Annotated in this window: 36 protein-coding genes; 17 read left to right on the top strand and 19 right to left on the bottom strand. The window is 37.9% G+C overall.

Features of this window, described 5'->3' with window-relative positions:
* From A3EM_RS0113575 to A3EM_RS0113565, 3 genes are all read right to left on the bottom strand, one after another.
* Positions 1-225, bottom strand: a 225-nt coding sequence (locus tag A3EM_RS0113575; protein WP_026210284.1) for a hypothetical protein, incomplete at its 3' end; no start/stop codon positions are given.
* A 46-nt stretch (positions 226-271) separates the two neighbouring features.
* The gene (locus tag A3EM_RS0113570) at positions 272-1339 is read right to left on the bottom strand and encodes a sensor histidine kinase (protein ID WP_026210283.1); all 1068 of its coding nucleotides are present in this window, start codon (positions 1337-1339) and stop codon (positions 272-274) included.
* Positions 1340-1680: 341 nt separating this feature from the next.
* On the bottom strand, positions 1681-2715 hold the full coding sequence (locus tag A3EM_RS0113565; protein ID WP_020528763.1) for a ligand-binding sensor domain-containing protein: 1035 nt from the start codon (positions 2713-2715) through the stop codon (positions 1681-1683).
* A gap of 206 nt (positions 2716-2921) precedes the next feature.
* Between A3EM_RS0113565 and A3EM_RS0113560 the strand changes: the two genes are divergently transcribed.
* Positions 2922-3686, top strand: coding sequence for a winged helix-turn-helix domain-containing protein (locus A3EM_RS0113560; protein ID WP_169513358.1), 765 nt, complete (start codon positions 2922-2924; stop codon positions 3684-3686).
* A 120-nt stretch (positions 3687-3806) separates the two neighbouring features.
* Here A3EM_RS0113560 and A3EM_RS0113555 read toward each other — a convergent pair whose 3' ends face one another.
* Positions 3807-4766 carry a ThuA domain-containing protein gene (locus A3EM_RS0113555; protein WP_020528761.1) on the bottom strand — a complete coding sequence of 320 codons (960 nt, stop codon included), beginning with the start codon at positions 4764-4766 and terminating at the stop codon, positions 3807-3809.
* 364 nt (positions 4767-5130) lie between these two features.
* On the opposite strand from A3EM_RS0113555, the gene A3EM_RS0113550 reads away from it, so the two are divergent.
* Both A3EM_RS0113550 and A3EM_RS0113545 read left to right on the top strand, forming a co-directional pair.
* Positions 5131-6474: an ATP-binding protein gene (locus A3EM_RS0113550; protein ID WP_020528760.1), complete on the top strand. Its 1344-nt coding sequence runs from the start codon at positions 5131-5133 to the stop codon at positions 6472-6474.
* 347 nt (positions 6475-6821) lie between these two features.
* Positions 6822-8177, top strand: a complete 1356-nt coding sequence (locus A3EM_RS0113545; protein WP_020528759.1) for an NAD-dependent succinate-semialdehyde dehydrogenase — start codon at positions 6822-6824, stop codon at positions 8175-8177.
* Between the two features lie 66 nt (positions 8178-8243).
* Here A3EM_RS0113545 and A3EM_RS0113540 read toward each other — a convergent pair whose 3' ends face one another.
* The 3 genes from A3EM_RS0113540 to A3EM_RS0113530 form a co-directional block, all read right to left on the bottom strand.
* Entirely contained in the window at positions 8244-9446 is a 1203-nt protein-coding gene (locus A3EM_RS0113540; RefSeq protein WP_044238328.1) for an alginate lyase family protein, read from the bottom strand.
* Between the two features lie 49 nt (positions 9447-9495).
* The gene (locus A3EM_RS0113535) at positions 9496-11322 is read right to left on the bottom strand and encodes a glycoside hydrolase family 2 protein (protein WP_044238410.1); all 1827 of its coding nucleotides are present in this window, start codon (positions 11320-11322) and stop codon (positions 9496-9498) included.
* Positions 11323-11473: 151 nt separating this feature from the next.
* Entirely contained in the window at positions 11474-13078 is a 1605-nt protein-coding gene (locus A3EM_RS0113530; protein WP_020528756.1) for a sulfatase, read from the bottom strand.
* Between the two features lie 257 nt (positions 13079-13335).
* Here A3EM_RS0113530 and A3EM_RS0113520 point away from each other — a divergent pair, with 257 nt between their 5' ends.
* Entirely contained in the window at positions 13336-15714 is a 2379-nt protein-coding gene (locus A3EM_RS0113520; protein WP_020528755.1) for a TonB-dependent receptor, read from the top strand.
* A gap of 170 nt (positions 15715-15884) precedes the next feature.
* Here A3EM_RS0113520 and A3EM_RS0113515 read toward each other — a convergent pair whose 3' ends face one another.
* From A3EM_RS0113515 to A3EM_RS0113500, 4 genes are read right to left on the bottom strand one after another with little or no spacing between them, the layout of a single operon-like run.
* On the bottom strand, positions 15885-17222 hold the full coding sequence (locus A3EM_RS0113515) for a hypothetical protein (protein ID WP_020528754.1): 1338 nt from the start codon (positions 17220-17222) through the stop codon (positions 15885-15887).
* A 23-nt stretch (positions 17223-17245) separates the two neighbouring features.
* Entirely contained in the window at positions 17246-18730 is a 1485-nt protein-coding gene (locus tag A3EM_RS0113510) for a sulfatase (protein WP_020528753.1), read from the bottom strand.
* Between the two features lie 25 nt (positions 18731-18755).
* Positions 18756-20258 (bottom strand): sulfatase, encoded by a 1503-nt coding sequence (locus A3EM_RS0113505; protein ID WP_020528752.1) that lies wholly within the window; start codon positions 20256-20258, stop codon positions 18756-18758.
* A gap of 42 nt (positions 20259-20300) precedes the next feature.
* A complete protein-coding gene (locus tag A3EM_RS0113500; protein WP_020528751.1) occupies positions 20301-21833 on the bottom strand; it encodes a sulfatase family protein in 1533 nt (510 codons plus the stop codon).
* A 231-nt stretch (positions 21834-22064) separates the two neighbouring features.
* On the opposite strand from A3EM_RS0113500, the gene A3EM_RS0113495 reads away from it, so the two are divergent.
* The 4 genes from A3EM_RS0113495 to A3EM_RS0113480 are packed head-to-tail and all read left to right on the top strand — an operon-like array spanning position 22065 to position 28250.
* Positions 22065-22676, top strand: a complete 612-nt coding sequence (locus A3EM_RS0113495) for a TetR/AcrR family transcriptional regulator (RefSeq protein WP_020528750.1) — start codon at positions 22065-22067, stop codon at positions 22674-22676.
* A 54-nt stretch (positions 22677-22730) separates the two neighbouring features.
* Positions 22731-24083 (top strand): TolC family protein, encoded by a 1353-nt coding sequence (locus A3EM_RS0113490; protein WP_169513357.1) that lies wholly within the window; start codon positions 22731-22733, stop codon positions 24081-24083.
* Between the two features lie 35 nt (positions 24084-24118).
* A complete protein-coding gene (locus tag A3EM_RS0113485) occupies positions 24119-25174 on the top strand; it encodes an efflux RND transporter periplasmic adaptor subunit (protein WP_020528748.1) in 1056 nt (351 codons plus the stop codon).
* Positions 25175-25202: 28 nt separating this feature from the next.
* The gene (locus A3EM_RS0113480; protein ID WP_020528747.1) at positions 25203-28250 is read left to right on the top strand and encodes an efflux RND transporter permease subunit; all 3048 of its coding nucleotides are present in this window, start codon (positions 25203-25205) and stop codon (positions 28248-28250) included.
* Positions 28251-28286: 36 nt separating this feature from the next.
* Here A3EM_RS0113480 and A3EM_RS0113475 read toward each other — a convergent pair whose 3' ends face one another.
* From A3EM_RS0113475 to A3EM_RS0113440, 7 genes are all read right to left on the bottom strand, one after another.
* A complete protein-coding gene (locus A3EM_RS0113475) occupies positions 28287-28877 on the bottom strand; it encodes a hypothetical protein (protein WP_157637877.1) in 591 nt (196 codons plus the stop codon).
* 4 nt (positions 28878-28881) lie between these two features.
* Positions 28882-29622, bottom strand: a complete 741-nt coding sequence (locus A3EM_RS0113470) for a hypothetical protein (protein ID WP_157637876.1) — start codon at positions 29620-29622, stop codon at positions 28882-28884.
* A 5-nt stretch (positions 29623-29627) separates the two neighbouring features.
* A complete protein-coding gene (locus A3EM_RS0113465) occupies positions 29628-32546 on the bottom strand; it encodes an Ig-like domain-containing protein (protein ID WP_020528744.1) in 2919 nt (972 codons plus the stop codon).
* A gap of 80 nt (positions 32547-32626) precedes the next feature.
* The gene (locus tag A3EM_RS0113460) at positions 32627-33382 is read right to left on the bottom strand and encodes a hypothetical protein (protein WP_020528743.1); all 756 of its coding nucleotides are present in this window, start codon (positions 33380-33382) and stop codon (positions 32627-32629) included.
* Between the two features lie 466 nt (positions 33383-33848).
* Positions 33849-34286, bottom strand: a complete 438-nt coding sequence (locus A3EM_RS0113450; RefSeq protein WP_157637875.1) for a hypothetical protein — start codon at positions 34284-34286, stop codon at positions 33849-33851.
* Positions 34287-34297: 11 nt separating this feature from the next.
* Complete coding sequence (locus A3EM_RS45830) at positions 34298-35212, bottom strand: ParB N-terminal domain-containing protein (protein ID WP_020528740.1); 915 nt, start codon at positions 35210-35212, stop codon at positions 34298-34300.
* Positions 35213-35270: 58 nt separating this feature from the next.
* Positions 35271-36032: a ParA family protein gene (locus tag A3EM_RS0113440; protein WP_020528739.1), complete on the bottom strand. Its 762-nt coding sequence runs from the start codon at positions 36030-36032 to the stop codon at positions 35271-35273.
* Positions 36033-36489: 457 nt separating this feature from the next.
* On the opposite strand from A3EM_RS0113440, the gene A3EM_RS48325 reads away from it, so the two are divergent.
* From A3EM_RS48325 to A3EM_RS0113420, 4 genes are all read left to right on the top strand, one after another.
* Complete coding sequence (locus A3EM_RS48325; protein WP_281169818.1) at positions 36490-36618, top strand: hypothetical protein; 129 nt, start codon at positions 36490-36492, stop codon at positions 36616-36618.
* Between the two features lie 121 nt (positions 36619-36739).
* Entirely contained in the window at positions 36740-37720 is a 981-nt protein-coding gene (locus A3EM_RS0113430) for a hypothetical protein (RefSeq protein WP_020528737.1), read from the top strand.
* A 65-nt stretch (positions 37721-37785) separates the two neighbouring features.
* Entirely contained in the window at positions 37786-38517 is a 732-nt protein-coding gene (locus tag A3EM_RS45825) for a BRO family protein (protein WP_020528736.1), read from the top strand.
* 79 nt (positions 38518-38596) lie between these two features.
* On the top strand, positions 38597-38860 hold the full coding sequence (locus A3EM_RS0113420) for a hypothetical protein (RefSeq protein ID WP_020528735.1): 264 nt from the start codon (positions 38597-38599) through the stop codon (positions 38858-38860).
* Positions 38861-38926: 66 nt separating this feature from the next.
* Here A3EM_RS0113420 and A3EM_RS0113415 read toward each other — a convergent pair whose 3' ends face one another.
* On the bottom strand, positions 38927-39772 hold the full coding sequence (locus A3EM_RS0113415) for an AraC family transcriptional regulator (RefSeq protein ID WP_020528734.1): 846 nt from the start codon (positions 39770-39772) through the stop codon (positions 38927-38929).
* A 145-nt stretch (positions 39773-39917) separates the two neighbouring features.
* Here A3EM_RS0113415 and A3EM_RS0113410 point away from each other — a divergent pair, with 145 nt between their 5' ends.
* The 5 genes from A3EM_RS0113410 (at position 39918) to A3EM_RS0113390 (ending at position 47370) form a co-directional block, all read left to right on the top strand.
* On the top strand, positions 39918-40901 hold the full coding sequence (locus A3EM_RS0113410; protein WP_020528733.1) for a phytanoyl-CoA dioxygenase family protein: 984 nt from the start codon (positions 39918-39920) through the stop codon (positions 40899-40901).
* 358 nt (positions 40902-41259) lie between these two features.
* Positions 41260-43344 carry an OmpA family protein gene (locus A3EM_RS0113405; protein WP_020528732.1) on the top strand — a complete coding sequence of 695 codons (2085 nt, stop codon included), beginning with the start codon at positions 41260-41262 and terminating at the stop codon, positions 43342-43344.
* 389 nt (positions 43345-43733) lie between these two features.
* Entirely contained in the window at positions 43734-44063 is a 330-nt protein-coding gene (locus tag A3EM_RS0113400; RefSeq protein WP_020528731.1) for a PadR family transcriptional regulator, read from the top strand.
* A 3-nt stretch (positions 44064-44066) separates the two neighbouring features.
* On the top strand, positions 44067-46679 hold the full coding sequence (locus tag A3EM_RS0113395; protein WP_020528730.1) for an ABC transporter permease: 2613 nt from the start codon (positions 44067-44069) through the stop codon (positions 46677-46679).
* 85 nt (positions 46680-46764) lie between these two features.
* A complete protein-coding gene (locus tag A3EM_RS0113390; RefSeq protein ID WP_044238386.1) occupies positions 46765-47370 on the top strand; it encodes a sugar O-acetyltransferase in 606 nt (201 codons plus the stop codon).
* Positions 47371-47418 lie beyond the last annotated feature (48 nt).

Here is a 47418-nt window from a genome sequence, read left to right as displayed (position 1 = left end):
CAATCCGCTTTTGATACTATACAATCCGAAAAACAATAAGTCCTCATAACTTTGAAAAGTACTCGTACCTGTTGAATTACTTTGTCGATCCTGAATATTTTCCCCAAAGAGTTCTTCATAAGCGGATTCAAACAAATTCACTAATTTTTTAAATTGTTCCTCATTTAGACCTGTACTGGCCCGCCATTGTCGCTCTGTTCTTATTTCTTTTAAGGATATTGCCATTGTTTATTTTTTATCCCAAAGATAACAACTATTGAGTATCAAGCAATTACACCAGAACATCTCTATTATTAATAGTTAAAGAAACCATATAGGATTCATTTTTCTTTACCACTTCCAGCTGATGCCTCTCCGGATAGATCAGATTAAGTCGTTTTTTAATTAACTCATTTCCCAATCCATTATAGCCATTTGTAGGTTTCCGTGTAGGATCAAATTTGTTTTCACATTTCATTTTTACGGCATTTTCCTCTATTTGGATATCGATATTGATGGCATTCTGCAGCTTTTTATTATTGGTATGTTTAAAAGCATTTTCCAAAAAAGGAATAAAAACCATCGGAGCAATAGTTTTTCCATTTGCTGTGCCATTTACCTGGTAGTTCACATAATTTGCATTTGAAGTCCTGATTTTTTGAAGCGCTATATATTTATCCATATACTCCAATTCTTTGGCCAGCAAAATTTCCTCTGTTTTGGTCTCGAAGAGCATAAACCGCATAATATCAGAAAGTTTATTCAGGTAGTTGGAAGCGTCTTCTGCATTTTTTAAAATCAACACATCTATGTTATTGATGGTATTAAATAGAAAATGCGGATCGAGCTGGGATTTTACCAAAGCCAATTCCATTTCATGATTTTTCTGTACAAGTGCTTCTTTCAATTTAATTTCCTTCACCCAGGTGAGGAAACCCTGAATCACCCAGGCAATTATTCCGGAAACAAAAGCGATAAATGTCATAAATAAAATAACCCCTGCTTCAGAGTAATCTTCATCTTCGTACTCTCCACCAAGGTCGCATACTTCCCCAAATGTACCACTTAAGATACTCCAACCGACCATTGCAGCAAAATAAGCCACCATTACACCATAGACGATGGTAAGAAAAATATTCTTTTTCTCTAAAAACCTGGGAAAGAGCAGAAAATAAAACAAATAAAAAGATATGGCCGAAGGGACTAAGGCAAAAAATAAAATAGCTTTGAACGCAGCTTCAATTTTGGAATCATCTACTTCTCCCCTACTCCCATAAATGGCTCCCAGAATTACCAATACCAGCAAAAAATAACAAATCCAAAATCCTACATGTAGCAATATAACTATTGACCTCTTCATAACTCAAATTTAAGTAGTAATTCCAAAATAATCGTGTCTTATTTTGCCATAAAAGACTGATAGAGAGATTACTTTTTCTCGGAAATAATAGTACTCGGTGTGGTGCACCCGGTGTGGTGCACTGGTGCTTAAAATTATACCTGCTAAATGTCACTTGAATAATTCATATTTAAAAATGTAATATGCAAAGTGGGAAAATTTGTCTGCAAAGTGGGTTTGAAAGTTGGAATGATACCAAAAAGAAATAGCAATTGGAGAATTTTATTTACAAACAAAGAAAAATGTTTTTGTTAGCTTGATGGATATGGGATTGGAATACTTGTGTCAAAAAATGGCTTCCATTACTTTTTAAAATCATTAATGGTATTTCCATCATAACGATACACTCCATCCAAAGCACCAAACCAGATACTACCATCATGAGCTTCTAAAATTCCAAAAAGCATATTATCATTTGCTACCTTTATTTCGTTTGCAATTGGCTGGGTATTAGTCAGGAACTTTTCCTCATACCGGGAAAGTACCCAACCCTGAGTGCTTTCGGAACTTGTCCAAATATTTCCTTTTTTATCTTCGTAGATATACCCAACAAAATTCCTGGTAATATTGGTAAATTCACTACCGTCAAAACGCCAAAGACCATCCGTACCGCCCAACCAGATATTGCCTTTTTTATCTTCAGTGATAGTACGGACATTTGTAAAAGGTTTGTTATTATGGGTTAAAATGGTGAATTTTTTTCTATCATAAACGAAAGTATTGCCCCTTGTAGCAAACCATAACCTGCCTGTTTTGTCTTCAATAATAGAATTAACTTCCATTGGAGGGCGTGTAAAATCTGGAAAAGTTTTCCCTGTTCTATCTTCAATCATAGAATCTCCTTCAATCATAAAATTCTGAAAAGATTTCCCATCGTAACGACTTGCCCCCCCGTTTGCCCCAAACCAAATATTTCCTGCTTTATCTTCATAAATATAAACAATCTCATTATTGGGTAGTCCCTCCTTGGTTGTAAAGTGTTGAAAAGATTTCCCATTGTAACAATAAACACCAGAGCCTATAGACCCAAACCACAAGTTGCCTTTACTATCTTCTAAAACAGAAAAGAATCGGGCAGAACTCACTTCATTTGTAATATTGGTGAAAGATTTTCCATCGTACCGAAAAACACCCTGAAAGGTAGCAATCCAAAGGTTGCCATTTCGATCTTGCTCGATAGTACGGGTAATACTGTTAGGTCCATAGTCAGTAATAACTTCCCTGGTTAATTCAGTTGTATTTTGCGCTTCACACAAAGTACAAGGAACAAATATCCAGAACAAGATGTAAGCCTGTATGTTTTTCTTTACTTTCCCTTTTAATAATGTTTTTATCATAATTCTTAGATTTGTTTATCTAATGTTGAATTTAAATGAAAGGTTCTTCCTACACCGAGCCTGATTTGTAAAAAATTAGTAAAATGATTGTAAAAAATGTATTTACAAATTATAAAAGCTTAAATATCAGTCATATATGCCTCGTATTAGCATGCTTTTTTGGCCTCTTTGCTTTTAAGTTACTTGACCCTCCAAATAACAATTTATTGAAGAAGCAAGAACATCTTGCAATGAGGGCTATCGGTGATAATTTGTTATCAAATGCTCATGATTATCATACTCCAGTTCCACCAATTCAGCAGGTAGATTCCGTGACTTTAAGGTTAAAATTTGATAAGCCAATTACCATTGAACCGGGAGAATTGCTGAAAATATCCTTAAAACATATTACACCAGATATTGCATTAGGGGCTATCGTTCATGTGCTTGGTGCAGGTTCCGAAGAAATTGTCTACGGATTTGAGATTGACCATTTAGGACAAAAAGAAATAGCATGTCTTGGGAGAACACTTCCACAGTCATATTATTGGATAGATGTTAGTTTTTATAATCAGCAGAAAATTAGTTACAGAGGCAATGTTAATGCATTGGGTTTTGCAAGTATGTCTATTGTACTATTTACGTTTTTCGGGATTACGATATCCAAAAGAAAAATACTTGGACCAAAAAATAACAGTTTGATAGAAAAAAATGGGTTTGTACTCAACCAACAACTTAATCAAATATTTTTTGATGAAAAAATAATTCAATTAACTGACAGGGAGGCACAAATTCTAAGCATTCTGCTTATCCATGAAGGAGAGCTTGTTACCCGGGAGTATTTGATAAATGAAGTCTGGCTGAAAAAAGGTATAGTAACAGGAAGGAGCTTGGATATGTATATATCAAGATTAAGAAAGAAAATTGAAAAAACACCCAAGGTTAAAATCCTAAATCAACACGGCAAAGGATATATATTTAAAACAGGCTAAACAATACCTAATGCAATAGTTCAAGAGCTAATAGTTGGAAAAATCCTATCAGCAATCATCTTTTATTTCAAAATGTAAAAGTTCCTCCTGATGAACAAGAGGAACTTTTTTTGAAGTGATTTAATTCTTCAATTCAAACTTTCGGCTTTTAGATTCTGTAGCAGTTGGGAAATCGTCTGGAATGGGTTGAGTCACTTTTCCAGTGGCCGCCCATTCTGTTCCCCTAATCAGGGAAATTATCATTCCTACATTTTCGAAAGAATAATCTTCATGCCCCAGGGTAGTATGGAAAATCCGGCCTTTACCATATTCCAAAACCATTAGTGCCGGTTCATGTCTATCCGTAGGTGCTTTTCCCGAATTATCTTTCCCTGTGGCCAGAATGGTCATGTTTTCTGCCGGCCCTCTTAATTTGGCATAACATTCATCTTTTCCGGTTAACCACTCTTTGGGCATTCCTTTGGTAATCGGATGATCGGGAACCCGTACCGTTATAGTAATTTCATTCTGAGGACCATGAGCACCTCCGTTTCCCTTGGAATTGTCTCTCACCAACTCGCCTTCATTTGTGTAATATACATAAGGGCCATCTTTTTCATTTCTGTCACCCCAGCCACCCAGGCCAATCATTTTATTGTAGGCTTTCCAGGTGGGAAAGGAATTATCAGCCGCATGAACTGAAACAAAACCTCCTCCGGATTTTACAAATTTTTCAAATGCTTTTTGTGTTTTCTCCGGCCAGTCTGCGGCCTTCCACCCAAAGTTTGAAATGACTACATCATATTTTTTAAAATCAGGGGCAAAATCGGGATCGGTCTTGGGCGATTCCAGCTCCTCCGTTTCTCCAACTCCCGCCATGGCAAGATAATCTGCTTCTCTTTCAGCTTTCCAGGTATATTTAGAGCGAGATATATCTACTTCAAACAAACCTGTTTCTTCCAGATATTGCTTGATCATGATGGTAGATTTCGGCCAAACCTGATGGTTATTCTGGCCATCAACAATTAGTGCTTTTAACTGGGCATTTGCCGTAAATGTGCACCATAAAATAGAAACAATGCAAATAATGGTTTTCTTCATCTCTTATAAATTTGTTTATAGTAATAGTTCTGTGATTCGGTGGTCTTATGTTTTAAATTCCTGAAATTAATCATAAACTGGCAAACTACAATTTTTAGGAGATAGAGAATTATGATTATTTAATAATACGCTTTAATTCACTTCGTGACTCCATAGGATATTGATTGATTAAAAATAAGGATTACCAAATTTTAGGATACAATTTTCTGCCCTATAATTGCGAAAAACATTTAGGAGAGTGTATTTAATTCCCTGCAATTAATTAATCTTTGCATCAGAGCCAAAATTTTTTATATTGCGCTAACCTATTTTAACCGGACTAATTGATGCATTTTAACCTATTTATGACCAATTTTTTAAAACTATGAAAATCGCTAAGCTTGTTGATTATTTTATTGGAGAATGGCGATTTCAGGATATCAAAGAACTTAGACGTTCCCGTTTGCTGGTGCGGGCTTGTTTATTGACAAGCTTGTTTTCAAATAGTTATATCTGGTTTAGTGTTTTTTACGAATTTGAGAAAGGTGTTTATTTAATGATCTCCAATGTTGTTGGATTTTTATTGTTGCCCTTCTTTCTAAAAACCAGAATACCGGCCCTTTATTTGGGAAATGTATTTATCTTCATTGGCTCTTTTGCTGTCATTGTGCTCGCCATTTATTCAGGAGGGGTTTTTTCTGCAATCTATCCCTGGATTATTGCCACACCGGTATTGGCCCTTTTGGTGGTTAACAGGTTATCCGGAATTATTTGGGGAGGAATAGCCTTTCTCACTATGATTATTCTGGGGATATTTGCCCTTAATGGAATTGAATTACCGATAGAATATAACCAGTCCCTCAAAACTGAATTATATATTTCAGTCATTCCAGGCCTTTTACTCATTATATTATTCATTTCTTTTGTTTTTGAAAATATGCAGCGAAAAGCCCTGGAAGAGGTAGAAAGTAAAAATATTATCCTTAACAGACAAAAAGAAACTATAATCCAGCAATCCTCTGAGTTGGAAAAACTGGTAAATGAAAAAGACACCATCATCAGGATTCTGGCTCATGACCTTAGGAGCCCGCTTAATAATATCCTAGGTTTAACCAATCTCCTAAAAACTGATCAAAATACACCATCTGAAAGATATATTGATTTGATTTTGGAATCCACAGTAAATGCGCAGGACCTGATTGATAAAGTCCTCAAAATGGATGCAATTGAGCAAAAAGGACTGGAAATAAAATGGGAAACCACCAACCTGCAGGCTACCATCGAACACGTATTAGGCAGGATAAAAGAACAGGCTGAAAAAAAGCGCATCAATATTCGAATTAATGACCAGGCTGACAATGCCCTGGTAAAAACTGATGATACTTATTTAAAACTTGTGCTTGAAAATCTTCTTTCAAATGCCATCAAATTCTCCTTACCTGATACCACTGTAATGGTGGATATCCTAAAAATGGATGCACAATTACAGGTAAAAATAATTGATAATGGACAAGGTATAAGACCGGAAGAAGAGGGCAAATTATTTAAAAAATTCTCCAAATTAACTTCAAGACCAACTGCCGGAGAAACTTCTACAGGACTGGGGTTATCCCTTGTAAAACGATATGCCGAACTTATTGAGGCTGATGTTTGGTACGAACCTAATAAAACAGGTAATGGGGCAACTTTTGTGGTAGGGCTAAAATCTTTGGAAAAATCTATGGTTTAAAAATAACTTCTCGATTTCTAATCTATCAATTTGTGCTTTTTACTCACGCCTAAAGATTAATTTCACCTCTTTTTACTTTTTTCCAAATTCTTTTTTCACGAACTTCCATTTTAGTAAAGATAAAAAAGTAATTTTCTGATTTCTGCCTGTTTTTTTACCTATTACTTCAGCTAGCCATCCGCTTTTTTTGTGGCGTAAAGTTGCTATGCACCTTAAAAAAGTATCTTCCTGAGCTAAAATAAAGGCCTGAAAATGTGAATTTTATTTTTTCAACTTTACTTAAACAACCTTTTGGAAAACATTGTTGCCTTAAAAAAGTGCATTAATGATTAAAAACAATTATCAAGATGACTTACAAAAGTATTAACCCCTATAATGGGGAAATCCTGAACCAATATGCTGAATTATCTGAGAAAGAAACCGCTTCAAAACTAGCCAGATCAGGCACAGCATTTGAAAAATGGCGAGCAGTACCTCTGGAAGAGAGGGCAAGACTGATGAAAAATGCGGGAAATGTTTTGAGGAATAACGAAGGTAAATATGCCAAAATGATCACCCTGGAAATGGGGAAGCCGATAAAAGAATCAAAGGGCGAGGTCAATAAATGTGCCTGGGTATGTGACTACTACGCTGAAAATGCCGCAGATTTTCTCAAGGATGAGTTTATTGAAACAGACGCTCAAAAAAGTTTTGTAAAACATGAACCATTGGGCTGTATTTTAGCCGTAATGCCCTGGAATTTCCCCTTTTGGCAGGTTTTCAGGTTTGCTGCTCCTACCCTTACCGCTGGAAATACCGCCATTTTAAAACACGCCTCCAATGTATATGGCTGTGCCATTTTAATTGAAGAGGTTTTCACTGAAGCCGGATTTCCCGAAGGTGTTTTTCAGAACTTAATTGTGGGCCACGGCCAAATAGAAAATATACTTTCCCATGATGCTGTGAAGGCCGTTTCACTTACAGGAAGTGAAAAAGCCGGTGCTTCGGTTGCTGCAATAGCTGGCAAAAACCTTAAAAAATCATTGTTGGAACTTGGAGGAAGTAATGCCTTTATAGTTTGGGATGATGCCGATATTGAAAAGACTGTAAAGACTGCACTTACAGCAAGGATGCTCAATTGTGGTCAAAGTTGTATTGCTGCGAAAAGATTTATACTTGCAGACAGCATCCACGATGAATTTGTATCCCGGTTTACTGAAGCTGTAAAAAAATTAAAATCTGGAAATCCCTTAGAAGAAACCACTGAAGTTGGTCCTCTGGCCAGAAAAGATTTGGCAGAAAATCTTCAAAAACAAGTGCAGGACTCTATAAAAATGGGAGCTGAATTAGTATGGGGTGGTCAGCAAAATAAATGTTTCCATGAGCCTACAATTTTGAAACATGTGACCCCTGAAATGCCTGCTTTTAAGGAAGAAACATTTGGCCCTTTAGCCGCCATGATCAGGGCCAAGGATGTGGAGGATGCCTTCAGGTTATCTGAATTATCTCCATTTGGACTTGGGGTAACTGTATGCACCACCAATATTGAGAAAGCGATTGCCATGTCTTCAAAAGTAAGCGATGGCGCTTATTTTATAAATGAACTGGTAAAATCTGACCCAAGATTGCCTTTTGGAGGAACCAAAATTTCAGGATATGGAAGGGAACTTTCTAAAGATGGTATTCTGGAATTTGTAAACCGGAAAACGGTTTATGTGAAGTAAAGAACAGAAATTAAAAAAGCCAGCCCATCATTCCTGGTATTTACTGAATGAGCTGGCTTTTTCTTCCTATAAATTTACTTTGGAAACCCAAAGCACCGGATTTCTGGCAAATGTATTTCGCTTAACTTCAAAAACCTGAGGATCGCCATCAAGGGTTTTCCACAACTCAATGTATTTGGCCTGATTGAAAGCCAATCCTGAAAAAAGTAATGACGGTTGCCTTACCGGCCAGTTATCCCAATATAAAACATCCTGCGGATAAGGCCATTTGCTTTTATCTGCAATGTAAGGATACATAAATTCCATTCCCAGTTTCATCCCTCTTCCATCTTCGGTGGTGTATGAAAAAAGATTGTTTTCAGGTGTGGATAGAATCTGGCAAATTGTGGCAAAAGCATCTAAATTAAACAGGGAATAATTGTAGGGTTTAGTCCTGCCCAATTCTTTGGGGAAGCCCCCCTTCTCATCCATTTGTTCTGGCAATAAAACTTCTTTATACATCTTCCTGCAAAAATCCATGGCTTCCTCATTACCTGTAAGGGTGGAAAAAGCTGCTACCTGCATGGCCCAGGTACTGCTATGATTATTGCCATTATCTCTTTCATCCAGGCCGTACTGGTGAGTGGTCATCCATTCCACATATTGGGAAAACCAGTCAATTATACCGGTTATTTCGGCTTCTGACCAAACTTGAGAAGCTCTGCTAATATGTGCTGCCTGGGAAACTTCTATCAAATGAATAGTATCAATTATGCCAATTCCTCTACCTGAAACCCTGCCTTTTATGGCTTGAGCATACATCAAATTAGGATTCATTTTAGTCTCCGGATCGACAAACCAGGCCACCAAATGTTTTTTCAATTCCTCTACATATTTATCCTCTCCTGTTATCCGATAAGCTGCTCCCAAAGCACCGGAAATTTCACTTAACCGCATCACAGCTTCCCGGTGTTTGGTAAAATTATCTGGGTTGGTCATGCCGTCTTTTCGAATATAAGGTCCTTCCGGATTTTCAGGGTCTTCCCACCAATAATCTCCCTCCGAATAAAAATCATGGATTCCTCCTTCCGATCTCTCACTGGAAAAACTGGTGATGGTGATCACCTCCATGTTCATAAACTTTTCCGCCTTTTTTATAATTTCAGCCTTATCAAAAGGAGATGAAGGTACTTTTTCAACAACTTCATCCTTACCCGAATTCCCCGCTTTTTCCTGGCAGGAAAAAATCATAAAAATCAGGGCAAATAAACTCAACTTAACACACTTCATTTTTAGTTTTTTACGCTTCAATAATTTACTCCACCCAACTTTTTTCTATCTACTTGTATAATTTCTGATGTGTTTTCTTCAAAAATGCAGGATCTATTTTGATCACTTTTCGGTCATAAGTCATTAAACCATTAATTTCTACTTCCACATCCGTTGTTTGGGTGTAAATCGCCCCTGATAATCCTTTGCCAATCAGTGCTTCCAATTCATCTATATAGGAAGCATATCTTTGGGCCAGGTCTTCTTTGTTGGTAAAACTTCGGTATCCCCAGTTGTCTTTTTCCTGCCAGGTATGATTTTCTACAGGTAATCCCAATCCACCATATTCTCCCAACACAATGGCCTGCTCCTTTCCAAAAAGATCTGCCCTTGGCATCCTTGGGTCCGGATAATGGTGCAAATCCAGGATATCCCCTACATCAAAATAATTTCCACCACTGGCACTGTTCACCAATCTGGTTGGGTCAAATTGCTGTGTCCATTCTACCACCTCTACAGTTTTGAATTGTCCCCAAGCCTCATTGAAAGGCACCCATACTACAATACTTGGAAACAAACTGAAATCACTCATGATTTCTTTCCATTCAGTTTTATAAATTTCCTGGGACTCTGGTGACCTCTCAATATCCCTTCCCTCATAAGCCGGGCTGTTCATCCACTTCGGAGATTTATCTCCATTAGGCATATCCTGCCAAACCAGCATGCCCAGTTTATCACAGTGATGGTACCATCTGGCCGGTTCTACCTTCACATGTTTTCTGATCATGTTGAAGCCCATTTCCTTTGTTTTTTCGATGTCAAAAAGTAATGCTTCATCCGTAGGGGCAGTATACAAACCATCAGGCCACCACCCCTGATCCAGCGGACCAAACTGGAATAGAAATTCATTATTCAGCATCATTCTTTGCACCCCGTTTTCATCTTTTTCCAGGGAAATTTTTCGCATGCCAAAGTAACTTTTCACCTGATCTCTTGCTTTTCCTTTTTGCAAAAGGGAAATCTCCAAATCGTACAGGAATGGATTATCTGGTGACCATAATTGCATATCCGAAATAGATAAACTGGCCTCATCCTGAATTCCAATCTCCTGCTCAGCTATTACAGTTCCTTCTTTTAAAGCTTTCACCAAAACTTTATCAGAAGCTCCTCCATTTTCCACATTAACCTTTACTTTCAGGGACTTTGTATCAATATCAGGGGTGGTTTTTAAATCTGCAATATAAGCTTCCCCCACAGTTTCAAGCCAAACGGTTTGCCATATTCCGGTAACCGGAGTATACCAGATGCCTTTCGGATCTTTCACCTGCTTTCCCCTTGGCTGAGGACCTTCATCAGTAGGATCCCAAACTTTCACGACCAGTTCCTGTGCACCTCTCCCCTTTATTAATCCGGTAATATCGAAAGAAAATGGATCATAACCTCCTTGATGCAAGCCTGCTTTTTCTCCATTTATAAAAACCTCAGCTTCCCAGTCCACTGCACCAAAGTGCAATAAAACCCTGTCTTTTCCTGATTTTTTAGGTGCAGTAAAGGTAGTTTTATACCAAAGGTTATTATCTTTTCCAACCATTTTTCCTACTCCCGATAAGGCAGATTCTACCGCATAGGGAACTAATATTTTTCCATCAAAGCCAGAAGGTTGAGGATCATCTTTTGGTTTGATGGCATAATCCCAGAGTCCGTTTAGATTTTCCCAATTTTCCCTCACCATCTGTGGTCTGGGATATTCATTCAGGGGTTTTTCCGGAGAAACTTTTTCTGCCCATTCCGACATAATTTTCCCCTCTACAGGAGCCCAGTCAGACTGGGAAAATGCAGGTAGTTGTACATAAACTACGGTAATCAGTAATAATAGTGAAAGCTTCAGATTTCCCATTTTCATTTATAGTATATTTTAAAATATTGCTTCAATATTCCGGTAAGGTTAATAAAGAGTCTTCCAAACAAAATACCAATGTGATTTAAAGCCGCTGACCAGGTGCCTACCGGAATAAAACTTAAATTCCTGTGGCACCAGAGCAAATTTCTTAGTCCTTAGTCACCTGACTTCCCCACCAGTCGTTATCAGGATTAAAATCCGGGGAAAGGTATTCCATTCGTTTCTTTTCCAAATTAGGCCATAATTCGTTGACAATCCTTTCCATATGTTTTTGTTCCAACTCAGCTGTCCATTCCGGATCTTTAGTGGGATACCTTGCTCCCATTTCATCAAGCATGGCAAATAATTTTTTACTCATAGTAGATGCTCGCTCTGCATTTTCACCTGCTAAATCTGTAGTTTCTTCCAAATCATTTTTCAGGTTATACAATTCTTCTCTTCCATCCTCATAATAATGAATCAGTTTCCAATCCCCTTCCCGAATAATGGAAGAAGGTTCTCCACCCTGGTTGCCATAATGTGGATAATGCCAGATTAATGGTCTCTCGGGAAGTGTCCCTCCCTTAAGCACTGGGACAAGGCTTTTACCGTCCACATGCTGATCAGGTTTTAAATCAAGTCCGGCAAGTTCAAGAATTGTTGGGTAAAAATCTGTTCCAGACGCAGGAACCGAAGTTTTTCCTCCACCTTTGGTTACGCCCGGCACTTTAATAAAATAAGGTTCACGAATACCTCCCTCAAACTGATAGCCTTTTCCTGCACGCAGGGGCAAATTGGAAGTAGCAAAGGCATCTCCTGCGGCTACTCCTCCATTGTCAGAAGTAAACACAATAACCGTATTTTCTCCCAAACCGAGTTCATCCACTGCTTTCAAAACTTCACCGACAGCATCATCCATCGCTTCTACCAAGCCGGCATAAACGGGATTATCCTGCACCTGACGGATGGGTAAAAAATGACCCATTTCAAAGCCCTTTTCTGCAATTCCCAATTCTTCTGCTTTTTGACGATATTTTGCCCATTTTTCCTGGGTGGTTTGAATCGGGCCATGCACTGCATAAAAGGACAGATAAGCAAAAAATGGTTTTCCGGTTTCCTTAGGATGATTGGCTTTTATAAAATCTACCGTTTCAGAAGCAAGCCTCATCGAAAGATTTTCTCCATCTTTTCTGTTTTCCAGCCTTGGATTAGTGAAGGGAGAAAAATAACCTCCATTTGGGCTGCCTGCATCCCATCCTCCTTTATTGATATCAAATCCGTGATTTTCCGGCCAGGAAGTTGAATCCCCTAAATGCCATTTTCCGGCAAAAAAGGTTTTGTAACCGCCCTCTCGCATCGCTTCGGGTAAAGTGATCGCTTCAGCGGGTAATTTGTGCACATATTCCGGAGGAAGGAGTTTGTTAAACCTTCCGGCTTTTCGCCAGGCTTCTCCTGTTTTGGCTCCTATCCAGTCGGTAATGCCATGTCGAGCCGGGAAAGTACCCAGCATAATACTGGCCCTGGAAGGGCTACAAACCTGACAAGCCGCATAACCATCGGTAAAAATCATACCCTCATTGGCAATTCGATCAATATTAGGTGTCTCATAGTATTGACTTCCCATCACACTCAGATCGTGATAGCCGTAGTCATCTGCAAGAATAAATATGAAATTTGGTTTTGGTGTGGAGGTGATTGCTTTCTCTGAATCATCCTCTTTTTTACATCCCGCAATTACGATTAAAAAGATGTAGATAAGGTTTTTGTAGTTCATTTGTTGATAATCTCAATTTAGCTCATAAAATTCTTCCCTATTAAAAATTTGAAATTAAGCAATCGGAAATCCTGCTGCAATTTTTTCCATGAAAATATGGCTTGAATTGGGAAATAGCCCTACCAGGTATGAAGAAAATCCCTTTAATGAAGAAAAATTGACCAAATAAAAGACAAAAGACACCGGTTGGGTTCGGGGCTTCAATTTTTATTCAGATTTCTATATGAAATTTGTTTGTTACTTTATCTACACAAACTATGAAATTGAAAAGATTACTATTATTTCTATCTATCCTTAATTTTTTTAGTCTTCCTGCTTTGTTTGCTCAGGAGGCCAAAACTATAATTTCTGGAAAAATAGTTACAGGAGCTGAACAGCAGCCGGTGGAATTTGCCACAGTAATGATTGCTGACCCTATAGAAAAGAAACCAATAACTGGTGTGACTACCTCAGTGGATGGTTCTTTTAATGTGACAACAACCGCAACTGAATTCTACATTGAAATTAGTTTTATTGGATTTGAAACCAAGACCATCAATGATTTTGAAATAAATGATGGAAAAGTGGCTTTAGGCACAATTGATCTGGCTGAAAATGCAACAGCCTTAAACGAAATAGAAATCAGAGCAGAAAAATCCAAAACAGAATTCAAACTGGATAAAAGGGTTTTTAATGTAGGAAAAGATTTGAGCAGCACCGGGATGAGTGCTCTGGAAGTTTTGAATAACGTTCCTTCTGTTCAGGTGAATATTGAGGGGGTTATCAGTTTGAGAGGAAGCAGTGGGGTGCAAATTTTAATCAATGGAAAACCTTCCGTTCTCGCCACCGATCAGGGCGCATTGGGAACCATCACTGCTGATATGCTGGAGTCTGTGGAAGTGATTACCAACCCTTCAGCCAAATACGATGCGGAAGGTACCTCAGGGATAATCAATATTGTGATGAAAAAAGAGGAAAAAAAAGGCATAAACGGCTCTGTAACCCTGAATACCGGCTATCCTAATAATCATAGTATAGGATTGAGTGTAAACCGAAGAACCGAAAAGTTCAACCTCTTTTCCCAACTTGGCTACGGTCACAGGACATTTCCAGGAATCAATAAAACGATGAACATGGATTTGATGAATAATACCACTGTAGAAAGTGATGGGGACAGTGAAAAAAATGAAACTTTTTATAATGTGATTTTGGGTGCAGATTACCACCTCAACAAATACAATATATTTTCACTAACCGGAAATTTTGCCTATGAGTTTGAAAAGGAATATTCCAACTCCAATTTTAACTTCCTGGATGCCTCTCAAACACTGATTTCGGCCTGGAACAGAGATGAAAAAACAGAAGCGACCAACCCCAAATATCAGTACGATTTTCAATATCAGAAAACCTTTAAAAATAAGAAGGAACATGTACTGCTTTTCAGTGCACAGGGGAATTTCTTTGGAAAAGAGCAATCTTCAATTTTCGACAATACGCCAATTTCAGGAACTCCAAACGAATCCGTTCAGCAAACCAGAACTGATTTTGTGAATGCCACCTATACTTACAAACTGGATTATACCAATCCGATATCTGATAAATTTACGCTGGAATCCGGAGCTCAATATGTATTTTCAGATGTTTCCAATGATTACGCAGTTCAGGATTTGGAAGATGGAGAATGGATTGAAAATTCCGATCTGACAAACATTTTCGATTTCGACCAGAGAGTATTGGGAATTTATAGTACCCTCGCCTACAAGAATGAAGAATGGGGGGTAAAACTGGGATTAAGGATGGAAAATACAGAAGTGGAAACGCTTTTGGAACAAACTGATGAAAGGAATACGAAGGATTATGCTAATCTGTTCCCAACCATTCATACTTCCTATAAGTTTACTGAATTCATTTCTATTCAGGCAGGCTATTCCAGAAGGATTTTCCGACCTAGGATGTGGGATCTGAATCCGTTTTTCAATATCCGAAATAATTTTAATATCAGAACTGGTAACCCTGATTTATTACCTGAATTTACCGATTCTTACGAAATTACGGCCATCAATGAATTTGAAAACATCTCTTTTAATTTCGGAATTTATCACCGGTATACCACCGATGTGATTGAAAGAATTACCGAATTTCAGGATAATGTAAGTATCACAAGGCCTGAAAACATTGGAACAAACCGCTCCACAGGATTGGAATTCAACACCAAATACTCCCCATTTGAATCCCTTACCCTGAATGGAGATTTTAATTATAATTATTTCATCAGAAAGGGCTATAATGAATCCACTCCTTTTGATTTTAACGCCAGCCAATGGTCAGCCAAGCTGAATATGAGATGGAAATTACCTGCACAGTTTGAACTGGAATTGATTGGCAATTACCAGTCAAGTTACAAAACCGTTCAGTCTGTGATGGCCGATAATTATTTCGGGGACCTAGGTTTGAGGAAAAAACTGATGAAGGGGAAAACCATATTTAATGTAAGCATAAAGGATATTTTCGCAACCAGAAGAATGGAAAGCGAAACCGACCAAACCAATTTTTATCTGTACAACTACCACCGAAGAGGAAGATTCATTACCGTTGGGGTGAGTTATGGATTTGGAAAAGGTGAAGCCATGGAATTTTCCGGCCAGAAGAGGTTTTAAAAGCTAACCGAACATTCCCAAACTGGATTTAGAAAGTTTTTAAATTTTCTAAACTCAGTTTTTTTTTGAAATAAACCTATAAAATTGCACAAAATTCTATTCCAGGTTTTAAGTAGTAATTCAAAATTAATCGTGTATTATTTTGCCCTAAAATACTGATTGAGAGATTACTATTTCTCGGGAATAATGGCTCTGGTGCTTAAAATTTCGGAGATATCTAATAAATACAGTTGCCTTCCCTGATCCCCGGTTGGACAATCGATAATCACTTTGGTACCATCAGGGCTTGACCTCGGATGCGTATCTACCCGCCATTCTCCCCTATATTTTGGATCTAAATAGAAATCGCCAATCGGGATTCTTTTTTTAGTAGGCACATGGTACAAATAAACTTTTTGAACCCTGTTTTTGTCCGGATAAGTATCATTTAAAATCCAATCCGTACTTTGAGGTAAATAAGTATTATGCCCGTTTACTGTCATTATACCTTCACCTTCAATCTCCGGAGTGGCTCCTTCTTCATCCTTGAATAAATAAAAACCATTTCCCTTCGGTTCAATTTTAGACCAGGCCATAATATGTTCCCGATCTTTCCAGATAAAATGTGAAGTATAACCCGATTCATCCACCAGTCTTAAATCCTTTCCTGACAAATCGGAGGTGTACATTAATGTGCCAAACCCACCTACATTTTTATCCGCAGAGGACTTCCACCTGTGAAGAAAAATAAATCTGCTGCCATCAGTATTAAATAGCAAATGGTTGAACCAGTGTTTGGTAATTTTATAATTTTTAAAAGTAGGGGAATCCTTTTCAGGTAATTCTACATCCATCATCTGGGCGAGTGAAATGATTAATTTCCGTTCACCTGTTTGCAAATTGCACAAATAAATCCCGGCATCATCCGGAGCAATTTCATCTGCATTGGGATCGGGAATTCCCGCATAACCATAACCTGGTCGTAAATCATTAATTCTCTCGAAATTGGTGGTCACTGCATGAATTCCATCTGGGCTAAGTGCATAAATGGGAAAAGGCAAAGTCCTTTTTTCCCGGGTTTTAATATTCATGATGTGGCTCACAAATTGATCTCCTACTCTGTCATTCCAAATTATATCTGTTTCAGAATTGGGTAAAAACTGCAACATACAACCCTGTTGCCAGCCCCAGGCTTTACTTTCTCCTAATTCTATCCACTTATCATTGTCCTCCAGGTCCACCATTCCCACTTTTATCACATCATCTGCCGTGGGTGATCTTCCTTCGAAAGTCACTTCATTTGACAATACAAATCGCCCGGATGGATCGACTTCTAATTTATCATAATACCCAAACCAATGGTGTTTTGGCCCCTGCGTAATAGCTCTGGTAGGGACATATTGATTGACAATGGCAGGATGAACTTCTTCTGAAGTTACTGCAATTTCCTTTTCTTCAGCTTTTTTTTCAGATTGACAGGCTAAAAATGCAATAAAAAGGAGTGGAATGATTAAGTTAGTTTTTTTCATTTTCAATTTAGTTTATAGACTTTCTAATCAAATAGTCCGGTGTTTCCTTTATCCCAAAGTGGCATTAGTTTTTTTACCACTTTCTTGTTTTTATCCGCTACATTAATTGTTTCATAAGGATCAGATTGATGATCGAACAATTCAATAGCGGGTAAATCTTCCCTGAAATGTTTACTGAATCTGTACTGACTTGTTCGCAGGGAAATTCCCGAACGAAAAAAGCTGTAGGCAGCTTCCTCCCAATTTACCTCCTCAGGATTTTGCATGAGTGTTACCAAACTCCTTCCTTTTGTGGAGTAAGGCATTTCCAACTGACATAATTCCATCAAAGTGGGGTAAATATCTACTGTACTTACCACTTTGTTTGTTTCTCCCTGCATATTTTGTCCGGGAATTTTCATCATTAAAGTAGAATGCAGCGCTCTGTCCATCAGGGTATGTTTTCCCCAAACTCTATGGTCACCCAAATGCCAGCCATGGTCTCCCCAAATTACGATAATAGTATTTTTGTCCAAATCCAAACGCTTCAGTTCATTCAAAACACTACCAATTTGAGCATCTACATAACTCACACAAGCCGCATAAGCATGACCAAGTTTTTTGGCATATGCCTCTGATAGCGCCTTATCGAGACTCGCCTTTTCGTCTCCCAATTTATAATTGTTAAATTCTCCCATGGTCTGCAAACTCTTTGTGTTTACATTTTCTGGTAAAAACCCGTTCGGTGAAAGTGGAATATCCGCTGTATCATATAAATCCCAGTATTTTGAGGGTGCATTAAAAGGAAGATGAGGTTTGAAAAAGCCAACTCCAAGGAAAAAAGGCTCCCCATTTTCTTTTAATTTCTGAAGCTTATTGATCGCCACCTTAGCAATCACACCATCTGGATAACCATCATCCGGAACATCTGCTTTTTCATAAGGCTTTACCTGACCATTTAGGGTATTTCTATTACTTCCATCGGCATAGCCAAAAAAAGCATTATGCCCTGTTCCCCATTTCCCAAAGTCAAAAATGAACTCATCCCAACTGTGTGGCAATTCCATTTTATTACTTACCGGTTCCTTATAAGCATAAACCCGCCCGTCAGGATGATGGGTAATTTTCCCTACTCCTACTGTATGGTAACCATTTCTTTTCAGGTGATGAATAAAGGTTTCGGGAACTTCAGTTTCAGGTTTTCCGGTAATTTGATCAGCTGTAGCCGAATTCCGTAAGTCATCCCGTGTACTTGGTAATTTTCCGGTTAAAAGGCTATGTCTGGATGCCCCACAAGTGGGAACAGTCACAAAATGTTGCTTAAACAGAAATCCTTCTTTTGCCAGTTTATCCATGTGAGGGGATTGAATGTAATCCTTTCCATAGCAAGCCAGTTCGGGCCTGAGGTCGTCCACACAGATAAATAAAATATTTGGTTTGTCCTGATTTTGTGCCTTGGCCTGGAAACAAATTATTATTCCCAAAAAAAAGGCAACTATTTGAAATACAACAGCTTTCTGTTTTATCATTCTAATTCTTTATTTGATCCTCAATTTATTCAACCAAACTGGTTCTTGCCTTTTGTTCCACAAAATAGGGTTGGAAAGTATACTGGGAATTTCTGTCCCACCTGGCATTTTTTTCAGGAAGCAGGGTTTTTAATTTTGCTTTATCTTCCTGCATATCCGGGTGATCACTTTGATTTTCCCATTCATTTGGGTCAGTGGCTTTGGAGTACAACTCTTCCTCTCCATCCTCATACCTGATATACCGGAAATCCCTGGTTCTCACTGCATGATTATTCATACCGAAAGTGGTGAGGGCTGTAAAATCCTGCGTGGAAATGTCTTTGCCTTCAATCACTCCTGCCAGGCTTCTTCCTTCATTTTTCTCATAGGCTGGAAGATTACACAATTCCAGAAGTGTAGGATAAATGGAAAGCATTTCCACCGGAGCATCTACCACTTGTCCTTTTTTTGCATTTGGAGCCGCAAAAATTAAAGGAGCATTTGTAGCTTCCTCCCACAAAGCATGTTTGGCAAAAGTTTCTTTTTCCCCCAATCTGTATCCATGATCCGACCACAAAACAATTACCGTATTTTCAGCATGTTTGCTGTTTCTCAGTGCAGTTAAGACTCGCCCTACTTCATGATCTACAAAACTCACACAAGCCAGATAAGCCTGAATAATATTTTTCCATTCTCCGCTTTCAATGGCCCATTGAGTGGAAGGCATCATTGGTAAATCATTAATCTGAAGAGCTACCGGGGGCACATCTGCCAAATCATCTGCTTTATACGGTGGTAATTCAATGTTTTCTACAGGGTGCATATCAAACCACTTTTGCGGTACATAAAGTGGCACATGCGGGCGTAAAAACCCAACACCCAAAAAGAAGGGCTTATCATAGTCTTTTCCCAATCTTTCAATTGCCCAATCGGCAGAATGATGGTCGGGCATTAAAGAATCAGCTTCGGGATAGGCTCCCCAGTCGGTGCTGGTTCTTCCGTAATTTTCTCTGTCAGGGGCAAAGCCATCCCAAACAAATCTTTTTTCTGGGGAAGGCCCAAAACCTTTCGATCTGCTTCCGGATTCATCAAATAATCCCTGAGGAGAATGTTGGTGGAATAATTTTCCTATTCCCATGGTGTGGTATCCCTGTACCTTAAAATATTCTGGTAAAAATAGAATATCCTTTGTTTCGGAATTTGCAGAATTTCTGATTGAATCGTCATGAATCATCCCATAAATACCAGTTGTAGAAGGTCTTAAACCTGTCATCAGGGACGCTCTTGACGGTCCGCAAAGGGGAGCCTGGCAATGGGCATTGGTAAACAATACCCCTTCACTGGCCAATTTATCCATATGGGGTGTTTTGGCATTTGGATGACCTTTCATACAACCCAGCCAGTCATTCAAATCATCCACTGCAATGAACAATACATTTGGTCTTGATAATGGTTTTTCAGCCACTTCCTGCGGTTTTTCCGCCTGGCAGGAAATCAGCCAAAGCCCCCATAACAGACTCATTAAAATTGGGTTGTTTAATTTTTTCATTCTAATATAAAAGTATTATTAATTACACTAATAAAATAAAAGCTACAGTGGTCGGCTATATCCCTGCTCCTTGTATTTTTCGATTAAGGCGGTTAATTCCTTTACAATTTCCGGGTGTAGGTCATAAAGGTTATTTTGTTCTTCAGGATCATTTTCCATATCGTATAAAGTACCCGGGGCTTCACCTTCTTTAGGCTCAATAGTGGATGGTTTGGAAAATCCTCCCGATCCCAGATGGGGGGTGAACTTCCACTTCCCTTTTCTAATGGAAAAAATACCTTGTAAAGAATGATGAATAGTAGCTTCCCGAATCGGGGTTTCCCCAGCATTTCCCACAAAGGCAGGCCACAGGTTATAACTATCTTCTCCTGCACCATTGGGAATTGGTTTTTCCAGAAGGCCAGCCACAGTGCCCAATAAATCAGTAGTACAGAGAACCTCATCACTGCTTGAACCGGCTTGGATTTTACCTTTCCACCTGGCAATAAAAAGGACCCGGTGTCCTGCTTCAAAAATATCAGCCTTCCTTCCTTTGAAAATATAATTCGCCCTGTGACTAAATTTTTCTTTATCATCCGGATTCCAGTCCGCACCATTATCAGAAGTGACAATGATCAGGGTATTGTCATCCATGCCTGCAGCTGTAACTGCCTGCATTACTTTTCCGATCTGGGCATCTACCATATTGACAAAGTCTCCATATTTCCCTGCATTGGATTTACTGCCAAATTCATCTGTGGGCATCCAGGGCGTATGAGGTGCTGGAAGTGGTAAATACAAAAAGAAGGGATCTTTCTCATCCGCCTGCTGACTGATGTAATTACAGGCGGAATCAACCAATGAGGGTAAAACCTGGAAAAAGTCGAAACCTGGTGACATTTTTCCCTTTCTCCAAAATACCCCCCGTCCATCTTTTTTCTGGTCTTTCCCCTCAGTATAGGCTGTGGGTGGTTCCACGGCCAGGCCATTTCTCACATATAAATAAGGACTCATATCAAGGGACGCTGGAATGATAAGGGAATAATCGAACCCACAATCCTGAGGTCCTCCTCCGGCTGGCTGGGAATAATTTACATTGTCATCAAATCCTTCCGGAACAACTTTAATGTCTTCAATTTCTTTAGATTCATCCAATTTTTGCCAATCCAAACCCAAATGCCATTTTCCCACACAAGCCGTATTATAGCCATTTTGCTTTAAAAAACCAGCCACCGTCACTCGTCCTGATTCAATCAGAGAAGGAGAATACCCCCACAAAACCCCAGACTTTAACCGGGTACGGAAAGCATATCTTCCGGTTAAAACGCCATATCTGGTAGGCGTACAAACGGAAGAATTGGTGTGGGCATCGGTGAAATGAATACCTTCATTTACGATTTTGTCCATGTTGGGAGTAGGAATATCCGAGTCGGGATTCAGACTTTTTAAATCGCCATAACCCATATCATCCGCCAGAATAAAAATAATATTCGGTCTTTGATTTTGGATTTCAGTTTCCTCCTGATTTTTGGTTTGTTGCTGGGAATTGCAACTCAGGATGCCCATGCACAGGGCAAAATAGATTAGTTTATTCATTTTCAATTTAGTTCATAACTTAATCTTAAAAGTAAGATCGTTTTTTTAAATCTCTAAATTATTTCTAAGTGAATATGCGCCATGAGCGAAAATTCCTTTCCCAGACCTAAATATTGGGAGTTTGAGGAATGTGTTTGTTTTTTTTTATCATTACAACAAAAAAAAACAAAAAATAAGAACTATTTTTGCTAAACACCGTTTAGTAGATTATCGGTGATAAATAGATGAACAATGGGTATATCAGAAAGAAAGGAAAGAGAAAAACAGGAAATGCAGGATTTGATCTTAAAAGCTGCTGCAAAAATTTTCCTGAATGAAGGTTTTGATAAAGCAAGTATTCGAAAAATTGCGGATGCCATAGAATATAGCCCCGCTACTATTTATTTGTATTTCAAAGACAAAAATGAGTTGTTCTATGCCATCCAAAAACAGGCCTTTCATAAATTTTTTAATTACTTCCAGACTGTGAGCCCGAACCAGGAGCCAATCGAAAGGCTACGAAATTTGGGGGAAGTTTATATCAAATTTGCCATTGAAAATCCCGGATATTATGATCTCATGTTTATTATGCGCGCTCCTATGGAATCCATAGAAAATACCCACGACTGGGATGAAGGTTCTAAAAGCCATAACGTATTGCATGAGATTGTGAATCAATGTGTGGAAAAGGGCCATTTTAATGGACAGGATCCATTCATTGTTGCCCATGCTATCTGGTCCTTTGTGCATGGATTATCTGCACTGTATGTTAGAGATCGGATGAAAATGTTTCCGGAGAAAAATAGAGAAAATATGATTACGGAAGCCTTAGGAGTTTTTAATGACTGGATGAAGAAACTTTAAAAAATTTTACCAAATTACTAAACACTGTTTATTAAATATATAATGTTAATTAAAATGAAGCTGTTTATTAATCTTATCGCTATTGTTTTGACCTCAGTACCGGTTTTGGCACAACACACAATCCTTGAAAATTACATTCAGGAAGGGCTGAAAAGCAATCTGGCCCTCAATCAGGAAAATCTGGCGCTGGCCAAAAGTCTTGAAGAACTGAAACAAGCCAAAGGATTGTTTATGCCTGATATTTCCTTTAATCCTTCCTATACCCTGGCCGATGGTGGACGAAATATTTCCATTCCTATTGGAGATTTACTTAATCCGATTTACCGGAGTCTCAATCAGCTTTCGGAGGTGGCAAATTTTCCCACCAATCTGGAAAACTCAAATGAACAATTTTTACCCAACCGCTTTCACGATACCAGAATAGAAATCAGACAGGCTATTTTCAATCCGGATATTCATCACAATTACAAAGCCCAAAAATCATTTCTGGCTTCCCAGGAGGCCCAAAGGGATGTCTATGTGCAAGAGTTGAAAAAGGAAATAAAAACAGCTTATTACAAGTATCTCACTACAATCGAAGCCATAGAAATTTATAACAGCACTGAAAAATTACTCCAGGAACTTTTGCGGGTGAATCAAAAACTGGTGGAAAATGACAAGGCTACCATTGATGCGGTTTATCGGGCAGAATTTGAATTGAGTGACCTGAACAGCCAGATGGCCAAAGCCAATCAATTGAAGGTTTCTGCGCAGAGTTATTTCAACTTTCTTTTAAACAGAGCGCTTTATGATTCCATTACCGTGGACAAAACTATAACCGGAAGATTTACCGAAGAAATGCTCCTGGAAAATCTTCAAAAGGAAGCACTGATCAATCGCGATGAAATATTACAGTTAAACTATGCACTTAGCGGAAATGAGCAACTACTGGCCCTGAACAAAAATACCAGATTACCCAAACTTTCACTTGGCGCAAATCTGGGTTATCAGGGTTTCGATTACCAGTTCAATAACAACCAGGACTATTACCTTTTGCAGTTCAACATGTCCTTTCCCATTTTTAAGGGTTTCCAGAACAAATCGAAAATTGCAGCCAATAAAATTGAAATACAAAGGCTGCAAACCCGGCAACAGGAACTCCAACAACAAATCAAATTTCAGGTAATTGATGCCTATCAGCAGGTTAAAGCGGAAAAATCTGCGGTAAAGGCCAAATCGGCTGCATTAAAAAGTGCCAAAAAAAGCTTTGAAATTATTGCCAGAAAATACCTAGAAAACCAAATCACTTTGCTCGATTTGCTTGATGCCAGAACAAAATATACCAATGCCCAACTTGAGCTGGTAGTTGCCAAATACGAACTCCTTCAAAGAGAAGCAGCACTGGAGAGAACTATTGCCATAAATTAATACAAGCCTGAAAACAAAAATCTAAAAACAAAATCATGAATAATTTAAAAAGTCTATCGATAATCATACTGATTGGATTGGTAGGATATGCCTGTAACCAAAATTATAATGCCAGGTATGCCAGTCAAAATGAAGAAAAGATTAAACCTGTTTTGGTGGAAGAGCTGACTGTTTCCACAGCCCCAATTGCCATTGAAGCCAGCGGTATTCTCGGGTCACAAGCTGAAGTTAAAATGTCTTTTAAAATTGGGGGAATTATTAATAGAATTTTAGTGAATGAGGGACAATCTGTAAAATCTGGGCAACTTTTAGCCACCCTGAATACAGCAGAAATTGATGCTCAGGTGAATCAGGCCAAAAATGCTGTAGAAAAAGCAAAAAGGGATTTGTCCCGGGCAGAAAATCTGCATAGGGATAGTGTAATTACCCTGGAACAACTACAGGATTTAACCACCTTGTATGAAGTAGCCAAATCAGATTTACAAATAGCCAATTTCAATCAGAAATACGCCAGGATTGTGGCACCGGAAAAGGGAAAAATTCATAAAAAATTCGCAGAAGAAGGAGAATTAGTAAATGGAGGAAGTCCCATATTCCAGTTTGGTAACACTGCGAAAGATGCTTATGTCATGCGAATTGGAGTTGCAGATAAGGATATTGTCAGGCTTCAGTTGGGAGATTCTGCAAAAATTACATTCGATGCCTATCCCTCCAACGATTTTCCCGCTTATGTTACGGAAATTGCCGAATCAGCTGATCCAAAAACTGGGACCTTCGAAGTAGAACTTACACTTCAGCCCACTGAGCATATGCTCAAAAATGGTTTTGTAGGAAAAGTAGAAATATATCCGGCCACCAAAAACAGTTATTACAAAATTTCAATTAATGCACTGGTGGAAGGAAATGAAGAAACTGCTCAGATTTATGTACTTAAGGAAAAATCGAACAGGGTAAAAAAGGTACAGGTAAAGCCCGAACACATTGTTGATGGATTTTTTACGGTGAGAGCAGATACTTCTATGAATGGAAAAGTAGTGGTAGAGGGAGCGGCCTATTTGTCGGATGGAGACCAGGTGGAAATTATCAACTAAAACTAAAACATTTTAAATTCTTATCATCATGAAACTTCCTAAGTTAGCCATTGATAATTACCAGTTTGTAGTTATCCTGATCCTGCTGGGAGCATTTGTAGGAATTAGTTCATTTCTATCCATGCCCAGGTCTGAAGATCCAAGTCCCGATTTTCCAAATTATACCGTAATTGCGGTATATCCCGGCACCAGTCCGGAGGATATTGAAGAATTAGTAGTTGATCCCATTGAAGAAGCGATAGAAGAGGTAGACAACATCAGTAAAATTCAAACTAAAATAGAAGATGGATTGGCAATCATTCGCATTGAAGGCTATTTTGGATATGATATCGATGAACAATTTGATGAAATTCAGACAGAAATTAATAATGTCCGATCGGAATTACCAGCTGATTTATTTAGCCTGGATATAGAACAATTTGACCCTACTACAGGAGTAAATATTCAACAATTGGCTTTGGTTTCAAAAGAGGTGCCTTACCACAAGCTCAATGATTATGCTGAAAATCTTGAAAATTTGCTCAAAACTATTGATGGAATACACGATGTGAAAATTGAAGGAGAACCTGAAGAACAAATCAGGGTTTCGGTAGATTTTCAAAAAATGGCCCAACAACATATTTCCCTCAATCATGTGATTGGTGTATTAAAAGGAAACAACAATAACATTCCAGGAGGGGATGTGAAATCAGGTATCAAATCTTTTAATATCAAATCTTCCGGTGGATATAAAAATATTCGGGAAATTGCCAATTCGGTAGTCAGTTCCGGCAACGGGAAAATTGTTTACCTGAAGGATATAGCCACCGTTTCCCATGATTATGAAGACCTGAGATGGCAAGCGGCTTATATGGGCAGGCGAAGTATTTTCCTCACACTCACTCAAAAAGAAGGGGAAAACATAGTGGCACTGGCTGAAGAAATAAATGGAAAACTAACTGAATTTCAATCTACCCTTCCTGATAATATTGAATTGGTATCTGCTTTCGAACAAGCGCCAGCCGTTCAGGAAAGAATTTCATCCTTCTTTATCAATTTGCTGCAGGGTGTACTACTGGTTGGGGCTATTATTCTGGTATTTCTTGGTTTTCGTCCTTCATTGATTATCATGACCGTAATTCCCCTATCTATTTCCATGGCCATTGGAGCATTGGATTTCAGTGGGTTCGGCTTGCAACAAATCTCGATTGCAGCACTTGTAATTGCCCTGGGACTATTAGTAGATAATGGCATTGTGGTAATTGAAAATATTGTTCGGTTTCAAAAATTAGGTTATTCATTTAAAGAGGCCGCCTATCTGGGCACTCAGGAAGTTGGATTCGCCATAATCAGTTCTACTCTGACTACCTTATTGGCTTTTTTCCCGCTTATGATGATGGAAAGTGGTGCAGGAGAATTTTTGCGATCATTACCAGTAACTGTAATTCTGGTCCTGAGTTTTTCATTGCTTTTAGCCTTGACTTTCACTCCAATATTTGCCGGGAAATTTTTAAAGCCTGGCAAAGAAGGGGGAATAAGTCCCATTGATAAAGGCATTGAATGGGTGATCAAAAAAGTTTACCGGCCAGCATTAAATTTTTCCCTAAGAAAACCCTGGATAGTTTTTTCTATGGCTACGATAATTTTCTTTGGCAGTCTGATGTTATTTCCTTCTATCGGGGTCAGCTTTTTTCCCACTGCGGATAAACCCATGCTTTTAATTGAGGTAAATACCCCAAATGGCACCAACATAGACGGGACTCAAAAAGCCATCAACTTTGTTTCTGGCATTTTAGATACCACAGATTTTGTAAAAGATTATACCACCAATGCCGGTCATGGAAATCCGAATATTTATTACAACAGAATTGGGGAAAACTATAAAAAGAACCACGGACAGGTTTTGGTGAATTTCAAGGAATGGAATCCGGACGAGTTCTATAAAACCCTGGCTTTTTTCCGGAAAGAATTCTCCAAATATCCCGGAGCGAAAATCAGTTTTTCAGAATTGAAAAACGGTCCTCCATTCGAAGCCCCAATAGAAATCAAAATAATAGGAAATGAACTGGACACTTTAGCCAGGTTAGCCAGAGTAGTGGAAAAAATTATTGAAAATACACCAGGAACAGAAAATGTGGAAAATCCATTGGCGATCAACAAAACAGATTTGAAAGTAGCCATTAACAGGGAAAAAGCTGGTTTAATCGGGCTCCCATTGCAGGATATTGATCTTTCCGTAAGGGCCAGCCTGGCAGGTTTAACTATTGATGAAGTATCTCTGGATGATGGTGAAAAATACCCGATGGTCATCAGAATGCCTTTTACAAAAGACAGGGCCACTATTGCCGATTTTAATAAAGTATATTTTGCCACACAACAGGGGGCTCAGGTTCCTTTAAAACAGGTAGTGAATGTGCGATATGAATCTTCCGTAAATGAAATTCAACATTTCAATACCCTTAGAAATACAGCCGTAACAGCAGATGTGCTTAATCCTGAAGCAACTTCAGCCATCACGGAGGCAATTATAGCTCAGTTGGATGACGTTGATTTACCAAAAGGTTATCAATTTTACATTGGTGGCGAATATGAAACCCAACAGGAATCTTTTGGAGATTTAGGAAAATTATTAATTATTGCCATGATCGGAATTTTTGCGGTTTTGGTATTACAATTTCGCTCCATCAAACAGCCTTTAATAGTTTTTTCTGCCATTCCATTAGCCATTACGGGTTCATTTGTAGCCCTTTATTTATCCGGTTGGTCATTTTCATTTTTTGCATTTGTTGGATTTATCAGTCTGGTGGGAATTGTGGTGAATAATTCCATCATTTTGGTAGATTATACCAATCAGCAAATGGATAAAGGGATGTCACTTTTAAGAGCCTTGAAAACCTCCACAGAAGTGAGATTTACCCCAATTTTGCTCACTACCACCACTACCATTTTAGGTTTATGGCCATTAACCACCTCTGCTTCAGGTTTGTGGTCACCCCTGGGTTGGACCATCATCGGAGGAATGATTTCCTCCACATTCCTTACCCTTTTCATTGTCCCTATTTTGTTTAAGTGGTTTACCACACCAAAAGTGATCTAAAATAATATTCCCCGGGAAATTTCCCGGGGAATATTCCTAATTCAGGGAAAATCCGACTCCCATTCCGGCAAACCATCTGGCTTTTCCCTCAAACATAGTTCGTTGGTCTCCCTGCAATTTCAGGCATATGCGATCGAAATGAAAAGCAATCTCAGCTCCAGCCAATAGTCCGTAATTCACCTGGTTATCCAGATAAGAAATTTCCGGGAACTGATCGTAAACTGCAGATAATCCCCCAAAAAGATTGAAATTGAAATTTTTAGCCTGAATGAGGGCATAACCTCCGGAAAAATCCAGGTAATAACCATAGTACTTCGAATCGATTCCTTCAAATGGGTAGCCCTGTTCTGCCCTCAAACCTCCTTTCAAAAAGATACGATCTCCTAAATAACCGGTAAAAGCTGCTCCAAAAAAATAGGTCTTCTCCCCCACTCCACCATTTATTTCCAGTTCATTGGCTCCTTTTATTTTGTTGGAATTGGTAAAATAGGATTCCGCACTTTTAAACTCCCTTTGTTGAGTAGGATCATATTCCTGTGCCTGAATTTGGTCACCCAGGAGGATAATAAAAAAGGAGACCAGAATTATTAATTTTCCTTTGTTTTCAATTGCTTTTATTTTCTTCATCTCCTTAAAATTTAACCTCATAAAAATCACTGATTTCTTCCGACCAATCTCCATCATTATCCATCACACGAAGTTTTATTTCGTAGTTGCCTTCCTTTTGAAAGAAAAAATCCACTTTTGACTGAGGCGTTTCTATTTGGAAATCACCGATGGAAAATTCATACAAACTCACTTCTCCACCCCATTTTTTATCCTGATCGAAAGAAGCAGAACCATCCAGTTCATAATGTCCGGGATTATCGGCAAATGCCCCTTTGAAATTTAATGAAAATCCGGCTACCGGAGGTTGATTGGCGAACACTTCAAGATTTAACATTAAGCTGGCTTCTTCCCCCAATACATCATGCGCTTTGAACAAAATTTCATGTTTCCCTATACTTTCCGGAATGTACCTAATTTGAACAATTGAATCCTCCAGCGCAAGCGAGCCTTCGGTGGTAGCAAACAACTGGTCTTTCTGGGTAATTTTCCCCTTTCCCGAGACAATTTCAAACCCCACCCCGGATAAATTGTCATCAACCGGCTTCAAATTGATGCTATAATGCGATTTTCCCGCCTTTTGAGACATTTTCATAGTGTCGGAGTAGTCCAGCCAGTATTGTTGGTTATTTTGCTTTAAAACAAGGCTGGGAGGGCTATTTTCCAATTCGTCTTTTTCCCACCTTTCTTCGCAGGATAATATTCCCATGAAAACAAGACAAAGGAAGGTTGTTTCTAAAAATCGGTTTTCAATATTTATTTTCATCTCAATTATTGCTTAACTAGTTTCAGAATTTGAGTATGACCTTTCCCTACGTTGCCATATTTTAGCTCTAGCAAGTAGATGCCCTTTCCCCAGTTCAAAGTGGGAATAGATAACTGATCAGCCCCTTCTTTTTTGAAAATCTCCTCCCCTGTCACATTCCAAATTCTAATGCTTTCGAAATGCGTTTTTTCATTTCCAATTTTTAGAATAGTAGAAAAGGGGTTGGGAAAAACTGAAATCTCCTCTTCATAGATTTCCTCTAAATTCCCTCCAAGTACTACACCCTGATCTACTTCACCCACCGTAATCGTGGTGGTGAGGGTATCAGAACAACCGGAGAGATTAGCCACCTGCAAAATCACTTTAAAATTCCCGGGTTCGTAATAGGCAATCACGGGGTCTTGAAGCCCGGAGGTCTGGCCATCACCAAAATCCCAAAACCAGGTGGTTCCTTCAGTATCTTCTACTGAAAACTGAACCGGTTCATATTGGGCAGTTTTGAAATTGGAAGGAATGATACTTTCAGGCAATTCTGCTATTTTAATCTCCACCGTTTCCCGAACAGACTCGCACAAATTTTCTCCAATAGCCACACAGCCTACAATTAAATTTTCCTCAGCCTCAAATGCGTAAGTTTTGCCTTCCCCCAATACTTCATCTGTAATTTCATTGTACCACCTGAATTGATTGTTTTCCAGATTTCCCTCAGCCATTAATTCAACTAAATCTCCGGCACAGAATAATTTTCCATTGCTTACAATTTTCGGTTTTTCAGGAGCTGGTCTTATTTCATAGTTCAATTTTACCCGTGGACTTTCACATGCTATTTCCTGGTTCAACTCTGGGACTTCCAGTAAATCCACCGCAGATACAAAAAAGTCCGGACCTTCAGCTGGGCCTGGCTGGTAACTTGTTCCCTCATGCAGTAAATTGCCTCCCTCCTGAGTTTTGTACCATCTGTATTTACGGAAAGGCGTTTCCTCTGGAAATACCAATTGAACACGCCCTTCTCCACATCTAATGGCCGTTTCCAAATCCGGTTTTTCGGGAATAGGGATGACATAAGCAGTCACTTCTTCCCTTTCTCCCTCACAACCATTCACCACGGCAGCAACTTCAAATTTGGAAGTTTGTTGAATTTCCGCAGAAAATTCTATTCCATTTTCACCCTCATTTAACCAGATACCCTGCTGATACCATTTGTAAAAATCGGTTCCCACCACACCTGAAGCCGTAAAATTAACAATTCCACCTCCGCATCTAACCATTGATTCTACTTCTGGTTTACCAGATAATGGTGTAAGTTCTACTTCTACTTCTTCTTCAATCTTACATTTATCATTTAAGGGATTGGAAACCAGTACCTTAAAGACAGTAGTATGATCCAAAATTCCTGAGGTATAAACTTTACCATTCGCATTTGTCAATAACTTTTCTCCTTCATACCATTGATAGGAAAATTTAGGATTATAATTTTCAATGGTAAGTGTGGTCTGATCCTGTTCACAGACACTGGTATAAGTTACTTCTGGTTTTGGAGGTGTTTGAAAAACAGTAAGTAATTTGGTTCCTGAACTCGTACAACCATTTTCATTTTCCACACTATACGTGAGTTCGATCTCTTTCACAGGATTATCCCCAAAATCAAGTGTGGCTAAGTTGATTTTTTGATTTTCGATATTTGCAGCATCAGCCGACCAAATTCCTCCGGTTGGAGAATGATCTCCATTTACTTCATTCAAATTGACTATTCCCAAATCAGCACACAATTCAAGTGTTGTTCCCGGATCCACTTTTACTCCTGGTTTTACCTCAATTGTTTTTACTTTTTCTTCCACACAAGAGGTGTTCGAAACCTGATAAGTCAGTTCGAATTTTCCTTCCTGAAAATCCGAAATATCCCATTTTCCATTGACGATTATACTTCCATCCAGTAAAAAATTTCCGGTTGTATCTCCGGAAATGAAATCGAATAAATTAATTTCCTGTTGATCATTACAAATTACCGAAGGTGGTAAAAAATCGAATACCGGCTGGTTATAAATACTGATCGTTTTGGTCTGGGATCTTTGACAACCAATTTCATTTTCAAGGATGAAGGTAATTTCATAATCCCCTACAGGCAGTTCATTCACTGCAAATCCAGAAGCTCCTGTCAAAACATCAGGTACAGATGAAAAACTACCTCCCTCCACATCAATAAAATTTTTCAAATCCAGATTTCCTTTTCCTTTGCAGGCAAAGCCCGGTAGATCAAAGCTAAACTCATCTACTCCCTGTACATTAATTTCGAAAGAAATTTCCTTTTCTCCATTATCAAATTCTCCTTTGGCTTTAACTGTTTGCTTTCCTTCTGCTAAATTTCCCAATTCCAACAGGTTGGAAATCTTATTGTCATTTAAAAAAAAGGTCACATTTCCATGGGATCGAAAATCACTACTTAGAAATTCATGTAAATCGATTTGCTTTTGCTGCCGAAAACAATGAGAAGAAATTTCAAGGAGGTTAGTCCAGGAAAAGTCCAACACAAACAAATTGAACTTTCCCAAAGATTGATCAGACACCTCAGTTATGGTGAGTTGCCCTCTTGGACCCTGCGTTCTTTCCTCCACTTTCCTTCTTTCCTCCAACTCAAAATTTCCCACGGCCTGCGGATAGAATATTAGCTGGGTATCCTGAAGATCTCCTGCCTTTACATCCGTAACCAGAATGCGCCCTCCTCCCCTGTTGTTAGGAACTAAAGCATCGAGATATACCGCAACCTTTTCTGAAACCCGGAAATAATCAAGCTGATATTGGGCTTTGTTAGGAGGGGCTGTACCTGATGGACAATTGGCAATACAAATTTCCTCACCAAGGGATAAGATTTCAATTTTTTCAGATGGAGATTGGTACAAAACCAAATCTTCATTTTGCTGGGCCATCAGTTGAAATCTAGGTAAAAAAAACAATAGTAATATTAAAATTTTCATAAACAAGTTGAATAGAGTTTTGCTTCTTTACACTAGTTAGTTTTTGTAATTAAAAAAATTAATACGCCCACAGCAGCGGCTAAAGAAATCGCTCCAAAAAATGTTTTTCTTTTATTTTCATGGGAGGCAAACTGATCCTGATTCATGCCCGTATAAAGTTCATCCTCCTCCTGGCTTCTAAGAGCGTTAAAATTACCAAGAGAATCTACCGGATGAGTTTTCAGGCTGGCCTGGTAATTTTCAAACTTATCATCACGCAGGTTTACCATTAGTACATCAAGCCTGTTTTTCTCATTGGTTTCAATTCGAAATTCAGCCACCCGGCTAAAAGTTTCGGGAAAAAACTCTCCATTGAATTTACCTACAAATTCTATATCGTAAAAAATAAGGAGATAGGGATAATCACTCTGCCTGATTTCGGAAATTCGAATGTTTTTAAATTCAAAAAGGGCATACGTTTTCTTTTCTACAAAGAGATTAAAATCCTGGAGGTAGCGGGAAACTTCAATATTTTCAGAAGGATGGAATGGACTTTCCACAAGTACATTTTTATTCAGAAAAAGCTGCTGTACATTATTGTTTTTATAGCTATTCTGAATGATATTTTTAGCTTCTATACTTAAAATTGATTTGTTGGTAATGGTATTCAGTAACAACTGATATTCATCAATTGCCGCCTTTGCCCGTGATTGGATTTCAACTTTCTCGTTGTATAAAAATATATGCTGGCCAAACCCTAAAAAAGGAGTAAAGCAAAAAAACAGCAACAATAAGTAAATATTTTGCATGCAACAGCTTCAGTTAATTTTCTAAATGTTTGTTAGTGGTACAAAGATATAAAGGCTAGCAAATATTGTTCTACTTGTTAATGGATGTGAATAATAAAAAGTTAATTTATTTTGAAATGGTTGGTAATTTTAATCGTAGAGTCTCTTTACAAACTCGAAGGAATAGAAAAAGTAGTCTAGGAAGGTATTAGCAGGGTCTGCATTTTCGCGACCCTGCGTCTTTTGTACTACTAGGGCCCATGAACGCGAGGTCTCTGACGAAGATCCTGTCAGGAAAATAGGAACCTGACTCTCCTTATTTCCATAAATAAATTAACACATAATCTATTTTACCATCTCTGGTAAATTCAGATGTTATCAATTGGTTTCCCGTTTCATCTAATTCATAATTAGCACCAATCAAATGATCTCCCTTTGAATCAAAATAGAAAAGGCAAAGCTGTTCTGGTTTTTGATCTCGATATATCTAAAGTTCAGGTGGAGCAAAATACTCCCGATAATCCATCTCATCAAAATTTAGTAAAAAGTCATTTCTTAGTTGTTTAAGTTCATTTAAACTTATACCAACCTTTAATCCCTTTTTTGTTTTATACTTTTCAGAAAAGATTTTGATAAAACCTATTGTATCCTCTTGATTTTTTACCCAAAATGAAATGGCAAGTTTTCCTTCTTCAAAAACATCAAAGCCATTGAAAGCATTCTTCTTAACAACAAACTTATCTAACCTCTTTACAGTCTCAGACATGGAATTACCAATCTTTATTTCTCCTGCACCATCTTTGGTAATTTCACCTTTCAATTCTTCAATGAGAATGAGCTTAGGTTGTTGAGCATTTGTTTCATTTTGTTTACTGCAAAATATCAGGATAATTAGGAAAACTAGAAATGTAATAGATGTTTTCATTTTTAATCTAATCACCCCCTCACTTTCCGAATCTCTTCCACGAGAGTTAAAATTTGACCTAGATCATCATTATCCTTAGCCGTAAATTTGATTTTTTTCACTGCCCAAAGTAGGTTTTTCTTTAATTCCTGAAACTCCAATTCTGAGGTTTTCAATACAGGTTCTACCTGAGCAGGAGCCTCAATGGCTTTAATGAATGATTCAATATCATTCGCAGATTTGAATTCTACACCAAGCTCCCCTTCAAATTTCCCTAATTTCTGGAGGCTGGCCTTTTTAGCTTTAGCTCTTCCTGCCAGTATTTCTCTTTTCAGGGTAGGGTTGATCAGGCCAATCTTCTCCAGTCCTTCTGCAAATTCCCCATCTCGTCTGATGGTTTTTTCATTAATATTAAATTCCTTGGCAATGGTTTCACTTACTCTTTCACCCAATGGGACATTTTGTCCCATTGATTTTCTGTCCCCACCTTTTTTCTGTTTTTCTCTATGATACCGCAAACCCCGAAGGTAACTTCTTTGTTCTAAAGTCAGGTTTCGTCTGCCCAACTGGTTCAGAATCATCCAGTCTTTTACTGCTTCAAAACTGGGTAAATCCAGAAGCTTTACCCCATACTCTACAGTTAAACCTTCCTTTTCCAGCTTTTTTACAATTTCGTATCGGTTATGGCCATCCACCAAAATTCGCTGGTTGTCATGCTCCCATAAAAGTAAGGCTTCACGTACCCCTTCTTTCCTAATCGACTGCTCCAGGGTAAGTTTTTCCTCGTCTTGCAAAGGGGGAATAAACGACTGGAGTTCTTCATTAATCACAATTTCCGGTGAAGCGTGATTCTGAAAATTCGATTTAAAAGTGGTTTTGTTCCCGGTTGATTTGTGGGTGTTTTTATAACCACTGAGCAGGGTATTTACTTTCTTACTTTTTGCCATAATTGAGGATTATTTCATTCACATATCATTGGTCCCAGCTTTCGAACCTTTCGTTATGCTATTTGTATTTATCTAAAATTTCAATCGCAAGAGATGCATAATTGTTGGCTGCATCGGAATTAGGCGCGTGGCTAAAAATATCTCTGCCTAAAAAGGGCGCCTCACTCATTTTGGTCAGAAACCTGATCCTGGTTTTCAGCAAGTCATCCGGAAACATTTCTGCAAGTTGCTGTACGGTTGCTTCACTGGCTGAGACGTTTGGCCGATAAAAGGTAACCAGAATTCCCAAACATTCAATATTTTCATTAATCTCCTCCTTCACATCATTATCAATCATATCTTTCACTTCAATCAAACCCGTAGTACTGAAAGCACTTCCAGCCTGTGCAGTAATCAAATACTTGGAAGAGGCGGTTACTGCATTGGCAGTAAAAGCTCCAATTGATGGAGGGCAATCAATCAGAATAAAATCATATTTATCCCTGATTGGCTTAATCGCTTTTTTGAGTTTGTAATTCCGGGCTATGTCCGCATTTATCTCATTTTGGTAAGCGTCCAGCTCACTACCTGAAGGCACCATATCAAAATTTTCTTCGATTTCAATGATGGGTAGGGGAGAACCAAATTTATAACTCTGATAAATGGTGGGGTCTCCTTCCTCCAATTCTACACCGAGCCCTTCGGTAAGGTTGGCTTGAGCATCATTGTCAATCACCAACACTTTTTTTCCAACCAGGGAAAGTGCTTTACCCAGGTTTATGGTAGTGGTGGTTTTTCCAACGCCACCTTTTCGATTGAGAACAGAAATAATTTCGGCCATTTGAAAGATTATTTATAAGTTTAGATTTACAAAAAAACTAAAAAGCCTTCGGTTTTCCGAAAAAAATGAAGGCTCTTTATTAATTTTAGTTATTCTAAAATTTATTTATATTATACCCTTTGAAAAATACTCGTAAATAACTGTAAACCAGATAGATATAAACATGTCCTCTGCCACAACAGGACTGCAAAAGTGCCAAAAGGAGACTGAATAAATGCCATAACAGGACTGCAAGCCTGCCAAAAGAGGACTGTTAATTGCCCGAAAGGGGACTGAAAAAACCTGCCATAAGGGGACTGAAAACTGTCATAAAGGGACTGAAAAGCTACCAGAAGGTCATAGAATTTTTCCTAAATCTCTTTTAGATGATGTGCCAAAAGGGGACTGCAAATATACCATAAGGTACAATTACAATTTGCCAAAAGGGGACTGCAAAACTGCCAAAAAGGGACTGCAAATGTTCGAAAGGGGACTGAAAAAAGCTGCCAAAAGGGGACTGAAAAGTGCCATTAGTGGACTGCAAAATGCCGAAACAGGACTGCAAAACTGCCAAAAGGGGACTGAAAAAGTACTAAAGTTAGGGTAATTTTGGGTCGATTTTAAGGCCGCTTTAATGGCTAAACCACTCATAATGTTTTTTTTAAGTCTGATATTAGTTAATATTGATATGAGAAAATTCTAATGATCGGCAAAAACCTTAAAAACAAATGGTTGAACATTTAAATTATCCCAATAATCTATTAAAAATTGAAACAGGTCAGCAGGTAACTCAGCTGAGGTTATTCGATGACGATGGGGGAATTAAACCGGAATATGCCTCTGTAATTAACAGGTCAATAGATAAAGTCCTTGAACTTAATAAAAAGGATGAAAACCTCTATGCAGTTGAGTTTCCGGTAGATATAGAGTCCAAACTGGATTCAAGAATACGTGCAAAAGTGACCAAGGAACTTACCGGAAGTGATATCAGAATGTTCACCACCGTGTTGGCTCTGGCTCAACTTGCCATTAGAAATAATGAATTGTATTTCTTCGAAAAAACCAATCAGGCTTATTTTGAGTTTACCCTCGATGCACTATATGAATATGCTGGATTAAAAAAATCCAAACATGGTAATTACAGTAAGGAGAAGAAAAAGATGGTAGACGATGCCTTATTGAGATTACATCGAAAGGAATTTCTGGTTCCTCATCAGTATGAGGATAAAGAGAAAAAAGTAAGTGGATTTGATATTGTGCCTTTGTTGCAGATTCATGGGGTGGAAAATTGGGAAATGAAGGAAAACCGAACTAAAAAGCAGGTTTATAAATTAACAGTAAGTGGTATTTTCTTTAATATTCACCAAAAAGAAAAGCATACTTATTTTAATTTACCCGGAGACTTGAATGCAAAACTCAGGGAAATTAATACCGGCAGGCCAAATGTGGGAATAGAATTATTTATTAAATCTCTGTATCAGGTTATTCACTGTTCTAAAAAACCAATTGTAGAATATTCTCATAACAGGCTAATTGAAATTATGAAGTTAAGAACCCATAGAAAAACCAGGGCAGAAGCTACTATAATTAAAGCTTTTGAAACGGCTGAAAAATTGGGTATTATAAAGGGGTACAAACGTGAGAAATCTCACAGGAGTTTGAAATATGTGATTGAACTGAATTTGAATACATTCAAGGAAGCGTCTTAACTGGCTTAGTTTTAAGGAAGTATTACAAATTATAAGTTGTGGGTAAATAGAAAACCATTGAAAATATGAACGAAGTAATTCTGTTCGATAATAATGAAATTCGCAGGGTGTGGCATGAAGCGGAAAAGCAATGGTATTTTGCGGTTCCTGATGTGATTGGGGTGTTGACTGAAAGCAAGGATGCGAAGGCCTATTGGAGGCAGCTTAAGCGTAGAGAACCCCAGATCGTGACGGTTTGTCACGATCTGAAAATTCCTTCCTCGGATGGGAAAAGTTATAAAACTTCCTGTGCGAATAAAGAGGGGCTTTTTAGAATAATTCAATCAGTGCCTTCTAAAAAAGCAGAACCCTTTAAGCTGTGGCTCGCAAAAGTGGGAAGCCAACATGTGGATGAAAAGGTCAATAAGCGTCTGACCGCATTTAATAAACTTAAACAAACTCAGGGAAAATTTAAAGAAACAGCAAAGGGTAGGGGAGTGGACGACCAGGGATTTAAAAGAGTACTGGAAGCCGGAGATGAGGTGCTTTTTAACACCAGGGATTTGAAAGAAAAATTTGGAATATCCGAGGATGAAGATGCCGATACCAAAATGCACGAAATTTTATTGAAGGGAAAAGATTATTTTACTTCAATTTCCGATTTTAATGTGAATAAGGAGGATGTGGAAGGAGAAGAAAATATAAAAGAAGTACACAAACAGTCTAATAAATGGTTGAGGGAAAGTATAAAAGAAGGGATTGGAAGAAACCCGGAAGAAATTCCCCCTCAGGAAAATATTAAAAAGTTGAAAAAATAACGGGAAGCAAAATTTATTCAGCCGAAAAGGTTTTTTGCTGGAAGAAAGATTAAAAAAATTAAAATGATATTCTAGGCAAATGCTTAAATTTGTCGGAGAAAAAAGGCGAAAAGAAATGCAAGAAGAAACACCACCAGAAGGCTATAATGAATATGAAATGACAGTGGAAGAATATGAGGAGATATCCACTTTAACCAAGGGAAATAATCTCGGGGAAATTCCGGATAGCAAGTTGATTGCTTTCTGGAAGAGACTTGGGGAAAAATATGGATTCGATTGGGAAACCGGAAAAGCCAGTCCCAAAAGGGGAAAATTTTTTCTGGCAGTACCTGAGGATAAGTAAACGAAATTAAAGAAAAATGTAAAACAAAACCGCTGAGCAATCAGGGGTTTTTTCTTTTATAAGAAATTACCGCAGATGTCTGTTCCTAAAAGCAAGAGGGTTTTCATGGGTTATTCTTCGGAATATCCTGTTGAAATAAGAAAGACTTTCAAATCCACTTTCGAAACAGGCCTCACTTACATTGTGGCCTAACAAAAGCAGTTTTTTGGCTTGCCCGATTCTATACCTGTTCAGGAAATCAGTAAAGGTATAGCCAGATGCTTTTTTAAAATACCTGCAGAAAGCCGCCTTGGTCAGGTTGGTTAAACCGGCTACTTCATCTACCCCAATTTTCCTTTTATAATGCTGGTCAATAAAAACATATACCTGCCTCAACCGGTTTTGCTCTTTTATATTGAATTGATTTTTTACGGGCTGATCGTGAAGTAATTCCCTTTCTTCAGAATGAGCCAGATGCTGAAAAATATGAAGGACTTCAAGAAACTGATTAAATGGGGAAAGTGTAGAAAATTTGTTCATTTTTTGCCCAATTTTCTCTTTGGTTTTGCCAGAAAAGGCCACCCCATATTGTGATAATTGAAATAAGGCTTTGATGGCGGTTAATTCAGTTATTTTTTCAAATATCTGCTGAACAAAAGTTGGATGAATCTGAAGCACTACTTTTTTATAGTCGGTTTTTACACCATAATCAAAATTGAGGTGAGGGATGTTTGAACCAATTAGTACTAAATCACTTCCTATATATTTTGAAATATGGCTCCCCACGTGTCGGGTTCCATTTGCCCCTTCTATATATACCAGTTCAAATTCAGGATGAAAGTGCCAGTAAAACAAATCACTTAATCTGGGATTGAGTAATAATTTAAAAGAGCTATTGGCATCCGGAGTGATATTTTCGAATTGGGTTTTCAATTTATTGTCTTAAATATGCTTTTGGATTATAAATTTATCAAGAAATATCAATATTGTACAAATATGAAGCAAAATCAAGGTAGAAGCGGAGGGAGGCTGATGTTACTTTTGTATGGAATAATTAGTAAATAAAACATGAAAGAAAATGGAAAACACCAATCAAACCATGGCAACCACAACAATTCCCAATAATGCACATAAAGAAATTCCAGGGAATCCTTCTACTGCCAAAAGCAGTAAAGTGAAACTGAATGACAGAAGTAATGGAAAACCACTTCGAGTATTAAGTGAAGAAGATTGGCAATTTTGGATTCATAATGGATATGTGGTGGTAAAAAATGCAGTTCCAAGGGAACAGGCTGCTGCAACTGCAAAATTTCTATGGGAATTTGAAGAAAAAAAACCGGATGATCCGACCACCTGGTATACCCCTCCCAGAGCAGAAATGCAAATGAAAGAACTGACAGGTACGGGAATGGTGGAAGTATATAATAACCAGCATTTGTGGAACAATCGGCAAACTCAAAAGGTATATGATGCTTTTGTAGATATATGGGGAACAGAAAAACTCTGGGTAACTATTGACCGGGCCAATCTGAATTTCCCTCTTCGGCCAGGTTTTGAATATAAAGGTTTTATCCACTGGGACTATGACCCGGAAACCAAACCACAAAATGTACAGGGGGTATTGGCCCTTGCTGATCAGACCGATGAAAACATGGGTGGATTCCAGTGTATTCCAGCACTTTATAGAAATTATGATACCTGGAAACTGACTCAGCCCACCGATCGGGATCATTTTAAGCCGGATATTTCCGGACTGGAAGAGCATCTGGTAAAAGTGAAACTGGAAGCAGGCGATTTATTAATTTTTAATAGTTTACAACCGCATGGTATTCGACCAAACCTATCCAAAAATAAGGTCAGAATTGCCCAGTATATTTCAATGATGCCCGCAGAAGAAGAAAATGAAGACCTCAAAAACTGGAGGATAAAATCCTGGAAGGACAGAATTGCTCCCGAAGGATATGCATTTCCCGGAGACCCGAGAAATTGGGAACAAAAGAAATATAAAACGGCTGAATTAAATGAGCTGGGGGAAAAACTTTCGGGCTTAAGGAAGTGGTGATTTTTAGAAAATAACAATCCTTAGAGCTGCCTGAACAGCAAATCTCAATGGCTTAAAAGTTAATATTTTTTATTATGCTAAAATTATGATTTTATAGAAAAGGCTTATTGGAAAATTTTAGGCAAAAACCCAGAAAAATTACCTGCAGTAATTGTATGTAATTTTAGGGAATGCATTACATTATTTTTATCTAAAAATGAGAATTTGTCTATTTTTAAGACAAATTCTCACATAAGCATTTTGTAACCAACTGATAATCAATGAATTTATAAAAGGCACAAAATTAGAATTCACAATTTCAATTAAGTTAAGAGCAAACTACCAATATACTACTTTGTTTTAATTTTATTGATTAGTGATGAAAAAAGTTGAAAAAGTACTTATTGTTGCCCTATTGTTTTGTTCCATCATAAACTTAACACTTGCTCAATCTTCGAAAAAACAATTACTAAAAGGGAAAAAAGAATTTGAGCAGGGGAATCTAAAAGAAGCCTATAACTATTTTTTAGATGTGTTGTATCAAAGTCCGGATAATATTGAGGCAAAATATTATGCAGGAATTTGCCATCTGGAATCTCAATCACCCAAAAAAGCCCTTGAATATTTAAAGGAAGTAAAGAAACAGACAGGCGATTATTATTCTGAGTTACCCTACCATTTGGCCAGAGCATATTATCAAAACCTGAAGTTTGAAAAGGCAATGGCCAAACTTGAACAAGTGAGTGACCATTCTGAAATTGCGGAACAAAAGGCCAGGTTAAAGCAAATGATCCATTATGCTCAGGATTATTATAAAGCCGAAAATCATGTAATAGTTAAAAACCTTGGACCAAATGTGAATACCACAAACCGGGAATATAGCACTGTTATCTCCTCAGATCATAAAACTATATTATTTACCTCAAAAGTTTCAAATCTGGCAAAGGACGAGAGCCTTTCAGATGATGAAAATATTTTTACAACCATCATGGATGAGGAAACATTTGAATGGAATAAACCCAAGCCAATAAAAGGCATGAATTCCAATGGGAATGATGCCACCATTCAATTGTTCGATAATGACCGTAAAATGGTGACTTATCATAAGGGAGATTTACATATTTCTGAATTTGAAAATGGAGTGTGGCAAAAGGGAAAGGGCATAAAAGGGATAAATACCCCATCGTATGAAGCCCATTGTTTTATCGCAAATGAGGGCAATACCATATTTTTCTCCTCCAATTATGGCACCTATGATACTGATCTGGATTTATATTTTAGTACAAAAGACAAAGATGGGAACTGGACGGAGCCAAAGCCACTGACAAATTTAAATACCAGGTTTGATGAAGATTCACCTTTCCTTGCAGAGGATGGCACCCTTTACTTCAGTTCTAAAGGGCATACCTCAATGGGAGGATTTGATATATTTAAAACAAGATATGATTCTTTACTTCAGCAATGGGAAGAACCACAAAACCTTGGTGTGCCCATCAACTCAGTTTTTGATGATATTTTTTATGTCAATTATGGGAAAGTAGCCTATTTTTCTTCATCTCGTCCTGGAGGATATGGAGGACCTGATATTTATAACTCTTTTTTGTTTGATAAAGTGAAAATGGAGGGAAGACTGTTGGAAAAACAATCTCAAAAACCTATCTCCAATGGTAAAATTCAGGTGAAAAATGCCAATGAAGTAGTATATGAAACGGTAACAAATAGCCATGGAAAATATGAATTAATTATTCCTATAGAAACAGAGGTAGAGATTTCAATCATTAAATCTTCTACTTTATTGCACAAAGAGAAGTATATGGTGAAGGTTTCTTTCAAAGATGTAAATGACAATATCTACGATTTTGTATTAGACGTCAATAAATTTGGAGACGAACTTCCAACAGTTAATAGGGAGATTTTCTCCAAAACAAAAAGTATAAGGTTATCCGCCATAAATGATTGGCAGGAAAATGATATCTTGTTCTCTGAGGATATTCCTTCTAAAATTGAAATTTCTGTAGGAGATTTAGCTTTAGAAAAGCCTCTTGAAGATCCTCCTGAACACAAAAAACTTAATTTACCAAAACTGGCTTTAGGTAAAAGTATAAACCTTAGCTTATATTTTGATAATGATAATTCCATTATCAAGGAACAATTTTATGGTGAATTAGACAGGATTGGGGAATTCTTGTTAACACAGTCGGATATTATTATTGAAGTTGCTGGTCATACTGATAGTAATGGGTCCAATGAATACAATATGAAACTGTCCGATCAGCGAGCAAAAGCAGTAGCACTTTACCTTATTGAAAAAGGAATTGACAAAAGCCGAATTGTGGCGGTAGGTTATGGGGAGAATTTTCCTTTGGCTTCAAATGATGATGAAGTAAATGGAAGGGAGTTAAACCGAAGGGTGGAAATTAAAAGAATCAATCAGGAGTATATGAATCTTACTACAAAAAATTAAAAGGATTTAAAATGGGGGGATGGACTGGTAGTATTATTTTACAGCATAAAATCTTTAGGATGAGATTGGTAGATTTTAATTTATGCTTTTCCAATATTTCCTGGAGTAACTGATCAAAAAACATGCATTTTGACTGACCTCTTTCCAACTAAACTGCTGCCATATGTCCTCCATTTAAAATCCTTTCTTTGTTTCTATATGTTGAGATAATTTGCCTAAAACAATAATTAAAATTTACTGCAAACATATTTTTCTATGAAAATTTAGGGATAAATAAGCGCAGTAAAGTGATATTTGAATTATAAAAACTACAATTAAGGTAAAAATAATTCTCGAATAATTTGATTCTTATTTTTTTTAAAACTACATTTAAGGTAAATATAAAAATTATGAGTAAACATCATTTAGGAGAATTTGAAGAAGTAGTGATGCTAACCGTGGCTATTTTGAACGGAAAGGCCTATGGAATTGCAATAATTGAAGAATTGGAAAATCGACTTAACCGGAAAGTGAGTATAGGAGCACTTCAAACAGTATTGAGGAGGCTGGAAAAAAAGGGATATCTCAACTCGGAATTGGGGGAAGCTACTCAGGAAAGAGGAGGGAAGCGAAAAAGGTTTTTCACAGTGACCAATTATGGTATTCAGATTTTAGAGGAAACCAAAAAACAACGCATGAGTTTGTGGGAAGCCATCCCAAATTTGTCATTTAATAACTAATCCATGTCCAGTCAAAAGCGTCCATTACCAAACCCTCCTAATTGGGTTCATGCCTTTTTCCGTTGGTATTGCCACCCGGACTACCTTGAAGATCTAGAGGGAGATTTGAACGAAAGATTTGAAAAAAATCTGGAAGAAATTGGCCCTCAAAAAGCCAAATGGAGATATTTTTTCGATGTCCTCCAATTATTCCGACCTGGTATAATCCGGTCAATAGAAGGAAATTATCATTTAAATTATTACGGTATGTTTAAAACTTTTTTAAAATCGGGTTGGAGGAGTTTTGTGAAATACAAAGTAAACTCTCTGATTAATGTATTTGGCCTATCGATGGGGATTGCGGCCACCTTATTATTGTACCTCATTATCGATTTTGAGCAATCTTACGATAAATTCCATTCGGAATCTGAGCATATTTATCGTCTGGCAGATAAAAGACCAGACGGTAATATTTCCTCATTGGTAGTTACGCCTCTTTTACCCAATTTAAAGAAAGATTATCCTGAAATTGTAGCAGGCACTCGCTTTTATGATTCAGAAGATATTTTTACTTCCGGAGAAGAAGGTATTCATTTATATTTTGGTGTGGTAGACCCGGATTTTTCATCAATTTTCTCTTTTCAAACCATACATGGTGATTTGGAATATGCCTTATCGCAACCGGGAAAAATAACCATTACCCAGGAAGTATCTCAAAAATTATTTGGCTACCAGAATCCAGTTGGTGAAGTGTTACAAATGAAAGAAATGGAAATGGATTTAGTAATAGAAGCGGTAGTTAAAAACCCTCCGGCAAATTCTACGCTGCAATTTGATGCATTGGTTTCCTGGCCTTCAAGTCCCAATCATCTGGATGAAGATCAGATGGGGAACTGGTACAATACTTTTATGACGGCTTATGTAAAATTATCACCTAACGCTTCAGCACAAACTTTAGAGGAAAAGACCGCAGCATTTACAGATAAATATTATTTGGAAGGTCGAAAATCAAATCTGGTTTCATTTTTACCACTGGAAGAAGAACATTCCAGAATTTCCCAGAATGACAGCACCACCAAAGTGTTGGGCATTATCGCCATTGCCATTTTGCTTATTTCCTGTATCAATTTCATTAATTTATCGATTTCCCAATGGTTGACCAGAACCAGGGAAATTGGAATGAGAAAAGTGCTGGGTTCTTATAAAAGCCAGTTGGTCTTCCAGTTTTTGGTGGAAGGATTTTTCACTACTGGTGTTTCAGTGATCATTGCCATGCTGATGGTTTATAGTATTTTGCCTTCCGTAAATGATTACTACAATTTGGGCATTCGGTTGGAAATTACCAATAACCTTTCTTCCATCTTATTATTGGTGCTGGTGTGTTTTTCTGTTGGTATGATTTCCAGTATCACTACTGCTTTGGTGATGGCGAATGTACAAACTATTAAATCGCTTAAAGAAAAGATAAAGTGGAGTGGTTCGGGCCAATGGCTGCAAAAAGGACTGATTATTTTTCAGTTTGGTATTTCCCTTGTTTTTATTGCCGGAACTATGGTCATCTGGCAACAGATTGATTATATGAAATCTTACGATCTGAAATTCAAAGGAGACCATATTGTGTCTGTCTTTACCTATGCAGGTTACTTTAAAGATCCTGAAAAAACGGAGCAAAATCTTCTGCGACTCAGGGAGAATTTACCCAATGATGCCGCCATTGAAGCCGTTACCCTTAGCGAAAATGTACCGGGTAAATATTGGGATAATTACAATTGGTTTGAAAATCTGGATTCCAATGGGGTGGACGGGCTTTCGCTTAAACAAATAAATATAGATCACAATTATTTCGATTTGCTCGATATCAATATTTTACATGGCAGAGGTTTTTCAGATTCTATTAAATCTGATGAGAACGCATTGATTATCAATGAAAAAGCAATGAAAATATACGGTTGGACCGATCTGGAAAATAAATATCTAAAACCTGGAGGCTGGGGAGAAAATACAAATGGATGGCCAGTCATCGGTGTGGTAGAAGATTACCATTACCGCTCTTTAAAACAATCAGTAGAGCCTTTGGTGCATTTTTACAGTCCAAATTCCACCAATCGTCTTTTGGTAAAACTCCATCCAGAGAAGTATCAGGAAGGCATTCAGCTTCTGGAGGAAGCCTGGCAGGATTTAGGAGCCTATCAACCATTCAGTTATGCTTTTGTAGATGAGGATTTTAATCAATTATATAAAACTCAAGAGAGACTGGGGATGACTTCCATGACTTTTTCAGGGATTGCTGTAATCATTGCCCTTTTAGGTCTTTTTAGTATTTCAACCTTTATGATGAAACAGCGGAAAAAGGAAATTGGGGTCAGGAAAGTATTGGGAGCCACAATGTTCAATATCATTATACTGGTATCGAAAGGTTTTTTATTCCTGATTGGAATAGCATTTTTCATTTCCATCCCACTGATTTACTGGCTTTCAAAAGAATTTTTGGCAGAATTCACCTATCAGATGGAATTAACTCCCGCAATTTTTATGCTCTCCGGAAGTATCTTGTTTCTGCTGGCTTTGTTGGTGATCAGTTGGCAATCCTTAAACGTGGCCTCCAATAATCCGGTAAATTCCCTTACTGACGAATAGTTTTCCTTACTTTAATAATTTTTATGGATTTAAAGTTGAAACATCTAAATTAAGGTTAAATAAGTTGACCTTAATTTAGATGTTTATGGATAACAAACTATCGGAGAAAGAAAAAATGCTTGCTGGTAAACCTTATAAAGCTTTTGTTCCGGAGCTTATTGAAGAAAGAACTGCGGCAAAAAGACTGGTCTGGGAATTTAATAACCTTCCACCAGATGAAACCGAAAGGGGAAAGGAACTGATTAAAAAGTTATTTGGAAAAACTGGTGAAAACTTTGTGATTGAAAACCTATTTCGATGTGATTATGGTTACAATATCCATATCGGAGAGAATTTTTTTGCCAATTATAATTGTGTCATTCTGGATTGTGCCCGTGTTGAAATTGGAGATAATGTACTATTAGCCCCGAATGTAGGTATATATGCGGCTGGTCATCCAGTTCACCCTATGCCACGAAAAGAAGAATATGAATTTGCTGCCCCAATTTCCATTGGTGATAATGTATGGATTGGAGGAAATGTAGTGATTAACCCCGGGATAAAAATTGGGGAGAATAGTGTGATCGGAGCTGGAAGCGTAGTAACCAAGGATATTCCTCCAAATGTAATTGCCATGGGTAATCCCTGCAGAGTATTTAGAGAGATTACGGAAGAGGATAAGTTGTATTATTTTAAAAAAATGAGGTTTTAAAATTAATCAATCGAATGGATTAAAACAGTTTCCATCTATGGAAATGAC

It is taken from the genome of Flexithrix dorotheae DSM 6795 (assembly GCF_000379765.1).
Classification (GTDB): Bacteria; Bacteroidota; Bacteroidia; order Cytophagales; family Flammeovirgaceae; genus Flexithrix; species Flexithrix dorotheae.
This window is presented reverse-complemented; position numbering and strand designations above follow the sequence as displayed.

Bases quoted from the DNA above. Each gene is read 5' to 3' on its own strand.
- A3EM_RS0113570 (WP_026210283.1), bottom strand. From the start codon at position 1,339: ATGAAGAGGTCAATAGTTATATTGCTACATGTAGGATTTTGGATTTGT.
- A3EM_RS0113565 (WP_020528763.1), bottom strand. From the start codon at position 2,715: ATGATAAAAACATTATTAAAAGGGAAAGTAAAGAAAAACATACAGGCT.
- A3EM_RS0113555 (WP_020528761.1), bottom strand. From the start codon at position 4,766: ATGAAGAAAACCATTATTTGCATTGTTTCTATTTTATGGTGCACATTT.
- A3EM_RS0113550 (WP_020528760.1), top strand. From the start codon at position 5,131: ATGAAAATCGCTAAGCTTGTTGATTATTTTATTGGAGAATGGCGATTT.
- A3EM_RS0113545 (WP_020528759.1), top strand. From the start codon at position 6,822: ATGACTTACAAAAGTATTAACCCCTATAATGGGGAAATCCTGAACCAA.
- A3EM_RS0113540 (WP_044238328.1), bottom strand. From the start codon at position 9,446: ATGAAGTGTGTTAAGTTGAGTTTATTTGCCCTGATTTTTATGATTTTT.
- A3EM_RS0113535 (WP_044238410.1), bottom strand. From the start codon at position 11,322: ATGGGAAATCTGAAGCTTTCACTATTATTACTGATTACCGTAGTTTAT.
- A3EM_RS0113530 (WP_020528756.1), bottom strand. From the start codon at position 13,078: ATGAACTACAAAAACCTTATCTACATCTTTTTAATCGTAATTGCGGGA.
- A3EM_RS0113520 (WP_020528755.1), top strand. From the start codon at position 13,336: ATGAAATTGAAAAGATTACTATTATTTCTATCTATCCTTAATTTTTTT.
- A3EM_RS0113515 (WP_020528754.1), bottom strand. From the start codon at position 17,222: ATGAAAAAAACTAACTTAATCATTCCACTCCTTTTTATTGCATTTTTA.
- A3EM_RS0113510 (WP_020528753.1), bottom strand. From the start codon at position 18,730: ATGATAAAACAGAAAGCTGTTGTATTTCAAATAGTTGCCTTTTTTTTG.
- A3EM_RS0113505 (WP_020528752.1), bottom strand. From the start codon at position 20,258: ATGAAAAAATTAAACAACCCAATTTTAATGAGTCTGTTATGGGGGCTT.
- A3EM_RS0113500 (WP_020528751.1), bottom strand. From the start codon at position 21,833: ATGAATAAACTAATCTATTTTGCCCTGTGCATGGGCATCCTGAGTTGC.
- A3EM_RS0113495 (WP_020528750.1), top strand. From the start codon at position 22,065: ATGGGTATATCAGAAAGAAAGGAAAGAGAAAAACAGGAAATGCAGGAT.
- A3EM_RS0113490 (WP_169513357.1), top strand. From the start codon at position 22,731: ATGAAGCTGTTTATTAATCTTATCGCTATTGTTTTGACCTCAGTACCG.
- A3EM_RS0113485 (WP_020528748.1), top strand. From the start codon at position 24,119: ATGAATAATTTAAAAAGTCTATCGATAATCATACTGATTGGATTGGTA.
- A3EM_RS0113480 (WP_020528747.1), top strand. From the start codon at position 25,203: ATGAAACTTCCTAAGTTAGCCATTGATAATTACCAGTTTGTAGTTATC.
- A3EM_RS0113475 (WP_157637877.1), bottom strand. From the start codon at position 28,877: ATGAAGAAAATAAAAGCAATTGAAAACAAAGGAAAATTAATAATTCTG.
- A3EM_RS0113470 (WP_157637876.1), bottom strand. From the start codon at position 29,622: ATGAAAATAAATATTGAAAACCGATTTTTAGAAACAACCTTCCTTTGT.
- A3EM_RS0113465 (WP_020528744.1), bottom strand. From the start codon at position 32,546: ATGGCCCAGCAAAATGAAGATTTGGTTTTGTACCAATCTCCATCTGAA.
- A3EM_RS0113460 (WP_020528743.1), bottom strand. From the start codon at position 33,382: ATGCAAAATATTTACTTATTGTTGCTGTTTTTTTGCTTTACTCCTTTT.
- A3EM_RS0113450 (WP_157637875.1), bottom strand. From the start codon at position 34,286: ATGAAAACATCTATTACATTTCTAGTTTTCCTAATTATCCTGATATTT.
- A3EM_RS45830 (WP_020528740.1), bottom strand. From the start codon at position 35,212: ATGGCAAAAAGTAAGAAAGTAAATACCCTGCTCAGTGGTTATAAAAAC.
- A3EM_RS0113440 (WP_020528739.1), bottom strand. From the start codon at position 36,032: ATGGCCGAAATTATTTCTGTTCTCAATCGAAAAGGTGGCGTTGGAAAA.
- A3EM_RS48325 (WP_281169818.1), top strand. From the start codon at position 36,490: ATGTTCGAAAGGGGACTGAAAAAAGCTGCCAAAAGGGGACTGAAAAGT.
- A3EM_RS0113430 (WP_020528737.1), top strand. From the start codon at position 36,740: ATGGTTGAACATTTAAATTATCCCAATAATCTATTAAAAATTGAAACA.
- A3EM_RS45825 (WP_020528736.1), top strand. From the start codon at position 37,786: ATGAACGAAGTAATTCTGTTCGATAATAATGAAATTCGCAGGGTGTGG.
- A3EM_RS0113420 (WP_020528735.1), top strand. From the start codon at position 38,597: ATGCTTAAATTTGTCGGAGAAAAAAGGCGAAAAGAAATGCAAGAAGAA.
- A3EM_RS0113410 (WP_020528733.1), top strand. From the start codon at position 39,918: ATGGAAAACACCAATCAAACCATGGCAACCACAACAATTCCCAATAAT.
- A3EM_RS0113405 (WP_020528732.1), top strand. From the start codon at position 41,260: ATGAAAAAAGTTGAAAAAGTACTTATTGTTGCCCTATTGTTTTGTTCC.
- A3EM_RS0113400 (WP_020528731.1), top strand. From the start codon at position 43,734: ATGAGTAAACATCATTTAGGAGAATTTGAAGAAGTAGTGATGCTAACC.
- A3EM_RS0113395 (WP_020528730.1), top strand. From the start codon at position 44,067: ATGTCCAGTCAAAAGCGTCCATTACCAAACCCTCCTAATTGGGTTCAT.
- A3EM_RS0113390 (WP_044238386.1), top strand. From the start codon at position 46,765: ATGGATAACAAACTATCGGAGAAAGAAAAAATGCTTGCTGGTAAACCT.